The following is a 55693-nucleotide window of genomic DNA, read 5'->3' on the forward strand; positions in this document are numbered from 1 at the left end:
TACCCTCGCTGCGTGAAGCCAAGACCACAGAAGTACAGTGTGAAAAAAGCCAATAAAAACAATGCCAGTCAGCCTTAACTGACTGGCATTAGCCCCATGACGGGGCTTTGTGGACAATCTTATGGCTGCCTGGGCTCAACCCGGCGCGCCCAGCTGGGCCACCTGGCGCTCTATGCTGGCTTTGAGGTTGTCATCGAGCTTGAGGGCACGGGCCAGCTCGTCGAGATAGCCGCGCTCCATGAAGTGATCCACCTCGACGGCGAGCAGGGAGGCGAGGTAGACCTCGGTGGCCTGCTCCATGTCGGTCACCTCCCGGGCCAGGGCTTGCGGGTCCAGGGGGCGGGCCAGCTCGGCGTCAATCCAGCGGGCGGCGTCGGATTGGCCCTGCTCGGTCAGGTACTGCTGGATCTTCTGGCGCTCGTTGCCGTCGATGTGGCCGTCGGCCCGGGCCGCCGCCACCATGGCGCGCACCAGCAGGTTGGCGCGGGCATCCAGTTCGGCCCCCGCCAGCTCGTTGAGGGGATGGGGCGTGCCGGCCGCCGGCGCACTCTGGTTCTGCTGCCAGTCCTGATAGAGCTTGTAGGCCAGCCCGCCGAGGGCCGCCGCCCCGCCCACCGCCGCCACCTTGGTGCCGTATTTGCGTATCTTCTTGTTGCCAAGCAGCAGCGCCATGGCCCCGGCGGCCAGCCCCCCCTGGGCCATGCCCTTCATCTGGGCCTTGCGCGTGTCACCGCCATCGTTGAGCCAGCCCTTGCCAGCTCCCATCAATTGCTCCAGCATCTGCTTCATGGGGCCTCCTCATTGGCATGAGATTCCATGCTGTGCCGCCTCCTCTGAACTCAAGGTGAATGGATGTCTCTGCCCCGCCTCCTGATACTGACCCTGCTGACCCTGATGGCGTTCGCCGCCAATTCCGTGCTCTGCCGCCTTGCCCTGTTCGAGGAGCGGATGGATCCGGCCCTGTTTACCCTGCTGCGCCTGACCAGCGGCGCCCTGGTGCTGGTGCTGCTCTGCTCGGCCCGGCGCCAATCCCCCCGGCAAGGGGACTGGGGCGGCGCCCTCGCCCTCATTGTCTATGGCGCCGCCTTCTCGTTCGCCTACCTGACCCTGACCACGGGCACCGGGGCCCTGCTGCTGTTTGCCGCCGTCCAGCTCAGCATGCTGGCGCCACCCCTGCTGCGGGGCGAGCGGCTGCCCACACGCCAGTGGCTGGGCCTGCTGCTCGCCATGGGGGGCGTCATCTTCCTGTTGCTGCCCGGCATCCGGGCGCCGAGCCCCCTTGGGGCGGCCCTGATGGTGGCGGCCGGCATCGCCTGGGCCTGTTATACCCTGCGGGCGTCACGCTTTGACGACCCCATCGCCGCCAACGCCGGCCACTTCCTGCGGGCCTGCCTGCCCGCCGCCCTGCTCTATCTGCTGCTGGGCCGCCTTGAGGCCAGCCCGCTGGCCATCGGCTACGCCCTGGCCTCGGGGGCCCTGGCCTCCGCCCTCGGCTATGCGCTCTGGTATGGCGTCTTGCCCCAGCTAGGCCGCACCCTGGCCGCCAGCGTCCAGCTGCTGGTGCCCCCGCTGGCCGCCCTGGCCGGGATGCTCTGGTTGGATGAGTCCTGGTCGCTGCGGCTGTTATTGTCATCCTTGGGAATTTTGGGAGGGATAGCCCTCATCATCTGGGGTCGTCCCCCTGCCGGAGACAAACCATGAAGATTGCCATCTTGTTGCTGGGTTGCATCCTCTCGATGGGCCTGTCGGCCGCCCTGGAAGATAGGGAGGCGCGTCAGAGGGAACTGGACAAGGCATGTCTCGATGCCCAGCAAACCTTGATTGCCCAGGGTCGCTCCCAACGCATCGAGGCTTGTGAAGAGCAGGGCGGCGAGGCGGCCAGGTGCCAGCAGGAGTACGCCCGTTTCGGCCAGCGCGAGGGCAACAAGCGCCCGGATTTCAGCCAGGTCCCCGCCTGCCAGCAGGCCGAACGTTACCGGCAGAGCTATCGACGGTGATGGGCCCTGTGTCGCCCCTCTCAATGCCCGCGCCTTTCCACCCCATACACCATAAGGAAGTATCATGAGTGCCCGTGAACTGACCCTGCAATTTCTCGCCGAGCCCGCCGACGTCAACTTCGGTGGCAAGGTCCATGGCGGCATGGTGATGAAGTGGATCGATCAGGCCGGCTACGCCTGCGCCGCCGGCTGGTGTGGCGGCTATGCCGTCACCGTCTATGTGGGGGGCATTCGCTTCTTGCGCCCCATCCAGATTGGCCAGCTGGTGGAGGTGCACGCCAAGGTGATCCACACCGGCACCACCAGCATGCACCTGGCGGTGGATGTCTACAGCCGCCACCCCACGGATCCTGCGCGCCACAAGACCACCCACTGCATCATCATCTTCGTGGCCATGGACGAGCACGGCAAGCCGAGCCCTGTGCCCCAGTGGCAGCCGGTGAGCGAGAGCGATCTGCAGTTGCAGCAGTACGCCAAGAAGCTGATGGCCCTGCGCGAGGAGCTGGACAAGGAGATGCGCCAGCACATGTGACCCCGCCCCGGGCCGTCGAGGCGTGTCTTCGCCGCCCGGGGCGCTATAATGACGCCCACTCTGCCCCGTGAGAAACCAAGATGTCACTGGAAACTGCTCCCCCCGAGGTCAAACTCGCGGTGGATCTGATTGAACTGCTGGAAACCAACCAGATTGCCCCTGAGCTCGCCCTGGCGGCGCTCGCCATCGTCCGCCAGGACTATGAGCGCAAGCTTGAGGAAGGCCGGGCGCACTGACGCTGTCCCTTCAACCTGTCCCTTCCAACCTTTCCGTTCCAACCCAGGAGGCACCATGTCAGACCCCATCCGCGTCGAACAAGGCCGCGCCATGCAGCTTGCCGGCCTGCGTCGTCAACACGACTTCCAGCACGGCGACGTCGGTGGCCAGTGGCGTGACTTCAGCGCCCTTGGCCCCCTGCCGGGCCAGCTGGGGGAGCACGCCTACGGCGTCATCTGCGCCGCCACTGCCACCGAGTGCGACTATCTGTGCGCGGTGGAGGTCGCCACCCTGGCGGCGCTGCCCCCCGGCCTGGATAGGATGCAGCTCGCCCCCCAGACCTATGCCGTCTTTCGCCATCTTGGCCATGTCTCGGCCATGCCCCAGACCTGGCAGAGTGCGCTGGATTGGCTGGCGCACTCGGACTACGAGTCCGCCCACATGCCGAATTTCGAGCGCTACGGCGCAGGCTTTGACGCCACCACAGGCAGCGGCGAGGTGGAACTCTGGTTCGCCGTGGTGCCAAGGCAAGCCCTGGCCTGAGGCAGCGCAGGCCTCCACCCTGTACCGCTCTGCTGGTTGGCTGGGGGCGTGCACTTAGCGAGGCACCGTCGCCTCCTCCCCCATCACCTCGTCACAGAGTGCGATCAGGGCCTCGCACAGCCGGCTGAGGGGCTCACTCTCCCCCGCTCCCAGGTGCAGAGCCAGCTCCACCGAGCGCACCGCCGGCCAGTCCACCAGCGCCACCTGATCGGGCTGCTGCAATCGGGCGGGCAGCAGGCTGACCCCTATGCCCGCGCTCACCGCCCCCTGCAGGCTGGCGAGGCTGGCACTCACGTAGGCGATGCGCCAGGCGCGCCCCTCGGCATCCAGGGCGTCGGTGATCTGACGCCGATAGAGGCCTTCGCTCGGAAACACCACCAGGGGTAGAGGTTCCCGCTCGCTGGCGGGCCAGTCCCGGCTGTCGACCCAGGCCAGCGGCTCGCGCCAGCGGGCGATGGGCTCCCCCTGCCACCGTCCCTGCTTGATCAGCGCCAGATCCAGCTCTCCCCCCTCGAACGCCTGCCAGAGGGCGTGGCTGAGATCGCTTCTCACCTCCAGCCTCACCTCTGGGTATTGCCGGGCGAAGGCCGCCAGCACCGCCGTCATGGCGCCAGCGGCGAAATCCTCGGGCACCCCGAGGCGCAGGGGGTGACTGGCCTCGCTCACCCGCTCCCCCGCCCGGGCCAGCAGCCCCAGGATGCGGCGCGCCAGCCCCAGCAGTGTCTCCCCCTGGGCCGTGGTCACCACCTGGCGGCCGGATCGGTCGAGCAGGGTGCAGCCGAGCTGCTGCTCGAGGCGGCGCATCTGCTGGCTGATGGTGGACTGGGTCAGGTGCATCCGCTCGCCGGCACGGGTGAAACTGCCGGTCTCGACGATGGCGACGAAGCTCTGCAGCAGCTGGGGATCCAGCAAGGGTCGCTCCATGGGGGATTCTCCATTTATAAAATCACTGAAAGTCATTTTATCGTTTAATTTCCAAATGACTTACGGGCCCGTTAGGCTGCCGTCACCCCCTCTTTTCCCAGGATGATCCCATGTCACAGCCTCCCCACTCCGGTGCCCGCCTCGTCAACGCCCTCAGTGCCGTCTCGGCCCCCCGCCATCAGGGGTGGCTGGAGCAGACCCTGCAGCTGGCCCTGACCCACCGCCAGCAGGGGGGCCGCCCCTTCGCGGCCCTCTTGGTGCGAGACAACCAGCTGGTGGCGAGCGCCGTCAACCGCATGCTGGAGGCGGGGGATCCCACTCGCCACGCCGAGCTGGAGGTGCTGCGGGAGGGGAGCCGCAAGGGCCCGCTCGCGGGCGCCATCGTCTATGCCAGCGGCCACCCCTGCCCCATGTGCCTGTGCGCCCTGGTGATGAACGGCATCAGCGCCGTCTACTACGCCTTCGACAATGAAGATGCGGCCCCCTTCGGCTTTGACAGCACATCGAGCTATGACAAGCTGCGCCTGCCGCTGAGCCCGCCGCCCCTGCCCCTCATCAAGTTGCCAAGCCCCATCCCGGCCGCCGCCCTCTACGGCCCCCAGTCCCATGGTTAAGCGCCCGATCCCGCCTGGCAGCGGCGCCCTGCTGGTGCTGGTGGTGCTGATTGGCATCAACCTGCGTCCCTTCCTCACCGCCATCGGCCCCCTGGCGGGACAGATAGACGCCCAGCTGGGCCTCGGTATGGACAGGCTGGCCTGGGTCACCCTGCTGCCGCTGCTGCTGATCGGGGTCGGCGTCCTGCTCACCCCGGCCCTGCTCGACAAGGCAGGCCCCCGCCCCTTGCTCGGGGCGGCCCTGTTGCTGCTGATGCTGGGCAGCGCCCTGCGCTTTGACGTGAGCAGCGGCGCCCTGCTCATCGCCAGCGCCGCCCTGTGCGGGCTGGGGTCGGCCCTCGTGCAGGGGACATTGCCCGGCCTCATCAAGGGGGCCTTTGCGGGCAAGGTGCCCCTGGTGATGGGGATCTTCTCCGCCTGCATGATGGGGGGCGGGGCGCTCGGCGCCGTGCTCACCCCGCGCCTTGCCGCGCATCTGGACTGGTCCAGGGCGCTGGCGCTCTGGGGCCTGCCGGTGCTGCTGGCGCTGATCTGGCTCGCCTGGCGGGTCCCCCTGCCCGCCGCCGCGCCGCACTCCGCCCCATCAGGGGAGCCGCGGCTGATCGCGCTGCCCCGCGCCTGGCTGCTGATCGCCTGCTTTGGCATCATCAACAGCGGCTACGGCATCGTCGTGGCCTGGTTGGCCCCCGCCTACCTGGCGCTGGGCTGGAGCCCCCAGCAGGGAGGCGAGCTGGTGGCCTGGCTGGCCCTGGCCCAGACCGCCAGCGGCCTGGGTCTGCCGCTGCTGGCGGCACGCAAGGAGGACAGGCGCCCCTGGATGGGGCTGGCCATAGTGATGCAGGTGGCGGGCTTTGGCGGTCTCTGGCTCGCCCCCCAGGCCGCCCCCATCCTCTGGTGCCTGCTGTGCGGCGCCGGCCTTGGCGGCAGCTTCTCCCTCATCATGGTGATTGCACTGGATCACCTGCCAGACCCCAGACGCGCCGGTAGCCTGAGCGCCCTGATGCAGGGATTTGGCTTCATGCTGGCGGCCACAGGCCCCTGGGTGGCGGCCCGCCTGCACCACTTGAGCGGAGATTTTGCCAGCGCCTGGCAGTGGCAGCTCGGCGGTTTGATGCTGATGAGCCTGCTGGTGCTGCGCCTCGACCCGCGCCACTACCCCAGGGCCATGGGCCTTGCTCCGAGCCAGGCAGGGCACGAAGGGACGCCCCTCCCCGGCAACACACCCGCCTGATCCGGCCCCAGCCCCGAAACCTTTGGGCCAAAAAGAAAGACACCGGCCAGGGGCCGGTGTCTTTCATCAGGATGCGAGGAAGGTCGGGGCCTCAGCGCCCCTTCTTCTGCCGCCCGACCTGGCTGGAGCGCGGCTTGCCCGGGGCCGGTTTGCCCCCCTTGCCTGGCGCACCTTTAGCTGAAGCGGCTTTTCCGGCGCCGCCTTTGTTGGCAGCCCCTTTGCCCGCGCCGCCCTTGCCTGCGGGGCTTTTCTTCTCGAAGGCCTCCGGGCCCGGCACATTGGGACGGCCGCCAATCTCGTGATCGTCGTCGCGGCGCGGCTTCTTGCCCTGGGCCGGTTTGGCGGTTTGCGCCGCCGGGGTCTTGGGTTTCTCCCCCTTGGCCGGTTTCACCTCGGAGGAGGAGTCTTCAATGAGCTTGAACAGCTCGATCAACTCGTCGTCGGTGAGATCGCGCCACTCCCCCACCGGCAGCCCCTTGAGGCTGACGTTCATGATGCGGATGCGCTCGAGCTTGGTCACCTCGAAGCCGAAGTGCTCGCACATGCGGCGGATCTGGCGGTTGAGCCCCTGCACTAGCGTGATGCGAAACACGAAGGGAGCCTCTTTTTTCACCTTGCACTTCTTGGTGACGGCGCCGAGGATGGGCACCCCGGCCGCCATGCCCCGGATAAACTCGTCGGTCACCGGCTTGTCGACGGTCACCAGGTACTCTTTCTCGTGATCGTTGCCCGCCCGCAGTATCTTGTTCACCAGATCCCCGTGGTTGGTGAGGAAGATGAGCCCCTGGGAGTCCTTGTCGAGGCGCCCTATGGGGAAGATGCGGGTGCTGTGGTTGACGAAGTCGACGATGTTGTCCTTCTCCGCCGCCTCCGTGGTGGAGACGATGCCCACCGGCTTGTTCAGCACGATGAAGACCAGGCTGTCCGCTTCGCGCGGCTCGATCACCTGGCCGTTGACCTTGACCAGATCCCCGGCAAACACCTGATCCCCCACCTCGGCCCGCTTGCCGTTGATGTAGACATGGCCCTGCTCGATGAAGCGGTCGGCCTCGCGGCGCGAGCAGATGCCGCTCTCGCTGATGTATTTGTTCAGGCGCATGGATTCATCGGCCAGCATGGGTCACCTGCCAGATCGTGGAGTTCAGAAGAAGTGTCGGCTGAGTCAGCCAGGTCATGGTCGGGTTAGTCTGCATACGGTTCCATCTACAAAAAGCATCTACAAAAAGTATCTACATAAAGCATCTGCAAAAGAGTCGCGTCAAAGGGGCAAGGCTTTCGCGTTCATCAAAAAAACGCCGCTACAGTAGCATATTGCCCCGCCTCATTCCCCGGATACTTGTCACCCGCCCCGATCCAGCGCACCAGAGTGCCCCCCTTCCGCCACCCTGTTGGCGCGAGGCCCCCATCCCCGCCGGCAAATGGGCACGACCAGAGGTGGACCAGGAGGGGGAAACATGGCAAAAACAGCGCCATGCGCCATCCAGACGCGAGGTACAGACCGGTTTTAAATGTATTCAGTCAATATGCAACAAGGTTGTTAAATTCAACTATAAAGGCGAGAGCTTTTTGCTAATTATTGACATAAAACGCATAAAAAGATTTTCGTTCGCGCGAATCATCTTGCTATGATTGTGCCGGTTTTCTATGACTTTCGGCTGCTAGCACCCCCATCGCTGGCAAACCCGACAAAAGATCGGATCTTTGTCCGCATTCATCCCCAACATACACGGACACCTTGGATGCAGGGCATGTGCTCTTCTCTGGCAAGAGGCCAATTTCATCATTCATTACAGGAGTTACAGATGAGTCATTCCCTATCGCAGGCGGATTTTCTGGCCCAGGTGGCCAAGCGCAACCCCCATCAGCCCGAGTTTCTTCAGGCGGTGAGCGAGGTCCTCGCCTCTATCTGGCCCCATGTTGAACGCCACCCCCGCTACCTGCAACACGGCCTGCTGGAGCGGCTAGTGGAGCCCGAGCGTCTCATCCAGTTCCGGGTGAGCTGGGTGGATGACCAGGGTCAGGTGCAGGTCAACCGTGGCTATCGGGTGCAGCACAACAGCGCCATCGGCCCCTTCAAGGGAGGCATGCGTTTTCACCCCTCGGTGGATCTCTCCGTGCTCAAATTCCTCGCCTTCGAGCAGACCTTCAAGAATGCCCTCACCACCTTGCCCATGGGTGGCGGCAAGGGGGGCAGCGATTTTGATCCCAAGGGCAAGAGCGAGGGGGAGGTGATGCGCTTCTGCCAGGCGCTGATGCTGGAGCTCTATCGCCACCTCGGCGCCAACACCGACGTGCCGGCCGGTGATATCGGCGTGGGCGGGCGCGAGGTGAGCTACATGGCGGGCATGATGAAGAAGCTGACCAACAGCGCCGAGTGCGTCTTCACCGGCAAGGGGCTCTCCTTTGGCGGCAGCCTGATCCGCCCGGAAGCCACCGGCTATGGTCTGCTCTATTTTGTCGAGGCCATGCTGGCCCATCGCGGCCAGTCCCTGGCCGGCCTGCGGGTCTCGGTGTCGGGCTCGGGCAACGTGGCCCAATACGCCATCGAGAAGGCGATGGCGCTGGGCGCCCGGGTCATCAGTGCCTCTGACTCCGGCGGCACCGTCTACGATCCGGACGGTTTCACCCCCGAGAAGCTGGCCCGCTTGATGGCACTCAAGAACGAGCAGCGCAAGCGTATCGCCGATTATGCCTACGACCAGGGGCTGGAGTTCTTCACCGGCCGCACCCCCTGGCACCTGGCGACCGACGTCGCCCTGCCCTGCGCCACCCAGAACGAGCTGGGGGAAGAGGATGCCGCAGCCCTGATCGCCAATGGGGTGCAACTGGTGGCCGAGGGGGCCAACATGCCGAGCAGCGCCGCCGCCATCCGCCTCTTCCACGAGGCCAGAGTGCTGTTTGCCCCGGGCAAGGCGGCCAACGCCGGTGGGGTGGCCACCTCGGGCCTGGAGATGAGCCAGAACGCCCAGCGCCTCTGCTGGACTCGAGAGGAGGTGGACGCCCGCCTCAAGGGGATCATGACCAGCATCCACGCCACCTGCGTACGCTACGGTGAAGATGAGCATGGCCATGTGAACTACGAGAGCGGCGCCAACATCGCCGGCTTCGTCAAGGTGGCCGACGCCATGCTGGCGCAAGGGGTCTGCTAGTTCCCGCCCGCCTCGATGTCAGCACAAAACGGCAGCCCCTGGCTGCCGTTGTTGTCTGGAGGCCAAGGCGCTCTGACAGGGCCATCACCCGATCCAGGGGCCAGCGGGTGATGAGCCGAGCCCACCTGTCCCCGGTTGCGCGGCCCCTCCCCCAACAGTGGCAGATTGATCTTCTGGTTGCCAAAGCGCAGGGCCCGGCGCCCGGCCCCGAAGGTGATGGGCTCCATCTTGAAGGCGCGGCTGTAAAATCCCACCGCCCGATCATAGCCAGTCCCCTCGGCTGGAACTGTGCCTTGGTCCGCAAAGCCCCTGCCTCGTTGGCTCCTATCTCCTTTGCCGCTTTTTTACCCCCATTAGGAGTAAGTGAACGACAACGTAATGATTTATTTACATAAATCCATTGATGAGGCACAGGATCCTCGACTTTTCGGCTGAAGAGTGGTGTCAATTGGATTAAGATGCCTAGCATCAAATGCAACTCGGATGAAACCATCATTATGCCGGCGGCGGCATGGGATGGTGTATCGGACACTAGGGGTCAGTTTTGCACAAGACATGGACGGACGAAGAGTTAAGGGCAACGGTGGCCGCCTATCTGGATATGCACAACAAGGCGTTGAATGGCATCCCCTTTGTCAAGAAACACTATTACGCAGAGCTGGCGACACGCTTCGCACGCTCCGAGAAATCATTTGAATATCGGATGCAAAACATCTCTTACGTCTGCGTCTTGATGGGCAGGCCTTGGGTCTCTGGATTAAAACCTGCCAAGCATGTTGGCTCGCAGCATGTGCCCATCATAGCGCGCCTGATCTGCGAGCTGGATGGCCAACCCTACACCGGGCAAGCGGAGTTCGAGCATCAGGTCATCCTATATAAGGAGAAGCCAGCAGTTCCTCTTCCTCTTGGCACCCAGGAGCCCGTTCAGCACTATGTCACCGCGACGAGTCATGTGAGGGATCCCCAGGTCAAAGCCTGGGTGCTGGTGGCCGCAGCCGCTGAGTGTGAGGGTTGTGATGCACAAGCCCCCTTTCTCACGGCGACCGGGGAGCCCTTTCTCGAGGTGCATCATCTGCGCACCTTGGCGGAAGGGGGCTCGGATACCGTCGGCAACACGGTCGCTCTCTGCCCCAATTGCCACCGCGAGCTGCATTATGGTGCCCACAAAGAGGCGCGCCGAGACGCGCTCTATCAAAAACTCCCAAGACTTATCAGAGAATAAGTCTGATCACTGCCCCTACATCCAATGACAAAGAGCCCATGATGGGCTCTTTGTCTTAAAGACTGTCCCACTTGCCTGCCTGTTGGGAAGCAAAGCAACCGCGACAACGCCGCGCCAAACCAGGACATATGAGGCATGGAACCCCACCCGGTCATACCCCTGCTTTTCAAGCGGGAAAATTTGGAACCCACCTTGGGACAAGGGGCGGGGGAGCATTGCCAGCAAGGGAGCATTTCAGGGTTTTTACTCTGATCCAGGGCTCATTTTGGCACGTATTGCTGGCCGGTTTGAGGCGCCTCTGGTGTACAATCGCCAGCCCAATTTTCCCCGCAAGCCCGGCCATGGCTCAGGCCGTTATCCATCCCAGAGTGAGTGAACGTGACCGCGACCCACCCCATGCTCGACAGTTATTACAGCCAGGATCTGGTGTTCTTCTCCATCCTGGTGGCGGTGCTCGCCTCTTACACGGCGCTGAATATGACGAGCCGGGTGAGCCAGAGCCGGGGACGGGCCGCCGCCCTCTGGCTCGCGGGGGGCGCCTTCGCCATGGGGCTGGGCATCTGGTCCATGCATTTTATCGGCATGCTCGCCTTCAACCTGCCCATCGCGCTCGGCTACGACCTGACCCTGACCGGTATCTCCCTGGTGGCGGCCATCGGCTCGTCGGCCTTCGCGCTCTGGCTGGTGAGCCGCCCCCAGCTGCCCTGGCGTCACATCGCGGGCGGCGCCCTGCTGATGGGGGCCGGCATCGCCACCATGCACTACATCGGCATGGCGGCCATGAAGATCACCCCGGGCATTCATTACGACCGCGGCCTCTTCGTGCTCTCCATCCTCATCGCCGTGCTCGCCTCCGGCGCCGCGCTCTGGATTGCGTTTCGCCTGCGCAACAGTACGCCGTGCGCCTTCTTTCAAAAGGCCCTCGCCTCCCTGGTGATGGGAGCGGCCATCATCGGCATGCACTACACCGGCATGGCGGCGGCCCAGTTTCCCCAAGGGAGCCTGTGCGGCGCCCTCTATACCGGCCTCAATGCCCAGTGGCTGGCGACCGTCATCATCATAGTGACCCTGGCGGTGTTCGCCATCGCCCTGGTGCTCTCCATGCTCGATGCCCACGCCGCCCGCCTCTCCACCTCCTTGCACCTGGCCCACGACGAGCTGCTCAAGCTGGCGCTCCATGACAGCCTGACCCGGCTGCCGAACCGGCTGCTGTTTGCCGACCGGCTGGAGCAGCGCATCCAGGAGTGCCAGCGCAGCCAGCGCAGTTTCGCCCTGCTGTTTCTCGACCTCGACGGCTTCAAGATCATCAACGATGCCCACGGTCACCACACAGGGGATCTGCTGCTGGCCGAGGTGGCGACACGGATCACCGGGCTGCTTGGCGGGAGCGACACCGCCTCGCGTTTTGGCGGCGACGAGTTCGTGCTGGCCCTGGCGCCGGGGGATATCACCCAGACCACGGCCTTCGCCGAGCGGCTGCTGGCGGCCCTGGCCCAGCCCTACCCCTGGGAGCATCACAGCCTACACATCACCGCCAGCATCGGCATCGCCGTCTATCCCCAGGATGGCACCAGCCTGCACGAGCTGACCCTCAACGCCGATGCCGCCATGTACCACGCCAAGGAGCGGGGGCGCAACGACTACTGCTACTTCGACAGTGCCATGAACGCCAACGCCCACCAGCAGTTCCTGCTGCAACAGGCGCTGCGCCATGCCCTGGAGCGAGGGGAGCTGGCCCTGCACTACCAGCCCAAGTACGACGCCCGCAGCGGCCGGGCGGTCGGCGCCGAGGCGCTGCTGCGCTGGCAGCACCCCGAACAGGGCGCCATCTCGCCGGCGAGCTTCCTGCCCCTGGCGGAGAAGAGCCGCCTCATCATCCCCATCGGCAACTGGGTCATCGACGAGGCCTGCCGCCAGATGAGCCGCTGGCGGGCGTCGGGTCATGACGACTGGAGCGTGGCGGTGAACCTCTCCACCATACAGCTGGCGAGCCCCGGCCTGCTCGAAGAGGTGCAGGGCGCCCTCGCCCGCCATCGGCTGGAGGCCCACCACCTCACCCTGGAGATCACCGAGTCCACCGCCATGGAGAACGCCGAGGAGAGCCTGGCCATCCTCAATCGCCTGGCCGAGCTCGGCCTTGGCATCTCCATCGACGACTTCGGCACCGGCTACTCCAGCCTGCTCTACCTCAAGCGCTTCCCCGCCAACGAGCTCAAGATAGACAGGGGCTTCGTCGCCACCCTGACGCACGAGGGGGACGATGCCACCATCATCGGCGCCATCATCGCCCTGGGTCAGGCCCTGGGGATGCGCATCGTGGCAGAAGGGGTGGAGACCCCGGCGCAGCGCGCCCTGCTCACCGAGCTTGGCTGCGACACCCTGCAGGGCTATCTGCTGGGGCGCCCCATGGCGGGGGAGCTGCTGCTGGCTCACTGCCACCAGCCCCGCTGCGCCTGATGATGCCAGGGGCGTGCGTGCCTTGCGGCCACTCCTCCGTGAACCACGACCATGAAAAACGGCGCCCGAAGGCGCCGTTTTTTGCACTATCGTCCTGGCGTGGCCACGGACGGGGAACAAGGGGTGAGCTTATTCCTCTTCCAGGTAGGCATAGCCTTGCAGACCCAGCTCCAGCTCGTCGAGCAGGGCCTTGCGGGTCTCATCGTCCAGGGCCGGATGGGAGACGATGCGCTGATAGCTCTCGCGGATCACCGAGGGGTCGATGTTGACGTAACGCAGCAGTTGGTCGACGGTGTCGCCGCGCACCACGTTGCGGATGTCCATCTTGCCTTCCTCGTCCAGCCAGACTTCCGCGCAGTGGGTGTCACCGAACAGGTTGTGCAGATCCCCCAGGATCTCCTGGTAGGCCCCCACCAGGAAGAAGCCGACGTGGCACTCTTCGTGCTCGCCGTACTCCGGCATCGGCAGCGTGCTCTCGACACCCAGACCGTCGACGTAGTGCTCCACCTGACCGTCGGAGTCGCAGGTGATGTCCATCAGGATGCCGCGGCGGCTGAGCGGCCTGTCCAGACCGGTCAGCGGCATCACCGGGAACACCTGGCCTATGCCCCAGGCATCGGGCAGAGACTGGAACAGGGAGAAGTTGGCGAAACACTTGTCGGCCAGCTTCTCGTTCAGGTCATCGGCCAGGGCGCGGTGGCTGCGGTTGATGGGGTTGAGCTTCTCTTTCAGGGTGAGGCAGGTGTTCTGGTGCAGGCTCTCGGCCCAGGCACGCTGCTCCAGGTTCAAGAGGCCCATGGTGTACTGGGCGTTGACGTCGGTCAGGTCGGCCAGGGAGTCATGGAACAGCTCCAGCAGGGAGGGATCTTCCTCGTTGTTGAGCTCGAGCCAGCCCTTCCACATGTTCTGCAACAGGGTCGGCGCGTCCTCATCCGGTGCATGGACCTCGCTCATCTGCGCCCCTTCGGCACCTATGATGTTGGTGACCAGCACGGCGTGGTGCGCGGTCAGGGCGCGGCCAGACTCGCTGATGATGGTCGGGTGCGGCAGGTCGAACTCGCGGCAGACATCGCCGATGCCCCACACCACGTTGTTGGCGTACTCGGACAGGCTGTAGTTGGCGGAGCAGTGGCTCTGGGAGCGAGTCCCTTCATAGTCCACCCCCAGGCCGCCGCCCACATCGACCACGTCGACGTTGGCGCCCAGGCGACGCAGCTCGGCGTAGAAGCGGCCGCACTCGCGGATGCCACCCTGGATGTCGCGGATGTTGGCTATCTGGGAACCCAGGTGGAAGTGCAGCAGTTGCAGGCAGTCCAGCTGACCCAGGCTGCGCAGACGCTCCACCAGGGCCAGGATCTGGGCGGCGGAGAGGCCGAACTTGGACATGGCGCCGCCGCTCGATTCCCACATGCCGGAGCCGGTGGAGGCCAGACGGGCGCGCACCCCGATATTGGGCTTGATGTTGAGGCGCTTGGCCTCGTCGAGCACCAGCTCCAGCTCGGAGGGCTTCTCGACCACTATGTAGACCTTGTGGCCCATCAGGTTGCCGAGCAGGGCGTGACGCACGTATTCACGGTCTTTGTAGCCGTTGCAGACGATGACGGAGCCGCGATCGTGATGGTGGGAGAGGACCGCCAGCAGTTCTGGCTTGGAGCCCGCTTCCAGGCCCAGACGGGGCTTGTCGCTGTAGGACTGGCTGATGGTTTCGATGACGCGGCGCTGCTGGTTCACCTTGATGGGGTAAACGCACAGGTAGTCCCCCTCATAGCCTGACTTTTCGATGGCCTGACCGAAGGCGTTGAACAGGGCATCCACCCGACTCTTGAGGATGTCGGGGAAACGGAGCAGCACGGGGGTGGTCAGCCCGGACTGGCGCAGTTGTTCGATGGCGTCAGACAAGACGATCTGCGCCTCGGGGCGAGATTTATCGGGCGATACCGTCACGTGACCGGCGTCGTTGATATTGAAGAAACCCGCACCCCAGTAGGGAACGTTGTACACCTTCAAGGAGTCCTTGCTGGACCAGTTAGTCATGGGCTATGCCTCGCAAATGAGCGGCCGGGGGCCGCCTTCGTTACCCTCAATCACATCCAGACCATCGATCGCAGAGTCTGACCAACCGTGGCGGTCAGCGGTGGCGGCAAGGTCTTGGGTCACATCACGCTTGACCATGAACCTTTCCTCGCCCCCGGATCCTCTATTGCACATCGCGGCAAGCCAAGGCTGCCTGGTGGATCTTGGGAAGTAACGAGTCTTGATGTGGGGCTTGTGGCTTTACATCAAGCTCAACGGTATGCGGTGCTGGATCTCAGCGCCGCGGTACTTTGATGGCACGCGGCATCAGCCACGCCACGGCTCATCATGGCCTCGCAGTCACTACACCCAGGGAGCGGAATTTCAAGGAAGAGAGGGACGAGGCGCCATCGCAAACGCGAACAGATGACGACAAGATGCCGCAGCCGATAACGCCATCCACGACCGCCCATGACAAGGGGATGATGATGAGCCCGGGGACCCACTCGGTCGTCTGGAGATGGCAATGCCTGCTGTTCTCCCTGATACCGGAACCTAACCGGTATAAAAGAAATCCAATCCCTGCAGTGTCTGTCGTGTCTGCATGCCTCGCCCTATAGGCGGTCGAACTCAAGGGGAACTGGCGGCCTCGCCTGCTCAGGGTGACCCCTTGGATCGGCGCGGAGTTTACACACTTTGGCGCCGGGCTGACAATAAAAAATCCTGTTAAATTTTCGCTTTTTTGCCATGGGGTGGATCTCGCTGCCAGCCAAGCCAGCTCTGGGGTTGGCCCCTGTCCCCCTCCCCTGGCGGCCTGTGGCTTTTTGCGCTCTTTTCCCAACGCCAGATCCCCCCTTTTTTCCCGGCGCCGGCCAGCGGACAGGGGCTGTCGGCAATCAAGCTCAACAGAGTCCTCCCCCCGCCTGCGATCGCCATCAAACTGTCATCGACCTGCCACGGGGCGGGAACAGAAGGAGGCCATGCTGGGGGGAGAACCACAGCCGGAGCCAGCCATGTTCAGCGTCGACAGCCTACTTCGTCAGCACTTTCCCCGTCTCACGCTCCCGGGCCCGGCCCGCAGCGCCCTCAAATGGCTGCTGCGCGAGCGCGACTTCCAGGCCTTTGCCGCCCAGTTTCCCCACCTCAAGGGGCTCGATTTCGTCGAGCAGGCCCTCAGCCAGCTCGATTTCGACTATCGGGTCAGCGATGCCCAGCTCGAGAACATACCGGCCGAGGGGCGGGTCATCCTGGTGGCCAACCACCCCATCGGCTCCCTGGATGGCCTGGCGCTGCTGCGCCTGCTCGGCCGCATCCGCCCGGACGTCAAGATAGTCGCCAACCAGCTGCTGGCGGGCCTGCCCCCCCTGCGCCCCCTGCTGCTGCCGGTGGACAATCTGGGGGGCAAGACCGACAGGCGCGCCATCCTCGCCATGGGGGAACACCTGGCCAGGGAGGGGGCCCTCATCATCTTCCCGGCCGGGGAAGTGTCGCGCCTGGGGCCCAGGGGGATCAAGGATGGCCCCTGGCAGGGAGGCTTTCTCAAGCTGGCCAGGCGCACCCAGACCCCGCTGGTGCCGATCCACCTGGGGGCGCGCAACGGCCTGGGTTTCTACCTCGGCTCCTGGCTCAACAAGTCCTGGGCCGGTCTCCTGCTGGTCGGCCAGCTGTTTCGCCAGCAAGGGGGGCGCATGACCATCACCATAGGTCAGCGCATCCCGCCCCACGCCTTCTGCGCCCTGCCTGCCAAGGAGGGGGCCAGGCTGGTACGCGCCCACCTCTATCGCATCGGACGCGGCAAGCCGGGCCGCCTCACCACGGAGGCCCCCATCGCCCTGCCGGGGGACAGGGTGCGGCTCAAGCAGGCGGTGGAGGGCTGCGAGGCCCTCGGCCACACCCCGGATGGCCAGGGGATCTACCTCTATCGTCGCCACGAGCAGAGCCACTCCGAGATACTGCGCGAGCTGGGGCGCCTGCGGGAGATTGCGTTTCGGGCGGTGGGGGAAGGGTCGGGCAAGCGCCGGGATCTGGACGGCTATGACGATGACTACTATCACCTGCTGCTCTGGGATCCGGCCCGCCTCGAGATAGTGGGGGCCTACCGCTTCATCCCGGTGCAGGAGATGCTAGCGAGCAAGGGGCTCGCCGGCCTCTACAGCCACACCCTGTTTGGCTTCGACCCGGCGCTAAGGCCCCAGCTGGAGCAGGCCATCGAGCTGGGCCGCAGCTTCATCCAGCCCGCCTACTGGGGCAAGCGCGGCCTGGACTACCTCTGGTTCGGCATCGGCGCCTACCTGGCCCGCTATCCCCACTACCGCTACCTGTTCGGCCCGGTATCGTTGTCTGCCAGCCTGCCGCCCCAGGCGCGAGATTTGCTGGTGAGCTTCTACCGTCAGCACTTCGCCCCCCGGGAGGGGACGGATGGCGCCCCCCTCGCCCCCTCCCGTCGCCCCTATCCGGCCACGGATCCCCACTTCGCGGATCTCGACTATGGTCGCGCCCTCACCGAGCTCAAGTCCCGGCTCGGCAACCTGGGCTGCGCCATCCCCACCCTCTACAAGCAGTATTCCGAGCTGTGCGAGCCGGGGGGCGTCCAGTTCATGGACTTTGGCATAGACCCCGACTTCAACCACTGCATCGACGGCCTGGTGTGGGTGGACGTGAGCCGGATAAAGGCCCACAAGCGGGCCCGCTACATCAGCAGCCATCTGGCCGATCCGCACCCATAGCCCTGGGGGCGCAACACAAACAGCAGAGGGAGGCCATGGCCTCCCTCTGCTTTCTCGGTATTGCTGAACACCTTTAGGACGCCCAGCCAATCAGGCATTATTGCTGAACACCTTTTGGCACGCCCGGCCAATCAGGCGTTACTCGCCCGGCTTGCGATCCGAGTGGCCTAGGTCGCGCTCCGGGGTGATGATATCGCGCACCCGCTGCTTGATCTCCTTGGCCTCGGGGAAGCCCTCGTCCGCCACCCTGTCCCACACCAGCACACCGTCCACCAGGATGCGAAACTCCCCCTTGCTGGCGGGCACCAGGGCCACCTCGCCGAGATCGCTGTCAAAGGTCGACAGCAGCTCCTGGGCCAGCCAGGCGGCGCGCAGCATCCAGCGGCACAGGGTGCAGTAACGGATCTCTATCCTGGGTTTGGCCATGGTCTGTGTGTTCATCGGGTTGCTCCGTTCTTGCCCGCCCCCTGGCGGTCTCTGTTCGCTATGTATCCTTCACTGCCGGCATTCATTACCAGCATTCACTACCAACATGGAACAGGCCTTTGATAACGCTGTCCCTTTTGCCCTGCAAACCCGCGTCACTGGGTCACGCCGTGGAAGTCGGCCAGCCAGTGGCGGGCGATGGTGCGCATCAGATCCGGCGGCAACTCCCTCAGCCCGGGCACCATGGGGAATTCGGCCAGCAGCCGCATCCCCTCGATGATCTCCGCCAGCACCAGGTAGACATACTCTCCTATCACGGCGCCATGGACGAAATTGACCGCCTCGCCGCGATTGAGCAGGAAGATGATGCTGCCATCGGGGCGGGTCAGGGCCAGCACATGGGGGCACACCTCCTCGCTCGGCCAGGGCAGCTCGGCCAGGCTGAAGGCGAACTCGTCATCCGCCGAGGTGACGGAGGCGAGCATGGCGCCGGGGCGCAGCGCCGCCAGATCCTCGAGGTTGAGGGAGCCGTTGCCGGTGGAGCAGACCACCAGCTCGGCCCGGGCCAGGGCCTGGGCCTTGTCCACCAGCTTGAAGCCGTGGGAGAGGGCCTCCACCTGGCGCAGTTCGTCCGTCTCCACCAGCTCCAGATGCAGGTTACGGCACCTGAGCTCGCGGGCGATGCTGCGCCCCACCTTGCCATAGCCAAACAGGGCCGCCTGGCAGACGTTGAAGGTGCGGTTGAGGGTGCGGGCCAGGGACTCGGCAGAGTAGACCACGCTCAGCCCTATCTGGATATCTTCCGCCTGCTTGAGGGGGCTGCGGGCGACCGACAGCACGGGGGCCATCAGGGGCTCGAGGGCGTAACGCTGATGGCCGTTCTCCGTCATCTCCACCACCCCGAGAAAACGGGGGCCGAAGCACTCGGCGAGCTGGGCCTGGGTGCGGGCAAAATAGCCGCCTATGTCCAGGATGACCAGGCGCTCATGGGCCGCCACCAGGGGAGCAATCCTGGCGACCACCTGCTGGGGACAGTTGCTCCACTGGCGATTGAGCTCCAGCACGGGGAAGTGCTGGCAGGCCCAGGCCAGGGTCTCGCCATGGGCCGACTTGGGCTTGGGCAGGATGGCGCCAATGCGCCCCACCTGGGCCAGGGCCTGGATGAAATGGGGGCGATCGGGCAGCAAGTGAGTCACAAGCAGAATGCAGAGCCCCTCGATGGGCCCCTGCCGGGTAAAATGGCGAAAAAACAGATGCTCAGATCCTTGACTGCGCAACTGTGGCCTCCTTAGCACGCCGCAAACCGCGGGCAAACAGAAACCCGGCCTGGCCGGGTTCTGAAAGTGTCCAAAAACGAGATATGGAACCTTTGTAGCCCAAACGCGATTGAGGCTCAATCTTTATCGGGCAAAACTATGCACCAGGTGGCACTGCGCCCGTTAATTGATTGTTTTACATGCACTAACCCCGCTGATCAGCCTGTCATCAATAGAGGGAGGCCTCGGGCCAGACGAACCAGAGACTGAGGCCGGTGCCGAGGACGGCCAGCGCGATGAGCGCCCCCCAGCGCACCGGCAGCGGGCGGGATCTCAGGTGCCACTCCAGCGCAGGCAGCAGCCAGACCGGCAGCAGGGCCAGCAGCGGCACCTCCACGTATTGCCAGGCGAGCATCTGCAAGAAGGCGAGCGCCAGGGCCAGGGCGGCCGGGGTGACGCTCACGCCGGCGAAGGCCGCGAGCAGGGCACGGAAACCGGCCAGAGCGGCCAGGGCACCGGCCAGCTGGGCGATGAGCAGGCTGCCATCTATGCCGATCACCAGGGCCAGCCAGATGAAGCCCAGGGCAAATCCCACCCCTTCCCGGCTGTCCCCGCGCCCCTGGGTCCAGCCCAGCCAGCTCAGGGCCAGCGCGAGCGCCCCCCAGAGTGCGGGCGTGCCCCTGATCAGGGTGGCAAAGCCCAGCCACCAGATGAGGGCGCCGAGCCCGGCGAAGAGCGCCAGGGCCAGCCAGCGGTTGGCCAGGGGAGCGGCGATGGCCGCCACCAGCAGGGTCAGCGGCAGCCACTGCCACGCCTTGACCGGCAGCAGATAGGTGCCACCGACCAGGCAACCCACCAGCCAGAGCGCCAGCGCCCCCCACAGATACCCCAGCCGCGGCCAGCGCCACGACAGCAAAGCGGCCCCCAAAGGGGCCGCCAGGGTTTGTAGCAAGAGTGCTGCGCCCATTACTTGCGCACGCCTTCGACGAACAGGTTGATGCTCATCTCGTCCGGAATGCCCGGCAACATGTAGCTCACGCCAAAGTCGCTGCGCTTGATGGTGGTGCTGGCGTTGAAGCCGCTGCGATAGCCGCCCCAGGGATCCTTGCCTTCACCGATGTGGACCATATCGAAGGCCACGTCCTTGGTGACGCCGTGCAGGGTCAGGGCCCCTTTCAGCACCCCCTTCTCCTTGCTGCCTTCATAGCCGGTGCTGACGAAGGTCATCTTGGGGTACTGCTTGACGTCCAGGAAATCCGGGCTGCGCAGGTGCTTGTCCCGGGCCTCGTGGTTGGAGTCCACGCTGGCGGCGTCGATCTCGAAGCTCGCCTTGGCGGCGGCGGGGTTGGCGTCGTCCATGGAGAAGGTGCCGCTGAAGGTGTTGAACCGGCCCACCAGCTCGGAGAAGCCCAGGTGGCCCGCCTTGAACTGGACTGTGGTGTGCGCCGCATCGACATCGTAGTCGGCCGCCATCAGGGGAGCCGCCATAAACAGGCAGGAAGCCAGCAGGACCTTGGTCATTTTCATTTATCGTTCCTTCGTGGGTAACGTGATGGGGGATTGTCAGATGCTAACCCACCATGAGAGAGTGATAATCAGCGATTTATTAAAATAATTATCAACTGAGAGTGGAATATGGATCAGATCGCCGCCATGCGCGTCTTCATCAAGGTGGTGGAGCATCAGAGCTTTACCAGGGCCGCCGCCCAGCTCGGCATCTCGGTCGCCATGACCTCCAAGCTGATGCAGCAACTGGAGGAGTCCCTCTCCACCCGGCTGCTGTCGCGCACCACCCGCCAGGTCAACCCCACCGAGGCGGGCCAGTTCTACTACCAGCGCTCCCTGGCGCTGCTGGCGGAGCTGGAGGAGACCCACAGCCAGCTCACCCACAACAACCAGCAGCCCCAGGGCACCCTCAAGCTGTCGGTGCCCATGGATTTTGGCTACCTGCACCTCTCCCCCGCCCTGCCGCTGTTCCGTGCCCGCTTCCCCGAGCTCAAGCTGGAGATAGAGTACAGCGATCGGCGGGTCGCCCTGGTGGAAGAGGGCTTCGATCTGGCGCTGCGCATCGGCAATCTGCCGGACTCCTCCCTGGTGGCCAGGCCCCTGGCCAGCATGCGGCTCGAGGTGTGCGCCAGCCCGGACTACCTGGCGCGCAGGGGTAACCCAAAGACCCCGGAAGATCTCAAGGAGCACGACTGCCTCGTCTACACCCTGACCCAGCCGGACTGGGTCTTCACGCGCGCTGGCGAGCAGGTGAGCGTGCGCCCCCAGGGGCCCCTTCGCGCCAACAACGGGGTGGCCCTGACCCGGGCCGCCTGTGACCATCAGGGCATCATATTGCAGCCCACCTTCATCGTCGGGGATGCACTGCGGGAGGGGAAACTGGTGTCACTGCTGCCCCAATGGGACAAGGGGGAGGTGGGGCTCTACGCCCTCTATCCGCACCGCCGCTTCGTCTCGGCCAAGGTGCGCTGCTTTATCGAGTTCGTGCAGGAGCGCTATCTCGCCCCCCACTATTGGGACAGAGCGCAGCCATGATGGGAAGGGCTCCCATCATCTCGCCAGCTCATCAGAACCGGGACAGGCCACAGCCATGATGGGAAGGGCCCGCAGCATCTCGCCAGCTAATCAGAACGGGGACTGGCCACAGCCATGATGGGCAGGGCTCGCATAGTTTCGCCAGATCATCATAACGGGGACTCAGAACTGGGACATGGGGAGGGGCTAGGACGCCGTCCCTGAGCGGGCCTGCAACAGGGTGCCATCGCACCGGATCTGCCAGTGCGGCAGCCTGGCCTGGATCTCCGCCAGTTGGGACGCCTTGAGGGCATAGGGCAGCGTCACCGTCAGGGCGGCGCAGTCGTGCAGGGCGGCCAGTTGCAGCATCAGGACAAGGTTGGCCTCGTCGCGGCGGTTGCGATTGACGCGCCGCTCCACCTCGAAGCGAAAGTGCCCCTCGGGATCCGCCGTCATCGCCTGCCAGCCAAAGCCGAACAGCGGCATGACGGCGCTGACGATGCCAAGGGCGGTCAGGGGCCGCTTGGGAGGGTGATAGAGGGCATTGAGGTCGAAGGCGACCGGCTCCTGCATGGGGGCCCGATCCCGGGATAAGATGTTATTGCTCATTGGCCTGACCTCTTGGTTCCTCTAGACTCCGTCGCATAGTCAAACGTCCATGCCAACGAGGTGCTGATGCTAAGCGATATCGAGATCTCCCGCCAGTCCCCCCGCCTGCCCGTGACCACCCTGGCAGAACGCCTCGCCATCGATCCGGCCTGCCTCTCCCTCCAGGGCCCGCACATGGCCAAGCTGGATCCCGCTCTGCTGCGCCAGGAGGCGCGCAAGGAGGGCCGGCTTGTCCTGGTCAGCGCCATCACTCCGACCCCCTTGGGCGAGGGCAAGACGGTGACGACCATCGGCCTCGCCATGGGCCTCAACCACATAGGCCAGTCCAGCATCGCCACCATACGCCAGCCGAGCCTGGGCCCGGTGTTTGGCGTCAAGGGGGGCGCCGCCGGGGGTGGCATGGCCCAGGTGGTCCCCATGGAGGCGATGAACCTGCATCTGACCGGGGATTTTCACGCCGTCACCGCCGCCCACAACCTGGCCGCCGCGGCCCTGGATGCCCGCCTGTTCCACGAGACCCGGCTCGGCGCCGAGTTCAGTGCCAGGACCGGTTTGCCGCGCCTCGACATAGACCCGGCCAACATCCTCTGGCCCCGGGCCCTGGACATCAACGACAGGGCCCTGCGCCACCTCACCCTCGGCCAGGGCGACCCCGCCGACGGGGTGAGCCGCGCCGATCGCTTCGTCATCACCGCCGCCTCCGAGCTGATGGCCATTCTGGCGTTGGCCAGCGATCTGAGAGACTTGCGCGCGCGCATCGGCCGCATCCAGCTCGCTCTCGATACCCGGGGCCAACCCATCACAGCCGAACAGCTGGAGGTGGCCGGCGCCATGACGGTGCTGCTCAAGGAGGCCCTCAAGCCCACCCTGATGCAGACCACGGAGCAAACCCCGGTGCTGGTGCACACAGGGCCCTTTGCCAACATCGCCCATGGCAACTCTTCGGTCATCGCCGATCGCCTCGCCCTGCACCTGGCCGATTACGTGGTGACGGAGGCGGGTTTTGGCTCCGACATGGGGCTGGAGAAGTTCTTCAACATCAAGTGCCGCCAATCCGGGCTCGCCGCCGACGCCGTGGTGCTGGTGGCCACGGTGCGGGGACTCAAGGCCAACAGCGGCCTGCTGGACATTCGCCCGGGCCAGCCACTGCCGGCCTGCCTTGCGCAGGAAGACCTGCCGACCCTCAAGCAAGGCTGCGCCAACCTGGTCTGGCATATCGACAACGCCCGCCGTTATGGTGTGCCCGTGGTGGTGGCCCTCAACCGCTTCCCCAGCGACAGCGAGGCCGAACTGGCCATGGTGCTTGCCGCCGCCCGGGATGAGGGGGCCGAGGCGGCCATCTCGGATGCCTTCAGCCAGGGGGGGCCGGGGGCCGGCACCCTGGCCAAGACCCTGGTGGCCGCCTGCGAGCGGGCCGGGCGTGGGCAGGCAAATGCCCAGCGACTCTACCCCGATGCCCTGCCCCTGGCCGCCAAGCTCGCCACCCTGGTGGAGTGTGGCTATGGCGGGCGCGGCGTCGCCCTCTCGGATCGGGCGCGCCAGCAGCTGGCGGCCCTGTCCGCGGCGGGCTGGGATCATCTGCCAGTCTGCATCGCCAAGACGCCGCTCTCCCTGAGCCATGATCCGGCCAGGAAGGGGGTCCCCACCGACTTCGAGCTGCCCATCCACTCCCTGACCCTGTGCGCCGGGGCGGGCTTCGTCTATGCCCTGGCGGGCCCCGTCATGACCATGCCGGGTCTGGGGGCCCTGCCTGCTTATCGCCATATGGATATCGATGACGACGGCGAGATAGTGGGTTTGAGCTGATAACCGCACCGGCTCCCTGCCCTCCCCAACCGCCATATCGATATCGATGACGACGGCGAGATCATTGGCTTGAGCTAATAACCGCGCCGGCTGGCAGCCTGCCCTCCCCAACCGCCATATCGACATCGATGTCGACGGCGAGATCATTGGCTTGAGCTGACGCGCCGGCTGGCAGCCTGCCCTCCCCAACCGCCATATCGACATCGATGACGACAGGGAGATAGTGGGCCTGAGCTGAAGAGACTGTTGGAGGCTGCCCTCCCTGAGCGCCATATCCATATCGACGAGAACGGCGAGATCATTGGCTTGAGCTGATAACCGCACCGGTAGCCTGCCCCGCCATATCGATAGCGGCTAGATAACGGGCCTGAACTGACGGCTCCCATTCACAACATCGCCAGAAACGACCAGGCCCCGCCGATGGGCGGGGCCTGGTTGTCATCCATGCTGCGGGATTTAGAGGGTGAAGCGCTGGGTCATATGGTGCAGGGTGTTGGCCAGCTTGCTCAGCTCGACGCAGGCCTGGGCGGTCTGCTGGGCACCCTGGGCGTTCTCGTCGGCGGCATTGTGGATGTTCACTATGCTGCGATTGAGCTCCTCGGTCACCGCGTTCTGCTCTTCGGTGGCGGTGGCGATCAGGGTGTTCATGTCGCTGATCTGGGTGACGGCGCCATTGATGCTGTCGATGCTGCTCCCCGCCTCCCGTGCCAGTCCGACGCTCTCTTGCATCTGCTGGCGGCTCAGCTGCATGGCGTTGCCCGCTTCGGCGGTGCGCTCCTGCAACACCTCGATCATCTTGCTGATCTCGGCGGTGGAGGCCTGGGTGCGCTGGGCCAGACTGCGCACCTCGTCCGCCACCACGGCAAAACCGCGTCCCTGCTCCCCGGCCCGGGCCGCCTCGATGGCGGCATTGAGGGCCAGCAGATTGGTCTGCTCGGCGATGCCGCGAATGACGTCCAGCACCATGCTGATGTTGGCGCTGTCCGCCTCCAGCTGGGCCACCACTGTGCCCGCCTGCTCTATCTGCCGGGAGACCTGCTCTATGCTGCCGATGGCGCCGCGCACTACCTGGTTGCCCTGGGTGGAGGTGCGGGAGGCATCCTTGGCCGCGCTCATGGCGTCCGTGGTGTTGCGGGCCACCTCATTGACGGTGGACTGCATCTCGTTCATGGCGGTGGCCACCTGGGACACTTCGCTCTGCTGGCGGGCCATGCCGCTGGCGGACTGCTCGGAGATGGCGCTCACCTCCTCCACCGCACTGCTGAGCTGGCTCACCGAGCCCGCTATCTCGCTCACCAGATTGGCCAGGGCCTCCTGCATGCGATGGATGGCCGAGCCAAGCTGGCCCAGCTCGTCCCGATTGAAGCGCTTGCCCTGGATCCACTCCTGCAGCTCGCCACGTCCCAGGTCGCCATTGGCGATGCGCTGGGCCTGACGGGCCAGCATGATGAGGGGGTCGCGGATCTGGCGTGTCAACACCACGGAGAGGCCAACCACCAGCGCCAGGCCGATCAGCAGGGCCAGGGTGACGATGAGCTTGGCGGAGTCATAGGCCTCGACCACCTCCTTGCGCGATCCCTTGGCATAGCCGTGGTTGATCTGGATGAGCTCATTGACCGACTTGGCCAGGTTGCCGTAGAGCGGGATCCCTTCGCTCATGAAGAGCTGCTGGGCGGCGGCCAGCTGGTCGCTCTCCTGCAGCTGTTTCACCCGTTGGTGCAGGGCCGCGTAGCGGGCCCAATCGGCCTTGACGGTGTCGAAGGTGCGGCGCTCGTCCACGTCCTCCGCCCAGATGGTGGTGTCATGCTGGGCCAGCTGCTGAGTGACCTGCTCAAAGTTGCGGGCAGTTTCACTGCGATACTCCGCTTTCTTCTGCGGATCCGAGGCCACCAGGAAGAAGCCCAACTCATAGCGACGCAACTCATTGATGCGATCACCGATGGCGCTGGTGCGAACGACCGCGGGCAATATGCTGTCGGTGAAGCCGATGGCGGCCCGGTTCATCTTGCTGAACTCCAACAGGGAGGCGCCGCCGATGAAGGCGATCATCAGGCCGAGCACGGCAAAACCCGCACTGAGTTTCTTGCCAATGGTCATGGTACTGGTGTTCATGATGTGTCCTGGAAGTGGGAAAACAGATGTCGCTCGTCCTGTCTGTGCCTTCCTGGCTCGTGTGGTGGTGACCCCCATCCCTGGTTGCGCGTCCAGTCTTGCTGACTCCCTATCCCGAGGGAGCGAGACGAGCATGACGGCAAGTGGCAGACCCTGTCCATGGACTCGGTCTTGCCGCTCAACCCGTGTCCGGACTCGGGGAGCCGGGCACAGGGCTGTTATATCGACCGCCGGTCCGGATCCCTTAACCGTTTTTTTCAAACGGCGAGCATGAGCCCGCCCCGAGGGCCAGGATCCTTGGGACAGGCGGCAAGCCGTGCCGGGGAAGGCGGCGGAAAAAAGGAGGGAGAGATAGAAAAAACCGAGGAGGGCATGCCCTCCTCCTCGTGTCAGTGGCCTAGCCTTTCAGGCCGGCCAGGAACTCGGCGCGAGTATCTGGCTGAGTCTTGAACACCCCACCCAGGGAGGTGGTGGTGGTGTAGGAGGTGGAGTCCATCACCCCGCGTGCCTTCACGCAATAGTGGGTCGCGGCTATGCTGATGGCCACATCCTTGGTGCCGAGCAGGGTCTGCAACGCCAGCAGGATCTGCTGGGTCAGCCGCTCCTGCACCTGGGGACGGCGGGCGAAGAACTGGACGATGCGGTTGATCTTCGACAGGCCGATCACCTTGCCACGGGGGATGTAGGCCACATGGGCCAGCCCGTCTATGGTGACGAAGTGGTGCTCGCAGGTGCTGGTCAGGCTGATGTCCTTGACCATGATCATCTCGTCCACCTTCATCTTGTTCTCGATCACCGTCACCTTGGGGAAGCTGGCGTAATCGAGGCCGGAGAAGATCTCGTTCACGTACATCTTGGCGATGCGGTGCGGCGTCTCGGCCAGACTGTCATCGGCCAGATCAAGCCCCAGCGTCTCCATGATGGACCGCATGTGGCCCTCGATCTTCTCCTTTTTTTGCTGACTGTTCAGCGCATTGGCGACCAGAGGGGTCTCCAGCCCTTCGGCCACCAGGGCTTCCCTGACCAGCAAGGCTTCCTGACTTAAGCTCATCATCTTGTCTCTCTCCCACGCAGAGGGAATGGTATGACCCACAGGGCTTGTGGCGGCATAGTAAACGGCGATTGGCCTCATATTTCAAGTCAACTGCGCCCCATGCCCTGACTTTATGTTAATACGAGGTGTTTTACTGCCCCGATCGCCTGCCCATTCGGGGGGGATTTTGGGATAATCCCCCCACACCACAGTTTTCCTTACCCAAGAGGTCATGACGATGGGATTTGATAACGGCGCACTGCGCACCCTGGAGGATGCACTGCAAGGCATGCTGGCCCGGCTCGACTGCCGCTGCGAGGCCGAGCCCGTGCCCCTGACCGAGGCCCTTGACCGGGTGCTGGCCAGGGACATTCTCTCCCCCCTCTCGGTGCCCCCCTTCGACAACGCCGCCATGGACGGCTATGCCGTGCGCCTGGCGGATCTCGCCGCGGGCGCCCCGCTCAAGGTGGCGGGCAAGGCCTTCGCCGGCCAGCCCTATGAGGGCGAGTGGCCGGCGGGTCACTGCATCCGCATCATGACCGGCGCCCCCGTGCCCCCGGGCACGGATGCCGTGGTGATGCAGGAAGAAACGCAGGCGAGCGACAACGGGATCACTTTCCTGACCTCCCCCTTCCCCGGCCAGAACATCCGCCGGCGCGGGGAAGATATCCACGAGGGTGCCAGCGTGCTCGGCGCCGGCACCCGGCTCACCCCCCGGGAGCTGCCGCTGCTGGCCTCCTTGGGCATCGCCACCGTCAGCGTGCGCCGCCCCTTGAGGGTCGCCATCTTCAGCACGGGGGACGAGCTCAAGCCGGTGGGTACCCCCCTGGGCCACGGCGACATCTATGACTCCAACCGCTACGGGGTCAGGGCCATGCTGGCCCGCATGGGCATAGCATGTCTGGATCTGGGCATCATCCCCGACGACCCTGCCGCCCTGCGCGCCGCCTTCCTCCAGGCCGACCGCGAGGCCGACGTCCTCATCACCACGGGGGGCGTCTCGGTCGGGGAGGCGGACTTCACCAAGCAGCTGCTCGAAGAGCTCGGCGAAATCGGCTTCTGGAAACTCGCCATCAAGCCGGGCAAGCCGTTCGCCTTCGGCCGCCTGAGCCAGGCCTGGTTCTTTGGCCTGCCGGGCAACCCGGTCTCCGCCATGGTCACCTTCGGTCAACTGGTGCAACCGGCCCTGGCACGGCTCGCCGGGATCCATTTCCAGCGTCCCCTCTCCCTCACCGCCACCGTCACCACCCCGCTGAAAAAATCTCCCGGGCGGCTCGATTTCCAGCGCGGCATATTGAGCCAGGGCCCGAACGGCCTCGAGGTGCGCAGCACCGGCTCCCAGGACTCCGCCGTGTTCAGCTCCCTGTCCCGGGCCAACTGCTACATCGTGCTCGAGCAGGCGCGCGGCAAGGTGGCGGCGGGTGAAACCGTCACCGTCGAACTGTTCGGGAGCCTGCTGCTGTGAGCGAGATCCTGAGCGACGCCGAGCTTCTGCGCTACAACCGCCAGATAGTGCTCAAGTCCTTCGACTTCGAGGGGCAGGAGGCGCTCAAGCAGGCCCGGGTGCTGGTGATAGGGGCCGGAGGCCTGGGCTGCGCCGCCAGCCAGTATTTGGCGGTGGCCGGGGTGGGCCAGCTCACCCTGGTGGATTTTGACAAGGTGGAGCTCTCCAATTTGCAGCGCCAGGTGCTGCACAGCGACGGGCGCATCGGCATGTACAAGGTGGACTCGGCGGCCGAGACTCTGCGGGGCCTCAACCCCTGGCTCGAGGTGAAGACCCATGCCCGACTCGCCGATGAGGCCCTGCTCGATGCCCTGCTGCCGAGCCACCAGCTGGTGCTCGACTGTACCGACAACGTCGCCATCCGCAACCTGCTCAACCAGCGTGCCCGCCAGCACCGGGTGCCCCTGGTCAGCGGCGCCGCCATCCGGCTGGAGGGACAGCTGTGCAGCTTCACCTGGCAGGAGGACGAGCCCTGCTACGCCTGCCTGAGCTCGCTGTTTGGCGAGCAGGCCCTCAGCTGCGTCGAGGCGGGGATCCTGGCCCCCATGGTGGGGCTGGTAGGCAGCCTGCAGGCCCTGGAGGCCATCAAGCTGCTGGCGGGCATGGGCAAGAGCCATAGCGGCCGCCTGCTGATGATCGACGGCCTCAGCGGTCGCTTTCGCGAGCTGACCCTGCCCAAGCGCCCGGACTGCCCGATCTGCTCCCGGCCCTGAGCGGCACACCCCATCCATGAAAAAGCCGAACCCCAGGGTTCGGCTTAATGTGATGGTCAGCCTGACCCACAGCCCAGCAGGCTACGCTTGCTGGGCTGTTTCTTTTCTACTTCAGGAGAGCATCATGGCGACCATCACACGCTATGGACTCGACATCGGCAAACACGCCTTCCACCTCGTCGGACAGGATGCCCACGGCAAACCCGTCTTCAAGAGCCAGTTCACTCGGGCCAGTCTCATTGCCTACCTCGCTCGGCATCCCGTCTGCCGCATTGTGATGGAGGCCTGTTGTGGCGCGCACTGGTTAGCCCACAAGCTCATCGGGTTCGGCCATCCGGTGCAATTGATCGCGCCGCAGTATGTGCGCCCCTTTGTCACCGGCAACAAGAACGATTTCCTCGATGCTCAGGCTATCTGTGAGGCGGCCTCCCGTCCCGCCATGCGCTATGTCGGCATCAAAACCCCGGAGCAGCAAGCCTGCTCGGCGCTCCATCGACTGCGTGAGGCCCGCATTGCGGATCGGGTGCAAACCAGCAATCAGATCCACGCCCTGCTGCTCGAGTTTGGCATCGTGCTACCGCTGGGGGCGCGGGGCATCAAGCAAGTCCCTGATATCGTGACGAATACCAGCGCCGACCTGCCACAGGCCGCCCGCCAGATCCTCTCGGCTCAGTATGAGCATTACTGCTACCTGGCCGGGTTGATTGCCGGGCTGGACAGTCAGATAGGTGCCCAAGCCAAGGCCGATGCATTGACCAGTCGATTGATGACCATTCCCGGCATCGGCCCCATCATCGCCAGCCAGCTGGCGGCCGATGCCGGCAACGCGCAGGGCTATGGTTCGGCCCGCCACTTCGCCGCCTCCCTTGGCCTGGTGCCGCGCCAACACTCCACGGGGGGCAAGCACAAGCTGCTGGGGATCAGCAAGCGGGGGGACAAGTCGCTGCGGCGGTTACTGGTGCAGTGCGCCCGGGTGGTGATGCAGAATGCCGCCAAATGGCAGAGCGCGATGGCGCAGTGGGCGCAGTGGGCGCAGCAGCTGATGACACGACGCCACTCGAATGTGGTGGCCTGTGCGCTGGCCAACAAGCTGGCACGGATAGTGTGGGCGGTGCTGGTGAAGGGAGAGGAATACCAGCCTCACCCCAAGGCTGCCTGAAGGTAAACACTCGCCGGGTTGCCCCGGCGAAGGGTTAACACGCCTGCTTTTGCGATGTCCAGAACGTGATGACGACAACTGGCCCAACGGCCCGAGGGTAAACCTGACACAAAAAACAGTCTTGGAGACTGACGGTTTTTTGAGGCCCCTCAGGCGCGGCTCACATCATGGATCGGGCATGATTGCCCATCAAGAATCCGGATAGATTAGAGCAAGCCTGCCCTGTCGGTATTGATCATCAATCTGGCCTTGCAAAACTCAGGCTGACCATAGATTTTTGTGCCCATGCAGGCTCAATGAGTCGCCAGGATCCGTTGCAACAGACGATTGAACCCTGCTGGATCCTCCGCCGGCCAGGCGTGATGGCCCTGGGGCGTGTGCACCGTGGCGTTGGGCAGGGCGGCAAACTGCTCCACCCGCTTGGCCAGCGGCAGGTAGTCGTGACTGGTGGAGATGATGGCCACCGGCTGCCAGATGGCGCCAAGGCGGGCGCGCACCGACCAGCCGGGCAGGGCGCCGAGCAGCGCCTTGTAGGTCTTTTTCCTGTTGCTCTGCACGAAGCGCAGCCGAAAGGTGCGGCGCACCCGGGCGAGCTCGGGGCCGGGGAAGAGCTCGCGCCCCAGCCACCAGGCCAGTGGCCGCATGCCAAACCAGCGCAGCCACTTGAGGCGCATGGCATAGCGCTCCTGCTCTTTCGGCGTCTCCAGCAGAAATTCGCTGAAACCGTTGACCAGCACCAGGCCGCTCACCTTGCTTGGCAGTTGTAGCGCCAGCTCCAGGGCCACCATGGCCCCGAGCGAGAGCCCCACCACCCAGGCAGGGCCGGGCTGCTCCTCGAGCCAGCGGGCCACGTCTGCCGCCAGGGTGGACACGTCGAAGGGCCCCTCCTGCCTGCTCTGGCCGTGGCCGCGCAGGTCCAGGGCCACCACCCGGTAGCCGTGGGAGAAGTGCTCGATCTGGGCCTGCCAGTCGAGACTGGAGGAGCCAAGGCCGTGCAGCAAGAGCAGCAAGGGGCCCTCCCCCGCACTGCGCAAGGCCAAGCCATGGGATTTCATTACCTGATTGCGACGCACCCGCGCTCTCCCTCTCCATTCGATAGCGGCCTCTGGCCTTGTTGCCCGGGCTGTGGCGACCCCCTCAGCCCTCTCCCACCAGGCTCACCGCCTTGATGTAGGCGTATATCTGCTGCCCTGGCGCCAACGCCAGCCGTTTGGCGGAGCGGCTGGTGATCCGGGCCAGCAGTATCTGCTGCCCCAGCCCCAACTGCAACAGGGTTTGCCCAGGCCTCACCTCCCTCAGCTCGCGCAGTCGGGTCACCAGGCAGTTGGAGAGGCTGGAGTGCGCGATAGGGGCGGTGGCGATCACCAGATCCCGCGCCGCCACCTTGAGCTGCAGGGGCCCCGCCTCGTCGGGGGCATGCTCCATGGTGACCATCAGGGTCTGCTCCCCCAGTTGCAGGGTCGCCATCTGCTCCTCGTCGTCGTAGTGGGCCAGGGTCGCCGACAGCATGACCCCCACATCGTCGCGACTGGCCAGGGAGAGGTCGGTGCGGGCGAAGATCTCGCTCGGCCTGCCCTGGGCCTCCAGCCTGCCATCGGCCAGCAGCACCAGCTGATCGCACAGCAGGCTCACCTCCTCCATGGCGTGGCTCACGAAGATCATGGGGATGCCGCTCTCGCGCTGCAGCCCCTTGAGCACGTGGGCCTGATGGATGCGGCTGCGGCTGTCGAGCGCCGAGAAGGGTTCATCGAGCAGCAGCAGGTCGGGCTCCGCCAGCAGGGCCCGCCCCAGGGCCACCCGCTGACGCTGGCCGCCCGAGAGGACGTGGGCGGGCTGTCCCAGCAGATCGGCAAAGCCGAGCCGCATCGCCAGCGCCTCGGGCTGCCAGCGCCCTCGCCCCTTGCCCGCCGCCAGATGCAGGTTGCCGAGCACCGTCAGATGGGGGAAGAGGCGGGCGTCCTGAAACACCAGTCCAATGCGGCGCGCCTCCGGCAGCAGGGCCGCCAGATCCCGCCCCTGCCAGCGCAGGGCATCCGAGGGGGCGCGGTCCAGCCCGGCGATGATGCGCAGCAGGGTGCTCTTGCCGCAGCCCGAGGGACCAAAGAGGCCGAGCATGCCACCGAGGGGCAGCGTGAGATCGCAGTCGAGCGTGAAGCCACCAAACCGGCGTTGGGTGTTAAGGTGAAGGTTCATCCGAACAACCTCCGCTGCCGACGCTGCAAGACGCCGTAAACCAGCACCAGCATCACCAGGGAGAAGCCCATCAGACCCCCCGCCAGCAGGTGGGCCTGTTGATAATCCATGGCTTCCACGTGATCAAACAGGGCGATGGAGAGCACTTGCGTCTCCCCCGGGATGTTGCCCCCTATCATCAGCACCACGCCAAACTCCCCCAGGGTGTGGGCAAAGCCCAGCGCCGCCGCCATCACGAAGCTCGGCAGCGTCATGGGCAGGATGATCTGAAAGAAGCGCTCAAGGGGCCCCAGCCCCAGGGTGGCGGCGGCCTCGAGCTCCTTGTTGCCCATGTTGACGAAGGCGGAGGTCAGCGGCTGCACCACGAAGGGGAGCGAATAGAGGATGGATGCAAACAGCAGGCCGAGGAAGCTGAAGGCGAGCGGTGTCCCGAAGCTCTGCCGCCACCAGGCGCCGAGGCCGTACTCCGGCGAGAAGGCGAGCAGCAGATAGAAGCCGAGCACGGTGGGCGGCAACACCAGGGGCAGCGCCACCAGGGCCTCCACCAGCGGCCGCAGTCGGTGCTGGCTGCGCGACAGCCACCAGGCGAGCGGCGGCGACAGCAGCAGCAGGATGGCGGTGGTACTGGCCGCCAGCTTGAGGGTAAGCCAGACCGCCAGCAGATCCCCTTCACTCATGGGGCATATCCTTCCCTGGTGCGAGCAGCAACATGTTATGCATCCTCATTGCAAAGCGTGGCCGGCCCTGAGGCCGGCCAGTGGTCATGGGAGATAGGCATCCATGCCATCATTGCGGCAAGGCATAGCCCGCGGCCTCGATCTGCTCCTGGCCCGGGCCCTTGAGCCAGGCTACCAGGGCATCCACCGCCTCCCCTTTCTTCAGCACCAGGGCCTGCTGCTCGATGGGGGGATGGAAACTGGCCGGCACCGCCCAGGCTTCGCCGGTTTTACCGGCGTCCACCAGATTGGCCCAGGCGACGAAGCCCAGCTTCGCATTGCCGGTGTCGACGAACTGCCAGGTCTGGCCGATGTTGGTGCCGGTCAGCAGACGGTACTGTTTGGGATCTATCTTGAGGCTCTCCAGGGTGGCCATGGCGGCGGCGCCATAGGGGGCTGTCTTGGGGTTGGCGATGGCCAGCTCCCCCTGCCAGCTGCGCAAAGTGGCCTCGTCAGGGGCAGGCCCCCCCTTTTGCCACAGGCCGAGCTGGCCGATGGCGTAGGTGAAGCGACCGCTCCCCTTGCCCTGCGCTTCGAGTTTTTGCGGGGTGGTCACATCGGCGGAGAGGAAGAGATCAAACGGGGCGCCGTGGCTTATCTGGGTGTAGAGCACCCCGGTGGCGGCCGAGCTGATGACGACCCTGTGGCCGGTCTTGGCGGTGAATGCCTTGCCAATGCGCGCCAGAGTCCCCTTGAAGTTGGCGGCCACGGCCACCTTGACTTCATTGGCCTGCGCGGCCCCGCTGTGCAAGGCGCCGGCGACCAGACCGAGCAAGACCACGGACAACTGTTTCTTCATTCCCTGTCTCCTTGAGGCTTCGGCGTACCCGAAGCAGGTGATGGCACTCGCCTGTCATCGAGCGGATCGGCTAGGGCGCTTGCCGCCAGCGGGCGGCGGCGTCGTTGTCGCTATCCTTGGCCTCGACCCAACGTTGCCCCCCCTCGGCGGTCAGCTCTTTCTTCCAGAAGGGGGCCCGGGTCTTCAAAAAATCCATGATGAAGTGGCAGGCCTCGAACGCGGCGTCCCTGTGGGCGCTGCTCACCGCCACCAGCACGATCTGATCCCCGAGCAGCAGATCGCCGATGCGGTGAATGAGGGTGCACTCCTGCAGCGGCCAGCGGCCACGGGCCTCGGCGACTATGTCCGCCAGCGCCTTCTCGGTCATGCCGGGGTAGTGCTCGAGGGAGAGCCCCAAAACCTCCTCCCCCTGATTGAAGTCCCGCACCTTGCCGACGAAGGTGACGATGGCACCGCTGTCGTGACGGGCGGCGAGCCGCTGGTATTCATCACCGAGGGAGAAATCGGCCCGCTGCACCAGGATGCGATCGGTCGAGTCAGTGGGCATCTCGTGGGACATGGGTTCAGCCTCCGGTCACCGGCGGGAAGAAGGCGACTTCATCGCCATCATTGAGCGGCGTCTCGAGCGGCACCAGGGTCTGGTTGACCGCCACCAGCAGCTTGCCCGATTCCAGCGCCAGGGCCCACTTGTCGCCCCGCTCGCACAAGGCGGCGCGAAGGGCGTCGGCACTGGCGTAATCGCTGGGCAGGCTGAGTTCGTCGCAGCCCACCAGCTCACGTACTTGTGCAAAAAACAGTACCTTGATCATGCTTTCTCTCCTGCGCCCGACCCCAGCTGGAAGTGACCGGACTTGCCGCCCTTCTTCTCCACCAGCCTGACTTGCTCTATCACCATGTCCTTTTGCACCGCCTTGCACATGTCGTAGATGGTCAGCGCCGCCACGGACGCCGCGGTGAGCGCCTCCATCTCCACCCCTGTCTTGCCGGACAGCTTGCAGAGGGTGCGGATATGGACCCTGTCGTGCTGGGGCTGGGGCTCAATCTCCACCTCCACTCGAGTCAGGGCCAGGGGGTGGCAGAGGGGTATGAGATCGGCGGTCTTCTTGGCCGCCATGATGCCGGCGATGCGGGCGGTGGCGAACACGTCCCCCTTATGGTGCTGACCGCCGAGGATAAGCGCCAGGGTCGCGGGGGCCATGGTCACGAAGGCTTCGGCGCGGGCTTCGCGCTCGGTCACCTGCTTGTCGGTGACATCCACCATGTGGGCCTCACCGCTCTGGTTGAGATGGGTCAGGTTCATCGGCTTTCCCCAGGGATGACGTTCAAAGGTGGGAGACAAAGTTGCACGGCTGGGTGCGGGCGTCCAGCTGATCCCGAATGAGCTGCTCCCAGCCGAGCCGGCAGGCGCCGGTGGAGCCCGGCAGGCAGCAGATCAGAGTCTTGTTGGCCAGCCCTGCCAGGGCACGGCTCTGCATGGCCGAGCCCTTTATCTCGGCAAAGGAGAGCTGGCGAAACAGCTCGCCAAAGCCCTGCACCGTGCGCTCGAACAGCACGCCGACCGCCTCGGGCACCCGGTTCTGCTCGTTGAAGCCGGTGCCGCCGTTGATAAGCACCACCTGCACCCCTTCATCGGCAATCCACTGGCTCACCTGGGCCCGGATCCGGAACAGGTTGTCGGCCAGCAGGGCGCGATCGGCCAGGCGGTGGCCGGCCTCGGTCAGGGCGCCGACCAGATAGTCGCCCGAGCTGTCATCGGCGGCGGTGCGGCTGTCCGACACCGTCAGAACGGCAATGTTGAGGGGAAGAAAAGTCCGGTTCTGTTGTGCCATGGTCTGACTCCGTTACTGCACAGAAGGCGGCCCGCTTGCGCCGGGCGAGTCGCCGATTCTAACAAAGGTTGGTGGGAAAGGGGGAGTTTCGTCTAGGGGCCAACCCCCGTCCGAGGCGGGCTCGATTCAGGGGGACCATGAGAAGAGGCCGGAAGAACCGGCCTCTTGCTCCGGGGACTCGGGATCAGAATCCCTTGACCCCTGTCATGTCGGGCAGCTGGTGCGCTATCCCCTTGTGGCAGTCGATGCAGGTGCTCTCGCCGCTGGCCAGGCTGGTGGAGTGCATCTGGGCCCCCCGCTTGCCTTGCAGGGAGAAGTCCATGTACTCGAAGTTGTGGCAGTTGCGGCACTCACGCGAATCCGTGTCTTTCATCCGCTTCCACTCCCGCTCCGCCATCTCCCGGCGATGGCTCTCGAACTTCTCGCGGGTGTCCACCTTGCCGGTGATCATGCCCCACAGCTCCTTGGAGGCCTGCACCTTGCGAATGATCTTGTAGGTCCATTCGTGAGGTACGTGGCAATCGGGGCAGCTGGCGCGCACCCCGGAGCGGTTGGCATAGTGGATGGTGTCACGGTACTCCACGAAGACGTTGTCCTTCATCTCGTGACAGCCGGTGCAGAACTTCTCGGTGTTGGAGGCTTCCATGGCGGTGTTGAAACCGCCCCAGAAGATGACGCCGCCGAAGAAGCCCATCAGCAACAGCACCCAGAGTGCCGCCTTGGACGGGGACTTGAAGGTGGTCCACAGACGCTGGATAAAGCCAGGTAATTTCATCTAGTTGGCTCCTCAGTTCAGCGCTTCAACTGGTTTAAACGTATTTTCCACCAGCGGCTTGGCATCCGCCTGCGGCACGTGACACTGCAGGCAGAAGTAGCGGCGAGGCGACACTTCACCCAGGGTCATGCCGTCGCGGGTCTCGAAGTGCGTCGGGCTTATCTTGGGCGCCTTCATCTTGCTGGCATTCTTGAAGCTGTGACAGGCCAGGCACTTGTTGACCTTGGTATCCACCTCATAGTTGCGGGTATCGTGGGGGATCAGCGGCGGCTGATGCATGTACTGGCGATCGTAGAGATCCCCATCCTTGCGAAAGTTCTTCAAGGGGGCGGCATCAGCTTCCGTAACCAGATCCGTGCTCCCCCGCTCAGATTTGATCCCCCCCGTGCTGTTGGTGATCTCGGGGACTGCGGCCATCAAGGAGCCCGCCATCAGGCAGGCCAGCATTGCTCCAATCAGCTTTTTCATTATGTGTTCTCCGACGTTTTCTCTGCCTTGACGGCAAAACCTACAGTGATTTCAAAAACTTGTTCCGCGCAGACATCGATGCAGCGGCCACAGTTGGTACACTCTTGAGCCGCAATCAAGGGCCCGTGACCGCGCCTGGCCCCGTGAACGGGGCCGCGCAGGATGGGGCGCTCCGGGCAGACCGCATAACAATCCATGCAGCTGCTGCACCGCTCGCGTCCCGAGGCGGCAATCTTGATGAACCCGACCCGGTTGACCAGGGCATAGAAGGCCCCCACCGGACAGAGATGACCACACCAGCCCCGCTCCACCACGAAAAGATCAAACAGGAACAGCACCGCCAGCAGACCCCAGCCCGCCCCCATGCCAAACAGCAGACCGCGCAGGGTGAGCGACACCGGATTGACCAGCTCCCACACCAGCACGCCCGTGACGGCGGGCACCACCAACACCATGGCCAGCAGCCAGTAGCGGGTATTGCGCTTGAACTGGCCGTTGCCCTTGAGTCCGAGCCGGGCCCTGGCCCAGGCGGCAGCATCCGTGATGAGGTTGACCGGACAGACCCAGGAGCAGAACACTCGCCCCCCGACCAGCCAGTACCCGGCGAGCACCAGGCCAGCCCCGAGCCAGAGAGTGGTGATGGGCCAATGGCCCGCCGCCACCGATTGCAGCAGAGTCAGCGGATCCGTGAGCGGCACCGTTTCCAGCAACAGCGAGCTGGAGAGGTTGCCCTTGAGGATCCAGACCCCCGCCAGGGGCCCCAGCAGGAAGAGCCCCAGCACGCCAAACTGGCTGAGGCGACGCAGCAGCAGGAAGCGGTGCGACCGCCACCAACCGAGGCGTGCCCTGGCCTCTTGTCCCGGATAACGACTCATAACCCCTCCGGTCTGCGAGTGGGCAGGGTGAGCCGCTCACCGATGAGGGACTTGCCCGCCTTCTCTTTCTCTTCCCAACCGAGCCGGTAGTGATGGCCCAGCTCCCCCTTGGCAAGCTGGCGGGGCACCACCTTGATGGCCGCCGTTTCCAGTACGCAGGCGTGCTCGCACTTGCCACAGCCGGTGCACAGATCGCTGTGCACCGTCGGCAGGAACATGGCGTGCTTGCCGGTGCGCGGGTTGTGTTGCAGCTCGAGGGTGATGGCCTCGTCTATCAGGGGGCAGACCCGGTAGCAGACATCGCAGCGCAGCCCCAGATAGTTGAGGCAGGTCTCGTGATCGATGAGCACCGCCACCCCCATGCGCGCCTGATCGATATCGGTCATGGCCGGATCCAGTGCCCCGCTCGGACAGGCCGCCACGCAAGGAATGTCATCACACATTTCGCACGGGACGTTGCGCGCCTTGAAAAAGGGCGTGCCCGTGGTCACGGGATCAAACAGCCGGGCGAGCTTGAGGGTGTCGTAGGGGCAGGCCTCGGCGCAGAGCCCGCAGCGCACGCAGGCGGCGAGGAACTCGGCCTCGTCCAAGGCCGCCGGCGGGCGCAGTGCCTGGGCAGGCACCGCCTGCACCTGCTGGCGCGCCACGCCGCCCAGACCGACACCCAGCAAGCCTACCGAACAGGCCCCCTTGGCCATGTCGGCCAGAAACTGGCGGCGACTACGACTCATCTCGCGCTCCCCCGCCTCAGGCCTTGACGACCTTGACCGCGCACTTCTTGTAATCCGTCTCTTTCGACAGCGGATCCGTGGCATCCAGGGTCAGCTTGTTGACCAGCTGGCTCGCATCGAAGAAGGGCATGAACACCAGGCCCTTGGGCGGGCGGTTGCGACCGCGGGTCTCGACCCGGGTCTTCACCTCGCCACGGCGGGAGGCAACGATCACCTCTTCGCCACGGCGCACGCCACGGGCCTTGGCATCTTCCGGGTGCATGAAGAGCACCGCATCCGGGAAGGCGCGATAGAGCTCGGGCACCCGGCGGGTCATGGTGCCGGTGTGCCAGTGCTCCAGCACGCGGCCGGTGGAGAGCCACATGTCGAACTCCTGGTCCGGCGCCTCGGCGGCAGGCTCATAGGGCAGCGCGAAGATGACCGCACGGCCGTCGGGTTTGCCGTAGAATTTCACCCCCTCCCCGGCCTTCACATAGGGGTCGAACCCTTCGCGATAGCGCCACAGGGTCTCCTTGCCGTCCACCACGGGCCAGCGCAGGCCGCGCGCCTCGTGGTACTGATCGAACGGCGCCAGATCGTGGCCGTGGCCGCGACCGAAGGAGGCGTACTCCTCGAACAATCCCTTCTGCACGTAGAAGCCGAAGTGGTCGGCCTCGTCGTTGAGCGCCCCCTTGCTCTGCTCTTTCGGGAACTGATTGACCTGGCCGTTGGCGTAGAGCACCTCGAACAGGGTCTTGCCCTTGAGCTCGGGCTGCTTGGCGATGAGTTCGGCCGGCCACACCTCTTCCACGGTGAAGCGCTTGGCGAACTCCATCAGCTGCCACAGATCGGACTTGGCCCCTTCCGGCGCCTTCACCTGCTGGTGCCAGAACTGGGTGCGGCGCTCGGCGTTGCCATAGGCCCCCTCTTTCTCCACCCACATGGCGGTGGGCAGGATGAGGTCGGCCGCCTGGGCAGTGACGGTCGGGTACGGGTCGGACACCACGATGAAGTTGGCCGGGTTGCGATAACCGGGCAGCCCCTCCTCGTTCATGTTGGGACCGGCCTGCATGTTGTTGTTGCACATCACCCAGTAGGCGTTGAGCTTGCCGTCTTTGAGCATGCGGTTTTGCAGCACGGCGTGATAACCCACCTGCTCGGGGATGGTGCCTTCCGGCAGTTTCCAGATCTTCTCGGCGATGGCGCGGTGTTTCGGGTCTGTGACCACCATGTCGGCCGGCAGGCGGTGGGCGAAGGTGCCCACTTCCCGGGCGGTGCCGCAGGCAGAGGGTTGGCCGGTCAGGGAGAAGGGACCCGAGCCCGGGGTGGAGATCTTGCCGGTCAGCAGGTGGATGTTGTAGCAGAGGTTGTTGGCCCAGACGCCACGGGTGTGCTGGTTGAAGCCCATGGTCCAGTAGGAGACCACCTTCTTGTCCGGATCGGCATAGATCTGGGCCAGTTTTTCGAGCTTGTCCTTGGGGACGCCGGAGAGCTTGGAGACAGAGTCGACGTCGTAATCCGCCACGAATTTCGCGAAGTCGTCGAAGCTCATGGGGGTGGAGTCGCCGCTGTCCGGGTTCTTGGCTTTTTGCTGGGTCGGGTGAGTCGGACGCAGGCCGTAGCCGATGTCGGTGACCCCCTTGCGGAACTGGGTGTGCTTGTTGACGAACTCCCAGTTCACCTTGTCGTTCTGGATGATGTAGTTGGCGATGTAGTTGAGGATCGCGAGATCGGTCTGGGGTGTGAACACCAGGCCGTTGTCCGCGAGCTCGAAGCTGCGATGCTCGAAGGTGGAGAGCACGTGCACCTGCACATCCGGGTGTGAGAGGCGGCGATCCGAGATGCGCGACCAGAGGATGGGGTGCATCTCCGCCATGTTGGAGCCCCACAGCACGAAGGCGTCGGCCTGCTCGATGTCGTCGTAGCAGCCCATGGGCTCGTCCATGCCGAAGGTGCGCATGAAGCCGACCACGGCGGAGGCCATGCAGTGACGGGCGTTGGGATCCAGGTTGTTGGTGCGAAAACCTGCCTTCATCAGCTTGGCGGCGGCATAGCCTTCCCACACGGTCCACTGGCCCGAGCCAAACATGCCGACCGCGCTCGGTCCCTTCTCCTTGAGGGTGGCCTTGAACTTCTCGGCCATGATGTCGAACGCCTGATCCCAGCTGATGGGAGCAAAGTCACCGTTCTTGTCGAACTTGCCATCCGTCATGCGCAGCATGGGCTGGGTCAGCCTGTCCTCGCCATACATGATCTTGGACAGGAAGTAGCCCTTGATGCAGTTGAGGCCACGGTTGACCGGGGCATCGGGATCCCCCTGGGTCGCCACCACGCGACCATCCTGGGAGCCCACCAGCACGGAGCAGCCGGTACCGCAGAAGCGGCAGGGCGCCTTGTCCCAGGTGATGGCGGTCTTGTCGGTACTGGTGATCAGGTTCGCCGCCAGGGTGGGGGCGCTGACACCGGCCACAGCCGCCGCGGCTGCGACCGCGTTGGCCTTCATAAAGTCGCGTCGACTCAGCTTCATGACATTTCCTCACATTGCTTATCGTTGTTATCAAACTGGTGGTAGATGAGACCGGCAGAGAGCACCCCGGGCATGGCCTGGATGGCATCGATGGCCGCCATGATGGGGCGCTGGCTGGGCCCTTCCAGGGTGACCACCAGCTTGCCCTCCTCACTGATCACATGCACTTCGGCCCCGTCGAGGGCGCCAATCTGCTCGGCGAGCCGATGGCGCAACACGGGCTGGGTCAGCACCACCAGGCTGGAGACGTGATACTCCTGCTCCGGGTGCTCATCGGCGGAATGGGATTTCATTCGTGCTCCTTGTGGGCCGGGCTGGCCACCTTGATGCTGCCCACCGGGCAGTCGCCGACACAGGCACCGCACCCGGTGCACAGGGCCGCATCCACGCTCGGTGTGGGGACACGCCCCAAGACGGGGACAAAGCGGATCGCCCTCGCCTCGCAACTGTCCTGGCAACGCTGACAATAGACCTGGCCATTGGCCAGGCAGCCTTCGGTTATCTGTGCAATATAGTCCCAGGGACGCTGGTCCCTCGGGCGAAACAGGGGCTCCTGGCAGGCGCTGGCACAGTCACCGCAGAAGCTGCACTCGCCCCGGCCAAGGTCGAGGGCGGGAAAGCCGCCATCGCCCTTGATGATGATCTGCTCCGGGCAGGCACTCAGGCAGTCGCCACAACGGCTGCAATCGGCGACAAATTCGGACCAGGGCAGTGACCAGGGCAGTTGGACGGCGGGGGCCGCAGCCTTGAGATGGCCGCGTAGCAGGTGTCGGCGTGACAGGTTGACCCCATCGGACATATCCACTCCTTGTGAGCCCCGAAAGCCCGGCATCACCAGGCGAAAGAAGAAGGGTATCTCGAATACCTATTCTGATAGTGGGTCTATATTGCGGACTCAACAAGCGGAGAGATATACCACCAGGGGGATAAACAGGGGGGATTATTGCGCTGGATCAAACCCTTGGCGCAAATAACAAGAAGGGGATATCCCGCAGGATACCCCCAATGAGGTGATTGGCTCACGATCTGACCCGCCGCTGGCTCAGCCGCCGATGGAGGCGAGGTGGGGCGTCATGCCGGCATTGCCCTCGTGGAGATGATGGGTGGCCGCCTTGCCGAGCAGGGCGGTGCGGATGCGCTCGATCAGCGCATCCTGCTGATCGTCGCCCGCCAGCAGATCCCGCAGCGCCACCCCGTGCTCGCCAAAGAGGCACAGGTGCAGCTTGCCCACCGAGGAGACCCTCAGCCGGTTGCAGCCGGCGCAAAAGTCCTTGCTGTAGGGCATGATGAGGCCGATGCGGCCCCGGGAGGCCGGGTGCTGGAACACCTGGGCCGGACCATCGTCCACCCCCCGCAGCTGGGTGAGCCACCCCTGACTCAGCAGCCTCGTTTTGATCTGTTCGCCGCTGACGTGGTGATCGCGAAACAGGCTGTCCATCTCGCCGGTCTGCATCAACTCGATGAAGCGCAGGTCGATGGGCTTGTCACGGATCCAGGTCAGGAAGGCATCCAGCTCATGGTCATTGAGCCCCCTGAGCAAGACGGCATTGACCTTGACCGAGGGGAAACCCGCCTCGAGGGCCGCCTCTATCCCCGCCATCACCTCCACCAGCTTGTTCTCGCCGGTGATCTGGTGAAACTGGCGCGGATCCAGGCTGTCGACGCTGACATTGAGGGCCGTCAATCCGGCGGCGCGCCATTCGCCCGCCCGCTCCTTCAGGCGATAGCCGTTGGTGGTCATGGCCACCTTGTCGATGCCCGGGGTATTGGCCACCGTCTCTATGATGCGGGTGAAATCACGGCGCAGGGAGGGCTCGCCCCCGGTCAGGCGCACCTTGCGGGTGCCCATGGCGGCGAAGCCGGACACGATGCGGCGGATTTCGTCCAGGGAGAGAAACGACTTGCGCCCCTCCCCAGGGCGGTAGCCGTCCGGCAGGCAGTAGGTACAGCGAAAATTGCACACGTCGGTGACCGACAGGCGCAAATAGTAAAAGCGACGGGAAAAACCATCTTCGAGTGGCAACATAAACACCTTTCCAAATACGGGAGGCCAGGGCATTTCTTTCCTGACCCTTACAGCGCGATACCTCGGCTGTCGGCGATTCCCCCCCTATCCGAAGACTTAGGTGAAAATGCTCGGAGTTCATCTAGTTTTTCGATGCTAGCACAACTTCTAGTACACTCCCACGCAACTTATGGGGTATTTCGAGGGGGTAGTGGCGCCATGGGACAATGGTTCAGAGTGCATTCGGTCAGCAGCGCCATCGGTCGCTCCATGATGCTGATCCTGTTCATGGCGAGCCTGATCGCCCTGGTGGCCATGGTCACCCTCTTCTATTCGGTGCCGGACGCCAAGGCGATCAACCTGTCGGGTTCCCTGCGGATGCAGGCCTATCGCATGGCCTACGAGATTGGCCAGGGCCAGGCCGCCATCAAGCGTCTGGAGCAGTTCGAGCAGACCCTCAACGCCGAGGAGCTGCAAGAGACCCAGCGCTGGATCACCCCGGCGGCCCTGCGCCTGACCTATGGCGAGGTGTTGCGCCAGTGGCAGCTGATGCGCGGCCACATAGAGCAGGCCACTCCCCAGGGCTACATAGACAACACGGAGCCGTTCGTCGCCGCCATCGATGATTTCGTCAACCAGATGCAGTATCACGTGGAGTTCAAGGTGCGCATGCTGGCCCTGGCCGAGGGGTTGGGACTCATCGCCATCATCACCATCGCCTGGTTCACGGTACGTTTCACCCGCCAGCAGGTGGTGGCGCCCCTCAATCAGCTGGTCCATTGCGCCCGCCAGATCCAGCGCCGGGAGTTCGATCTCACCCTGCCCCCCCACTGTGACAACGAACTGGGGGAGCTGTCAGGAGCCTTCGCCATCATGGCCACCGAGCTTGGCAAGCTCTATCGGGACCTGGAGAGCAAGGTGGAGGAGAAGACCGCCAAGCTGCAGCAGGCCAACGACACCCTCTCCTTCCTCTACACCACGGCCCAGAAGCTGCACGCCGCACCCCTGAGCAGCCATACCCTGCAAAAATTGCTGGACAGGGCCGCCGACCACCAGCAGATAGCCCACATCCGCCTGACCCGCTTCGAGCGCGACGCCATGCCCGTCTATCTGACCGGGCGCAGCGGCTGGCCCGGGGATCTCGAGGCCATGGAGCACTTCGACCTGCAGATGGGGGACAGGGAGTTTGGCCGCCTCGACCTCATCGGCCACCACCCCATCGACGAGCGACTGATGAAGAACTTCTCCATGCTGCTGGCCCAGGTGCTGCACAAGGATCAGACCCTGTTGCAACAGCAGCGACTGCTGCTGATGGAGGAGCGAGCCGTCATCGCCCGCGAGCTGCACGACTCCCTGGCCCAGGCCCTCTCCTACCTCAAGATCCAGTCCACTCTGCTCAAGCGGGCCTTCGCCAAGGGGGACAACGACAAGACCCAGGCCGCCATGGAGCAGATAGACGAGGGGCTCGGCAGCGCCTACCGCCAGTTGCGCGAGCTGCTCGGCACCTTTCGCCTCAGCATCGGCGATGTCAACCTCGGCGAGGCGATCGGCGTCATGCTCGACCAGCTCAAGCCCCAGACCCAGGCCGAGATCAGGCTTCATTACGGTCTGGCTCATGCCACCCTGGAGGCGGGTCAGCACATCCACATTCTGCAGCTGATCCGTGAGGCAGTGCTCAATGCCATCAAGCACGCCAACGCGCAACTGATTGATGTTAGCTGTGAGACCCTCGCCGATGGTAACATCCAGATACAGATCACCGATGATGGAGTCGGGATCGGCGACGCCCGCTCGGCCATCAACCACTATGGCCTCAGCATCATGAACGAGCGGGCCAGCAAGCTCCACGGGGAGCTGACGATCGGCAACAGTCACCCCAAGGGCACCCGGGTGCACCTGACCTTTCCCACCAGCCTAACAAGAGATGCCTGATGGACGAGATGAAATACACGGTTCTGGTGGTCGATGACCACCCCCTGATGCGCAAGGGGATAGTTCAACTCCTGGCGCTGGAAGAGAACATGGAACTATGCGGCGAGGCATCCAACGGCACCGATGCCATCGCCATGGCCAAAGCGTCCGAACCGGACCTTATTCTGCTCGATCTCAACATGAAGGGCCTCTCCGGCCTGGATACCCTCAAGGCCCTGCGCGCCGAGGAGATCACCTCCAGGGTGGTGATCCTGACCGTGTCGGACGCCCGCCAGGATGTGGTCGCCCTGCTCAAGGCCGGCGCCGATGGCTACCTGCTCAAGGACACCGAGCCAGAGGCGCTGCTGGCCCAGCTCGGCGAGGTGATGACCGGGCAGCAGATCCTGAGCGAGCCGCTGCGTCCCTACTTGGAGAACATCTACGAGCTGGATCACCTGCAGCAGAAGCTGGAGAGCTTAACGCGTCGCGAAATGCAAATACTGCGCGAAATTGCGAAGGGCCTCTCCAACAAGCAGGTCGCCTCCGTGCTCCATATCTCCGAGGGCACCGTCAAGGTACACGTCAAGAGCCTGCTCAAGAAACTCGAGGCCCAGAGCCGGGTCGAGGCCGCCGTCATGTACCTGGAACAGCGCCACTAACGGGTCATTTTTTCCCCAACGAGCCACCGCAAGGTGGCTTTTTTCATGCTCTGGCACAGTCACTGCATTGTCTTGTTAAGCAATGACTCAATGGAGGACGGAACATGAAAAATACCCAACTGGCACTGTTCCCTTTGCCGTCCCACATACTGCCGGGCGGCAAACTGCCACTGCGACTGTTCGAGCCGCGCCACCTGCAGATGCTCAAGGAGTCCTTCGAACAAGAGCGAGGCTTTGGCATAGTGATGGAAGAGGCGACCTCGACAGGCACCGCCGGGCGCATACTCCCGGTCGGCACCCGGGTCAAGGTGACCGACTTCTACACCCTCAATGACGGCCTGCTGGGGGTCACTGTGCTCGGGCTGGATCGCTTCTGCATCCACAGCATGACCACAGACGCCCTTGGCCTGTGCCGCGCCGAGGTGGAACCCCTGCCCAACTGGCCCAGCATCCACAGCGACTTCAGCGACGATCTGCTGGCCGACCGGCTGCGAGAGGTGTTCGAGCAATATCCGGAGCTCGATGAGCTCTACCCGGACAAGCAGTTCGAGGACGCCACCTGGCTGTGCCAGCGCTGGCTGGAGATACTGCCCATGCCCATCTACGAGAAGCAGATGCTGATCGCCAAGCAGAACAGCGAGGCCGCCAGGCAGTTCCTCCGCCGCTTGATCGCCCGCTGACGGACGATAGCAGCGAGGCCACCGGGAGAGCATTTCCCTCCGCCGCTTGATTGCCCGCTGACGGACGATAGCAGCGAGGCCGCCGGGAGCATTTCCCTCCGCCGCTTGATTGCCCGCTGACGGACGATAGAAGCGAGGCCGCCGGGAGCATTTCCCTCCGCCGCTTGGTCGCTCGCTGAGGGACGGTATCAGCCAGGCCGCCGGGAACACTCCCTCCGTCGTTTGGCCGCTCACTGAAGGGCGATAGAAGCCAGGCCGCCGGGAACACTTCCTCCGTCGTTTGGCCGCTCACTGAAGGGCGATAGAAGCCAGACCGCAGGGAACACTGCCGGCTGGATTAAGCGCCGACAAGAAGAGCTGGCAGAGGGAGAGAAGGCGTCCGACGAGACTATTTGCAAAATGCGAAAAATCTCATAATGAAAAGGACATATTCGCAATTTGCAAATTTTTCATTCAGGTGCCGACAGTGAATGTTCAGCTGGAGCCTGCTATCGCTGCCCATGGCTCGACATAGAAAAGTTGGCACGTATTTTTCATATAGCTTTATACAACCCGATTTATCCCGTGCTCTCTTCAGTATTTGCTGAAGAATTGGTCAACTACCCAGTTGACCATTTTTTTTGCCTGCCATTCACCCACGCGTCCCATCCCCGTCCACTCTGCCCCCTGACCATGACGACGCCATGACATTCAACAGTGCCGTTGCAGGCAGTCGCGCAGCCGGGCGAGGCTGATGGGCTTGGCCAGAAAATCCGTCATGCCTGTGGCCAGACAGCAGGCCCTGTCCTCGGCCATGGCATTGGCGGTCAGCGCCACTATGGGCATGCGGTAACCGAGCTCGCGCAGCAAGCGGGTCGCCTCCAGCCCATCCATCTGCGGCATCCGCATGTCCATCAGGATGAGATCCGGCGCCTGCTCCGCCACCTGGGCGAGCGCCTCCAGGCCATTGCCGGCGATCCGCACCCGGCTCACCAGCTTTTGCAGCATGAGGGAGACCACCAGCTGATTGATGGGGCTGTCTTCCACCACCAGCACGTCCAGGGGCCGCAAGGCGTTGCTGGGCGGGGCCGCCCTCGCCTCGCTCTCGCAGGGCAGGGCGAGTCCGGGCAGGGAGAACCAGAAGCGGCTGCCGGCACCGAGCCGGCTGGTGAGACAAAGCTCGCCCCCCATCAGGGCGACCAGCCGCTTGCTGATGCTCAGGCCAAGGCCGGTGCCGGCGCGGTGGCGAGTGGCCGAGCTGTCGACCTGGGTGAAGGGCTCAAACAGCCGGGCCTGATCCGCCTCGGCGATGCCGATGCCCGTGTCCTGCACCTCGATCTTCAGGCACTCATCCCGCCAGCCCATCTTGAGCACCACGCCCCCCTGCTCGGTGAACTTGAGGGCATTGCCGAGCAGGTTGTTGATGATCTGGGACAGGCGCACTGGATCGGCGAACAGGGCCTCGGGCAGCGCCTCATCCAGCTCGCAGGTCAGGGTGAGCCCCTTCTCCCTGGCCTGATCCTGCCAGGGTTCCATGATGGCCTGGCTGAGGGGGCGGGGCGCGAATCGCTCGCAGTGCAGCGCCAGGCTGTGGGCCTCTATCTTCGAGAAGTCGAGCACGTCATCTATGATGGTCTGCAGCAGCCGGGCCGAGTGGGCGGCATGATCCAGCAGGGTCTGCTGGGCCGGGGCCATCCCCTCGTGCTGCAGCAGATCCAGCATGCCCATCACGGCGTTCATGGGGGAGCGGATCTCGTGGGTCATCATGGCCAGGAACTGGGACTTGGCCCGGTTGGCGGCCTCGGCCTGATCCCGCGCCTTGGCCAGCTCCTGCTCGCGCCTTATCTGGCGCCCTATGTCGCGCGCCGTGCCGCTGTAACCGCAAAAATGGCCCTGCCTGTCGAACAGGGGCTCGGCGTTCACCTCCATCCAGCGCACCAGGCCCCCGGCATTGATGCGCACCCGCTCGGCGCGGATGGCTTGGCGCCCCTCCACCAAGCGGCGGTACTTCTCCCACTGCTCCCCTTCCCGCTCATGGGTCACCTCGTAGAGGCTGCGACCCGTCTCCATGGTCATGACGCCTCCCTCATAGCCGGGGGCAGAGACATAACTGAGCCTGTGCTCGCCATCGGTTTCCCAGAACCAGTCCGAGGCCATGGCGGCAAAGCGGCGAAACCGGCGCTCGCTCGCCTGCAGCTCCCGGGTCTTGAGCGCCACCTGCTGCTGGAGCCGGGCCCGATAGGCGATGTTGACCAGGGCCTGGGAGATGAGGGGCTGGCAGCGGGCCAGCGCCGCCTTGCTCTGCAGATCCAGCCCGCCCCTGACCGAGTGGCGGCAGAGCAGTATGCCGGTAAAGCCCGGGGCATGCAGGCCGGTCAGCATCAGGCTGGCCCAGCCCGGCTTGCCCGCCAGCCCGGCGAATTCGGGCAGCTGGGCCGGGTCATAGACGACCAGGGTCTCCCCCGCCAGGGCGCGGGCGAAGAGGGGGGAGTGCCGCCAGCCCTGGCCGCACTCGGCTGGCTCTGTGCTCAAATGGGTGACACCCGTCCCCGCCTCCCAGCTCAGGACATCCGCCTGCTCGAAGCCGATGAAGGGCTGCAGGCTACGGATCAGGCTCAGCAGCACCTGCTCCAGGGTGCGGGCATCGGCCAGGGCGCCGAGGCCGGCCAGCAGGGTCTGGGACTCCTGACGGTACTGGGCCTCCCGGGCACGGCAATGAACCAGCTCCACCAGGGTGGCTTGCAGCTTGTCGTTCAGTGCCTCCAGCGCCTTGCTGTCACGGCCCGTCTCAGGATGCATCGACGCCTCCCAGCAGCACCACGGCGGAGACCATGAGGTTGCCATGGGCCAGCTCCCCATGGGGCAGTCTCCCCTGCTCGCCGAAGGTGAAGGGGGTGATGAAGGGGATGGCCCCCAGCTGCGCCTCGAGCAGGTTGCCAACCCCCTGGATCCGCTCCCCCAGGGCGAGCCGGGAGCCGGCGCAGAAGATGAGCAGGGCCCCCAGGGGACGCACGGCGCCGCAGCCACCATAGCCCGGCTCTATGTGCGCCGCCAGGCTGCGGGCCAGCAGCCCCTCGGCGCTGCCATGCATCAATATCAGCCGCTCCCCCGGCTCGATGGCGGTGAAGAGCCGCAGGCCGCCCCGGGCCGTGACGGCCTCGGGATGGGAGAGCTTGTAATAGGGTACCCCGTCCAGGGTGCCCCGCTGGCGCGCCAGGGGGGCCAGGGTGCTCTGGGCCAGGATGGGCCCCACCGGAAAGGGGGCCAGGCCGCGCCAGCTGGCATAGACCCAGGCGGCCGGCTCGCCATCTATGGTCAGCACCTCGCGCCCATCGCACGCGGTCACCAGGCCATGGTGGGCGGTGGCCAGATAGCCGGAGTGGAACTGAAACGCCAGCTCGCAGTCGGGATAGAGCAGGGCCAGCACCACCCCCTCTCGCCCCTCCCCCCCCTGCCAGCAGAGTTGCCAGTCGCCACGGATGGCGTCATCTGCGGCAGAGCCCCCCACCACGGGCACCCGGCAACCGAACTCGTCCTCGATGGCCGCGAGCAGCCCCTCCTCCCGGCCTGGGCTCGCGTGCAGCAGCACCATGGCCGGCAGCTCGCCGGGGCGCCCCGCCTCGGCCATGGCGCCGTGCAGCAGGGCCCGCATGTCGACCGCCTCCCCCAGCTCCCCTGCCACCCCGTAGCACCCCGTCTCATCGAACAGGGCCGCCACCGCCAGCCCCCAGCCCTGGGCGCTGTGATAACCGGTCTGGGTCTGCACCCCGTGGCAGGAGCTGCAACCGATGAGACGGACATGGGGATAGCGCCCGGTCAAGGCCTGACGCAGGACGCCGGCATCGTGGGCCTGGGTAAAGTAGACGATCAGCAGGGATGGCAGGGCCGCGGGGGCCAGCTCCTCGAGGCGCTCGCACACCTCGCGGCAGGCGAGGGCCGAGCTGGCTGCGAGGGAGTGAGCCGTCAGAAAGTTCACTGCTATCTCCTGTGGAATCTCATTGGTCGATGAGGCGGTCATGACATCGGGAACCTCGCCAGACTGTGACGAGTCCACGCCTTCCCCGCCCTGGGCAAGAAAATCAGGTGCAGCAACCAAGCAAAAGTCATACCCTTTGCAAAAAAATCCCGCGCATCCTCAGGTGCTGTGCCAGGGAGAACAACAAGATGAGGCCCATGGCGACCCCGGGCCCATCATGAGCCTGCACGGGGACACTTATGTGGCAGAAAAATATCAATGACTTCCAACGGGTGGTGGCCATCGGCGGTGGCCATGGCCTGGGGCGGGTGCTCTCCTCCCTCTCCTTCCTGGGTGCCCGCCTGACCGGCATAGTGACCACCACGGACGATGGCGGCTCCACCGGCCGGCTGCGCCAGAGCCAGGCCTGCATCGCCTGGGGAGATATGCGCAACTGCCTCAACCAGCTGGTGACCGAACCCAGCATCGGCAGCATGCTGTTCGAACACCGCTTCGCCGGCCGGGGCGAGCTGGCCGGGCACAACCTCGGCAACCTGATCCTGCTGGCGCTGGACAACCTGTCGGTGCGTCCCCTCGACGCCATTCGCCTCATCAGCAACATGCTGAAGATAGAGGCCCAGTTGCTCCCCATGTCCGAGTTCCCCACCGATCTTTGTGCCAGCACCGCCTGCGGCAACCGGATCCTGGGGGAGGTCTCCATCGACCAGCTGGAGAGCCCGCCCCTCTCCCTCTCCCTCAGTCCCAGGGTCACGGCGACCCGGGAGGCGGTGCAGGCCATCGCCGAGGCCGAGATGATCATCCTGGGCCCGGGCAGCTTCCTCACCTCCATCATGCCCCCCCTGCTGTTGGAGGAGATCGCCCAGGCCATCGGTCAGAGCCGGGCCCGCCTGGTGTTCATCACCAATCTGGTGGCCGAGCCGGGTCCCGCCGGCCAGATGGATCTCATGACCCAGTGGCGCTGGCTGGAACAGCAGATTGGCCACGGCCGCATCGACGCCATCATAGGCCCCAAGGATCACTACCCGGCGGCGCTCGATGGCCTGCTGATGACGGCCGATCTGGGGGAAACCGCCCTGCCCCATCGCCACGACAGGGCCAGGCTGAAGGCGGCCCTGGACAAGGCCATCCATTGGCGCAGACATAATTGACGACTATGTGCCATCGCCACAGGCGGCCCCGAACCAGGAGATCCCCTGGCGCAGCCATCATTGACGACTATGCGCCATCGCCACAGGCGGCCCCGAACAAGGTGATCCCCTGGCGCCGCCATCATTGACGACTATGTGCCGTCGCCGCAAGCAAGCCCGAACAAGGTGATGGGTGGCGATGCCGGCTTAGGCCGGGGGACGGCAGTAGTCGTGCAACTGGGTGAAGACCTGGGGCAGGGATTGCTGCAACTGGCCGATGAGCAGGCCGCTCTCGGCGCTATCCTGGCGCTTGCAGGCCTGCTCCAGGGCGATCACCTGTTGCAGACTCTGGCGGGCGCCATAGCTGGCGCAGGAGGATTTGAGGCTGTGGGCGAGCCGCCCCAGGGAGTGCCACTGGGCCTGTTCGAACAGGGGTGGCAGCTGGGCCAATTGCTCCCCCACCTCCTCGATGAATACCTCGATCACCACGGGCATCATCTCTTCGCCAATGTCTTCGGCCAACTGGGCCAGAACCGCCTCGTCCAACAGTGTCATCTTGCCTCCTGCAGTGTGGTACCCAAATAGAACATACATCGCTATCGGCGAACAAGGGAGTCAAATCGTCCCCAAGAGGGCGACGCGCACGAGATGGCAAAAGTGTGATCGGGCTCGACAATCGCGCACTTATCACCCCCAGGCCTCGCCGGAGCCGCGACAAAGGGGTTGCAACAAAATTAACAATCAAGCAACAATGCAGGCCATGAGACAGAGCGCGGCTCGACAACACCTCATCCCTTTTTGCCTGTATGGCTGCTGCGAAGAACCAGGGTAGATATCTACCCTGGTATTTTTTAGACCGGATTGTCGATGTCGACGAAGATGACCTCGAGTCCGTGCTCGGCGGCCAGCCACTCCCCCAACGCCTTGACCCCGTAGCGTTCGGTCGCATGATGACCGGCGGCGAAGAAGTGCATCCCCATCTCGCGGGCCGTGTGTATGGTCTGCTCCGAGGCCTCCCCCGAGATGAAGGCATCTATGCCCTGCTCGGCAGCCAGGGTGATATAGCTCTGGCCACCCCCGGTACACCAGGCCACTGTCTCGATGAGGGCGGGGCCGTTCTCGCCGCAGTGCAGCGGCGTGCGTCCCAGCCGCTCCCCTATCCTCGCCGCCAGGGCCTCCCCGCTCATGGGCTCGGCCAGCTTGCCGACCATGGCGACGCTCTTCTTGTCCCAGGGCTCCAGGCCGCGGCGCACCTGGATGTCCAGCAGGCGGGCGAGCTGGGCGTTGTTGCCCAGTTCGGGGTGAACATCCAGGGGGAGGTGATAGGCAAACAGGTTGATGTCGTGGCTGAGCAGGGTCTTCAGGCGGCGCTGCTTCATGCCGGTGATCACCTCGGATTCCCCCTTCCAGAAGTAACCATGATGCACCAGGATGGCGTCGGCCCCCTGGGCCACGGCGGCGTCGAGCAGCGCCTGGCTGGCGGTGACCCCTGTGACTATCTTGCGGATCTCGTCGCGGCCCTCGACCTGCAGCCCGTTGGGACAGTAGTCCTTGATGGCGTGGGGTTCGAGCAGCGTATTGAGCAGATTGGTGAGTTTTTGGCGGCGGATCATAGGCCCCTCTGTGCCCTCATGGGCGCGATGACAAAGGGCCATGATAATCGAGCCCGCCGACCAAGGCCATGGCGGCGGGCGCGAGGAGGGGCGACGACTCAGACGGGCAGCGGGATCCCGGCCTCGCGCATCTGTGCCAGCTTGTAGCGCAGGGTGCGCGGGCTGATGCCAAGACGCTCGGCCACCGCCTTGCGACTGCCGTTGCAGTCATGGAGGGTGTCGAGGATGATCTGGTGCTCCTGCTGCTTGAGCTCGCTGCCGAGTCGATCGCCGCACAAGGGGCGCTCGGGTTCGGCTGCGACGCCCTGCGGCCCCTCCCCAGGCTCCCCCGCCAGGGCCGAGAAGGCCTCCTCGGCGCCAGGCTCCAGGATCAGCTGGGCGGCGCCTATCTCCCCCTCGGTGGAGAGGATCAGAGCCCGCTGCACCACGTTGTCCAGTTCGCGCACGTTGCCGGGCCAGGGGTGCGCCAGCAAGTGGGCCGCCGCCTGGGCTGACAGCCTGGGGGTCGGCATGCCCTGCTGCTGGGCATGGAGCGCCAGCAGGTGCTCGGCCAGGGGCAGGATGTCGCCGGGGCGCTCGCGCAGGGCACGCCAGCGCAGGGGGAAGACGTTGAGCCGGTAGTAGAGATCCTCGCGAAAACGCCCCTCCTGCACCGCCTTGTGCAGATCCCGGTTGCTGGTGGCGATGACCCGCACGTCCAGGGGGATCATCTTGCGGCTGCCAAGCCGCTCCACCTCTTTCTCCTGCAGCACTCGCAGCAGCTTGGCCTGCAAGGAGAGATCCATCTCGGTGACCTCATCGAGCAGCAGCGTGCCCCCCTGGGCCTGCTCGAACTTGCCGGGACAGCCCTGAACGGCGCCGGTGAAGGCCCCCTTCTCGTAGCCGAACAGGGTCGCCTCCAGCATGTTTTCCGGGATGGCGGCGCAGTTGATGGCCACGAAGGCCTGCTCGCTGCGGGGGGAGTTGTCATGGATATAGCGGGCCAGCACCTCCTTGCCGGTACCGCTCGGTCCGGTCACCATCACGGTGGCCTCGCTGCGGGCGACCCGGGTCGCCAGCTGGAACAGTTCGGCGCTGCGGGGATCCCCATAGACCACGGCCCGCTTCTCCACCCGCTGGGCCGGCACATAGCGGCTCACCTGATTGAGCAGCACCTCGGGGGAGAAGGGCTTGGCCAGATAGTCGATGGCCCCTTCCCGCATGGCGCGCACGGCGCCATCTATGTTGGCATGGGCCGTCATCAGCAACACGGGGATCTGGGGGTAGGCCTGGCGGATGTTGCCCAGCAGGGTCAGGCCATCCATGCCCCCCATCTGGATGTCGGAGATCACCATGTCAAAAGGCTGGCGCGACAGGGCGAGCAGGGCCCGCTCGCCACTCTCGGCCTCGCGGCACTGGTAGCCCCCGAGCATCAGGGTATCGATCAGCGCCTCGCGCAGACCGGCATCGTCTTCCACCACCAGGATACGGGCCTGGGTCATGCGACACCTCCAAGTTGCAGCGGCTGTTGATGCAAGGGAAACGAGAGGGTGAAGCAACTGCCGTCACCGGGGACGGAGGCGACCTTGACCTCCCCCTGGTGGGCGCGCACCACGGACTGCACCACCGCCAGCCCAAGGCCGGTGCCCTGGCTGCGGGTGGTGAAGAAGGGCTCGAAGATCTGGGCCAGCTGCTGATGGCTCATGCCCTTGCCGTTGTCTATCACCCTCAGCTCGACCCGGTTGTCGCAGCGCACCGCGCTGACCATGAGGGAGTCGGCCCCCGCCTGGGCACCGTTGGCGATCAGGTTATTGATGGCACCCGCCAGGGCGCTGCTGTTGGCCAGCAGGCAGAGATCCGGCTCGGGCGCCTCCATGTGCAGGCGGCAACCCTGTTGTTCGCAGAAGGCCTCGGCGCCGGCCTGCACCTCGGCCAGCAGCCCCTGGACCGAGAGGGGGGCCACCACCTGGCTCTCGCCGCTGCGGGCAAACAGCAAGATATCACCTATCTGCTGCTCCAGATCCTGCAGCCTGGCCATCAGCTTCTGCTGGAACAGGATGCGGGACTCGGGTTTCAGGGTGCGGTTGGCCAGGTTGGCGCCATAGAGCAT

At 64.8% G+C, this 55693-nt stretch carries 53 protein-coding genes, 1 pseudogene and 1 riboswitch (1 of these 55 cut by a window edge); of the genes and pseudogenes, 20 read left to right on the top strand and 34 right to left on the bottom strand.

The genetic code is table 11. The features are described 5' to 3' along the window. Nucleotides 1-135 precede the first annotated feature (135 nt). Nucleotides 136-789: a tellurite resistance TerB family protein gene (locus ACW5W4_RS06280; protein WP_456688792.1), complete on the bottom strand. Its 654-nt coding sequence runs from the start codon at nt 787-789 to the stop codon at nt 136-138. 63 nt (nt 790-852) lie between these two features. Between ACW5W4_RS06280 and ACW5W4_RS06285 the strand changes: the two genes are divergently transcribed. The 5 genes from ACW5W4_RS06285 (at nt 853) to ACW5W4_RS06305 (ending at nt 3288) form a co-directional block, all read left to right on the top strand. Continuing rightward, the gene (locus tag ACW5W4_RS06285; RefSeq protein WP_456688793.1) at nt 853-1701 is read left to right on the top strand and encodes a DMT family transporter; all 849 of its coding nucleotides are present in this window, start codon (nt 853-855) and stop codon (nt 1699-1701) included. Further along, nucleotides 1698-1997, top strand: coding sequence for a hypothetical protein (locus tag ACW5W4_RS06290; protein WP_456688794.1), 300 nt, complete (start codon nt 1698-1700; stop codon nt 1995-1997). Before ACW5W4_RS06285 ends, ACW5W4_RS06290 begins: the two co-directional genes overlap by 4 nt. A gap of 61 nt (nt 1998-2058) precedes the next feature. Then, nucleotides 2059-2529, top strand: a complete 471-nt coding sequence (locus ACW5W4_RS06295) for an acyl-CoA thioesterase (RefSeq protein ID WP_456688916.1) — start codon at nt 2059-2061, stop codon at nt 2527-2529. 80 nt (nt 2530-2609) lie between these two features. Next, nucleotides 2610-2765: a pleiotropic regulatory protein RsmS gene (gene rsmS, locus ACW5W4_RS06300; RefSeq protein WP_139435937.1), complete on the top strand. Its 156-nt coding sequence runs from the start codon at nt 2610-2612 to the stop codon at nt 2763-2765. Nucleotides 2766-2820: 55 nt separating this feature from the next. Beyond that, nucleotides 2821-3288 carry a GyrI-like domain-containing protein gene (locus ACW5W4_RS06305; protein ID WP_456688795.1) on the top strand — a complete coding sequence of 156 codons (468 nt, stop codon included), beginning with the start codon at nt 2821-2823 and terminating at the stop codon, nt 3286-3288. Between the two features lie 54 nt (nt 3289-3342). On the opposite strand, the gene ACW5W4_RS06310 is transcribed toward ACW5W4_RS06305, so the two are convergent. Then, nucleotides 3343-4200 carry a LysR family transcriptional regulator gene (locus ACW5W4_RS06310; RefSeq protein ID WP_456688917.1) on the bottom strand — a complete coding sequence of 286 codons (858 nt, stop codon included), beginning with the start codon at nt 4198-4200 and terminating at the stop codon, nt 3343-3345. Between the two features lie 122 nt (nt 4201-4322). On the opposite strand from ACW5W4_RS06310, the gene ACW5W4_RS06315 reads away from it, so the two are divergent. Then, entirely contained in the window at nt 4323-4826 is a 504-nt protein-coding gene (locus ACW5W4_RS06315) for a nucleoside deaminase (protein WP_456688796.1), read from the top strand. Then, the gene (locus ACW5W4_RS06320) at nt 4819-6057 is read left to right on the top strand and encodes a cyanate transporter (protein ID WP_456688797.1); all 1239 of its coding nucleotides are present in this window, start codon (nt 4819-4821) and stop codon (nt 6055-6057) included. The genes ACW5W4_RS06315 and ACW5W4_RS06320 overlap by 8 nt, the downstream gene beginning before the upstream one ends. 91 nt (nt 6058-6148) lie before the next feature. Here ACW5W4_RS06320 and rluF read toward each other — a convergent pair whose 3' ends face one another. After that, nucleotides 6149-7174, bottom strand: a complete 1026-nt coding sequence (gene rluF, locus ACW5W4_RS06325) for a 23S rRNA pseudouridine(2604) synthase RluF (protein WP_456688798.1) — start codon at nt 7172-7174, stop codon at nt 6149-6151. A 685-nt stretch (nt 7175-7859) separates the two neighbouring features. On the opposite strand from rluF, the gene gdhA reads away from it, so the two are divergent. Beyond that, the gene (gdhA, locus tag ACW5W4_RS06330; RefSeq protein WP_427261895.1) at nt 7860-9206 is read left to right on the top strand and encodes an NADP-specific glutamate dehydrogenase; all 1347 of its coding nucleotides are present in this window, start codon (nt 7860-7862) and stop codon (nt 9204-9206) included. A 79-nt stretch (nt 9207-9285) separates the two neighbouring features. Here the strand turns inward: gdhA and ACW5W4_RS06335 are convergent. Then, a pseudogene (locus ACW5W4_RS06335) lies at nt 9286-9460 on the bottom strand (VOC family protein); the annotation flags it as partial. 290 nt (nt 9461-9750) lie between these two features. Here ACW5W4_RS06335 and ACW5W4_RS06340 point away from each other — a divergent pair. Next, on the top strand, nt 9751-10428 hold the full coding sequence (locus tag ACW5W4_RS06340) for an HNH endonuclease (RefSeq protein ID WP_456688799.1): 678 nt from the start codon (nt 9751-9753) through the stop codon (nt 10426-10428). 378 nt (nt 10429-10806) lie between these two features. Beyond that, nucleotides 10807-12885 (top strand): putative bifunctional diguanylate cyclase/phosphodiesterase, encoded by a 2079-nt coding sequence (locus ACW5W4_RS06345; protein ID WP_456688800.1) that lies wholly within the window; start codon nt 10807-10809, stop codon nt 12883-12885. Nucleotides 12886-13014: 129 nt separating this feature from the next. Here the strand turns inward: ACW5W4_RS06345 and speA are convergent, their stop codons facing one another. Further along, nucleotides 13015-14919 carry a biosynthetic arginine decarboxylase gene (gene speA, locus ACW5W4_RS06350; protein WP_408796871.1) on the bottom strand — a complete coding sequence of 635 codons (1905 nt, stop codon included), beginning with the start codon at nt 14917-14919 and terminating at the stop codon, nt 13015-13017. A gap of 992 nt (nt 14920-15911) precedes the next feature. On the opposite strand from speA, the gene ACW5W4_RS06355 reads away from it, so the two are divergent. After that, a complete protein-coding gene (locus ACW5W4_RS06355; protein WP_456688801.1) occupies nt 15912-17624 on the top strand; it encodes a GNAT family N-acyltransferase in 1713 nt (570 codons plus the stop codon). Nucleotides 17625-17762: 138 nt separating this feature from the next. Here ACW5W4_RS06355 and ACW5W4_RS06360 read toward each other — a convergent pair whose 3' ends face one another. The 4 genes from ACW5W4_RS06360 to ACW5W4_RS06375 all read right to left on the bottom strand — a co-directional run bounded on the left by ACW5W4_RS06360 (nt 17763) and on the right by ACW5W4_RS06375 (nt 20833). After that, complete coding sequence (locus ACW5W4_RS06360; RefSeq protein WP_456688802.1) at nt 17763-18065, bottom strand: SelT/SelW/SelH family protein; 303 nt, start codon at nt 18063-18065, stop codon at nt 17763-17765. 140 nt (nt 18066-18205) lie between these two features. Further along, nucleotides 18206-19327: an adenosylhomocysteinase gene (locus ACW5W4_RS06365; protein WP_111872943.1), complete on the bottom strand. Its 1122-nt coding sequence runs from the start codon at nt 19325-19327 to the stop codon at nt 18206-18208. A 208-nt stretch (nt 19328-19535) separates the two neighbouring features. Continuing rightward, complete coding sequence (locus ACW5W4_RS06370) at nt 19536-20273, bottom strand: hypothetical protein (protein WP_456688803.1); 738 nt, start codon at nt 20271-20273, stop codon at nt 19536-19538. After that, the gene (locus tag ACW5W4_RS06375) at nt 20273-20833 is read right to left on the bottom strand and encodes a YceI family protein (protein WP_456688804.1); all 561 of its coding nucleotides are present in this window, start codon (nt 20831-20833) and stop codon (nt 20273-20275) included. The genes ACW5W4_RS06370 and ACW5W4_RS06375 overlap by 1 nt, the downstream gene beginning before the upstream one ends. 108 nt (nt 20834-20941) lie before the next feature. On the opposite strand from ACW5W4_RS06375, the gene ACW5W4_RS06380 reads away from it, so the two are divergent. Continuing rightward, the gene (locus ACW5W4_RS06380; RefSeq protein ID WP_456688805.1) at nt 20942-21847 is read left to right on the top strand and encodes a LysR family transcriptional regulator; all 906 of its coding nucleotides are present in this window, start codon (nt 20942-20944) and stop codon (nt 21845-21847) included. A gap of 186 nt (nt 21848-22033) precedes the next feature. Here ACW5W4_RS06380 and ACW5W4_RS06385 read toward each other — a convergent pair whose 3' ends face one another. Continuing rightward, nucleotides 22034-22435 carry a hypothetical protein gene (locus tag ACW5W4_RS06385; RefSeq protein WP_456688806.1) on the bottom strand — a complete coding sequence of 134 codons (402 nt, stop codon included), beginning with the start codon at nt 22433-22435 and terminating at the stop codon, nt 22034-22036. A gap of 66 nt (nt 22436-22501) precedes the next feature. Between ACW5W4_RS06385 and ACW5W4_RS06390 the strand changes: the two genes are divergently transcribed. After that, the gene (locus ACW5W4_RS06390; protein ID WP_456688807.1) at nt 22502-24241 is read left to right on the top strand and encodes a formate--tetrahydrofolate ligase; all 1740 of its coding nucleotides are present in this window, start codon (nt 22502-22504) and stop codon (nt 24239-24241) included. A gap of 456 nt (nt 24242-24697) precedes the next feature. Here ACW5W4_RS06390 and ACW5W4_RS06395 read toward each other — a convergent pair whose 3' ends face one another. Then, nucleotides 24698-26353, bottom strand: a complete 1656-nt coding sequence (locus ACW5W4_RS06395) for a methyl-accepting chemotaxis protein (RefSeq protein ID WP_456688808.1) — start codon at nt 26351-26353, stop codon at nt 24698-24700. A 397-nt stretch (nt 26354-26750) separates the two neighbouring features. Further along, complete coding sequence (folE, locus tag ACW5W4_RS06400; protein WP_408796585.1) at nt 26751-27407, bottom strand: GTP cyclohydrolase I FolE; 657 nt, start codon at nt 27405-27407, stop codon at nt 26751-26753. Nucleotides 27408-27624: 217 nt separating this feature from the next. Here folE and moeA point away from each other — a divergent pair, with 217 nt between their 5' ends. From moeA to ACW5W4_RS06415, 3 genes are all read left to right on the top strand, one after another. Then, the gene (gene moeA / locus ACW5W4_RS06405; protein WP_456688918.1) at nt 27625-28851 is read left to right on the top strand and encodes a molybdopterin molybdotransferase MoeA; all 1227 of its coding nucleotides are present in this window, start codon (nt 27625-27627) and stop codon (nt 28849-28851) included. Next, a complete protein-coding gene (moeB, locus tag ACW5W4_RS06410) occupies nt 28848-29603 on the top strand; it encodes a molybdopterin-synthase adenylyltransferase MoeB (RefSeq protein WP_427263299.1) in 756 nt (251 codons plus the stop codon). Before moeA ends, moeB begins: the two co-directional genes overlap by 4 nt. 124 nt (nt 29604-29727) lie before the next feature. Then, nucleotides 29728-30762 (top strand): IS110 family RNA-guided transposase, encoded by a 1035-nt coding sequence (locus ACW5W4_RS06415; RefSeq protein WP_456688809.1) that lies wholly within the window; start codon nt 29728-29730, stop codon nt 30760-30762. Nucleotides 30763-31055: 293 nt separating this feature from the next. Here ACW5W4_RS06415 and ACW5W4_RS06420 read toward each other — a convergent pair whose 3' ends face one another. The 16 genes from ACW5W4_RS06420 to moaA form a co-directional block, all read right to left on the bottom strand. After that, nucleotides 31056-31835 (bottom strand): alpha/beta fold hydrolase, encoded by a 780-nt coding sequence (locus ACW5W4_RS06420; RefSeq protein WP_456688810.1) that lies wholly within the window; start codon nt 31833-31835, stop codon nt 31056-31058. A gap of 64 nt (nt 31836-31899) precedes the next feature. Beyond that, a complete protein-coding gene (gene modC / locus ACW5W4_RS06425) occupies nt 31900-32955 on the bottom strand; it encodes a molybdenum ABC transporter ATP-binding protein (protein ID WP_456688811.1) in 1056 nt (351 codons plus the stop codon). Then, entirely contained in the window at nt 32952-33632 is a 681-nt protein-coding gene (gene modB, locus ACW5W4_RS06430) for a molybdate ABC transporter permease subunit (RefSeq protein ID WP_427263294.1), read from the bottom strand. Before modB ends, modC begins: the two co-directional genes overlap by 4 nt. A 109-nt stretch (nt 33633-33741) precedes the next feature. Next, nucleotides 33742-34470, bottom strand: a complete 729-nt coding sequence (modA, locus tag ACW5W4_RS06435; protein WP_456688812.1) for a molybdate ABC transporter substrate-binding protein — start codon at nt 34468-34470, stop codon at nt 33742-33744. A 70-nt stretch (nt 34471-34540) separates the two neighbouring features. Further along, complete coding sequence (gene moaE / locus ACW5W4_RS06440) at nt 34541-35029, bottom strand: molybdopterin synthase catalytic subunit MoaE (RefSeq protein ID WP_456688813.1); 489 nt, start codon at nt 35027-35029, stop codon at nt 34541-34543. A gap of 4 nt (nt 35030-35033) precedes the next feature. Next, a complete protein-coding gene (gene moaD / locus ACW5W4_RS06445) occupies nt 35034-35279 on the bottom strand; it encodes a molybdopterin synthase sulfur carrier subunit (protein ID WP_456688814.1) in 246 nt (81 codons plus the stop codon). Then, nucleotides 35276-35770 (bottom strand): cyclic pyranopterin monophosphate synthase MoaC, encoded by a 495-nt coding sequence (gene moaC, locus ACW5W4_RS06450; RefSeq protein WP_456688815.1) that lies wholly within the window; start codon nt 35768-35770, stop codon nt 35276-35278. Before moaC ends, moaD begins: the two co-directional genes overlap by 4 nt. 22 nt (nt 35771-35792) lie before the next feature. Then, nucleotides 35793-36299: a molybdenum cofactor biosynthesis protein B gene (moaB, locus tag ACW5W4_RS06455; protein ID WP_456688816.1), complete on the bottom strand. Its 507-nt coding sequence runs from the start codon at nt 36297-36299 to the stop codon at nt 35793-35795. A gap of 184 nt (nt 36300-36483) precedes the next feature. Then, nucleotides 36484-37074, bottom strand: coding sequence for a cytochrome c3 family protein (locus ACW5W4_RS06460; protein WP_427263288.1), 591 nt, complete (start codon nt 37072-37074; stop codon nt 36484-36486). 12 nt (nt 37075-37086) lie between these two features. Beyond that, on the bottom strand, nt 37087-37542 hold the full coding sequence (locus tag ACW5W4_RS06465) for a nitrate reductase cytochrome c-type subunit (protein WP_427263287.1): 456 nt from the start codon (nt 37540-37542) through the stop codon (nt 37087-37089). Beyond that, entirely contained in the window at nt 37542-38417 is an 876-nt protein-coding gene (gene napH / locus ACW5W4_RS06470) for a quinol dehydrogenase ferredoxin subunit NapH (protein ID WP_456688817.1), read from the bottom strand. Before napH ends, ACW5W4_RS06465 begins: the two co-directional genes overlap by 1 nt. Then, a complete protein-coding gene (gene napG, locus ACW5W4_RS06475) occupies nt 38414-39148 on the bottom strand; it encodes a ferredoxin-type protein NapG (RefSeq protein WP_427263285.1) in 735 nt (244 codons plus the stop codon). Before napG ends, napH begins: the two co-directional genes overlap by 4 nt. A 16-nt stretch (nt 39149-39164) precedes the next feature. Continuing rightward, entirely contained in the window at nt 39165-41654 is a 2490-nt protein-coding gene (gene napA, locus ACW5W4_RS06480; protein WP_456688818.1) for a nitrate reductase catalytic subunit NapA, read from the bottom strand. Continuing rightward, nucleotides 41651-41947, bottom strand: coding sequence for a chaperone NapD (locus ACW5W4_RS06485; RefSeq protein ID WP_427263283.1), 297 nt, complete (start codon nt 41945-41947; stop codon nt 41651-41653). The genes napA and ACW5W4_RS06485 overlap by 4 nt, the downstream gene beginning before the upstream one ends. Further along, a complete protein-coding gene (gene napF, locus ACW5W4_RS06490; protein WP_427263282.1) occupies nt 41944-42453 on the bottom strand; it encodes a ferredoxin-type protein NapF in 510 nt (169 codons plus the stop codon). Before napF ends, ACW5W4_RS06485 begins: the two co-directional genes overlap by 4 nt. Nucleotides 42454-42696: 243 nt before the next feature. After that, complete coding sequence (gene moaA / locus ACW5W4_RS06495; protein ID WP_456688819.1) at nt 42697-43680, bottom strand: GTP 3',8-cyclase MoaA; 984 nt, start codon at nt 43678-43680, stop codon at nt 42697-42699. Next, nucleotides 43668-43808: riboswitch (molybdenum cofactor riboswitch) on the bottom strand. It overlaps the preceding gene by 13 nt. Nucleotides 43809-43878: 70 nt before the next feature. On the opposite strand from moaA, the gene narQ reads away from it, so the two are divergent. The 3 genes from narQ to ACW5W4_RS06510 all read left to right on the top strand — a co-directional run bounded on the left by narQ (nt 43879) and on the right by ACW5W4_RS06510 (nt 46909). Beyond that, nucleotides 43879-45591 carry a nitrate/nitrite two-component system sensor histidine kinase NarQ gene (narQ, locus tag ACW5W4_RS06500; RefSeq protein WP_456688820.1) on the top strand — a complete coding sequence of 571 codons (1713 nt, stop codon included), beginning with the start codon at nt 43879-43881 and terminating at the stop codon, nt 45589-45591. Then, on the top strand, nt 45591-46229 hold the full coding sequence (narL, locus tag ACW5W4_RS06505; protein ID WP_041996255.1) for a two-component system response regulator NarL: 639 nt from the start codon (nt 45591-45593) through the stop codon (nt 46227-46229). The genes narQ and narL overlap by 1 nt, the downstream gene beginning before the upstream one ends. A gap of 104 nt (nt 46230-46333) precedes the next feature. Continuing rightward, nucleotides 46334-46909 (top strand): LON peptidase substrate-binding domain-containing protein, encoded by a 576-nt coding sequence (locus ACW5W4_RS06510; RefSeq protein WP_427261369.1) that lies wholly within the window; start codon nt 46334-46336, stop codon nt 46907-46909. Between the two features lie 690 nt (nt 46910-47599). Here the strand turns inward: ACW5W4_RS06510 and ACW5W4_RS06515 are convergent. Continuing rightward, a complete protein-coding gene (locus tag ACW5W4_RS06515; RefSeq protein WP_456688821.1) occupies nt 47600-49687 on the bottom strand; it encodes an ATP-binding protein in 2088 nt (695 codons plus the stop codon). Beyond that, on the bottom strand, nt 49677-50870 hold the full coding sequence (locus tag ACW5W4_RS06520) for an FIST signal transduction protein (protein ID WP_456688919.1): 1194 nt from the start codon (nt 50868-50870) through the stop codon (nt 49677-49679). Before ACW5W4_RS06520 ends, ACW5W4_RS06515 begins: the two co-directional genes overlap by 11 nt. Nucleotides 50871-51103: 233 nt before the next feature. Here ACW5W4_RS06520 and ACW5W4_RS06525 point away from each other — a divergent pair, with 233 nt between their 5' ends. Next, nucleotides 51104-52012, top strand: a complete 909-nt coding sequence (locus ACW5W4_RS06525; protein ID WP_456688822.1) for a gluconeogenesis factor YvcK family protein — start codon at nt 51104-51106, stop codon at nt 52010-52012. A gap of 186 nt (nt 52013-52198) precedes the next feature. Here the strand turns inward: ACW5W4_RS06525 and ACW5W4_RS06530 are convergent, their stop codons facing one another. From ACW5W4_RS06530 to ACW5W4_RS06545, 4 genes are all read right to left on the bottom strand, one after another. After that, nucleotides 52199-52546 carry an Hpt domain-containing protein gene (locus ACW5W4_RS06530; protein WP_041996242.1) on the bottom strand — a complete coding sequence of 116 codons (348 nt, stop codon included), beginning with the start codon at nt 52544-52546 and terminating at the stop codon, nt 52199-52201. 296 nt (nt 52547-52842) lie between these two features. Next, nucleotides 52843-53604 carry a Nif3-like dinuclear metal center hexameric protein gene (locus ACW5W4_RS06535; protein WP_456688823.1) on the bottom strand — a complete coding sequence of 254 codons (762 nt, stop codon included), beginning with the start codon at nt 53602-53604 and terminating at the stop codon, nt 52843-52845. Nucleotides 53605-53702: 98 nt separating this feature from the next. Continuing rightward, complete coding sequence (locus tag ACW5W4_RS06540; RefSeq protein WP_456688824.1) at nt 53703-55085, bottom strand: sigma-54-dependent transcriptional regulator; 1383 nt, start codon at nt 55083-55085, stop codon at nt 53703-53705. Next, on the bottom strand, nt 55082-55693 hold the 3' portion of the coding sequence (locus ACW5W4_RS06545) for a sensor histidine kinase (protein WP_456688825.1). Its footprint extends 423 nt past the window's final position; only the last 612 of its 1035 coding nucleotides appear in the window; the start codon falls outside the window, past its right edge; the stop codon is at nt 55082-55084. Before ACW5W4_RS06545 ends, ACW5W4_RS06540 begins: the two co-directional genes overlap by 4 nt.

This window comes from Aeromonas crassostreae (assembly GCF_054052445.1).

Coding starts and splice junctions, on each gene's coding strand:
- ACW5W4_RS06370 (WP_456688803.1), bottom strand. CDS start 20,273: ATGGGCGCAGCACTCTTGCTACAAACCCTGGCGGCCCCTTTGGGGGCC.
- ACW5W4_RS06515 (WP_456688821.1), bottom strand. CDS start 49,687: ATGCATCCTGAGACGGGCCGTGACAGCAAGGCGCTGGAGGCACTGAAC.
- ACW5W4_RS06535 (WP_456688823.1), bottom strand. CDS start 53,604: ATGATCCGCCGCCAAAAACTCACCAATCTGCTCAATACGCTGCTCGAA.
- rluF (WP_456688798.1), bottom strand. CDS start 7,174: ATGCTGGCCGATGAATCCATGCGCCTGAACAAATACATCAGCGAGAGC.
- modA (WP_456688812.1), bottom strand. CDS start 34,470: ATGAAGAAACAGTTGTCCGTGGTCTTGCTCGGTCTGGTCGCCGGCGCC.
- ACW5W4_RS06385 (WP_456688806.1), bottom strand. CDS start 22,435: ATGAGCAATAACATCTTATCCCGGGATCGGGCCCCCATGCAGGAGCCG.
- napF (WP_427263282.1), bottom strand. CDS start 42,453: ATGTCCGATGGGGTCAACCTGTCACGCCGACACCTGCTACGCGGCCAT.
- ACW5W4_RS06320 (WP_456688797.1), top strand. CDS start 4,819: ATGGTTAAGCGCCCGATCCCGCCTGGCAGCGGCGCCCTGCTGGTGCTG.
- narQ (WP_456688820.1), top strand. CDS start 43,879: ATGGGACAATGGTTCAGAGTGCATTCGGTCAGCAGCGCCATCGGTCGC.
- ACW5W4_RS06465 (WP_427263287.1), bottom strand. CDS start 37,542: ATGAAAAAGCTGATTGGAGCAATGCTGGCCTGCCTGATGGCGGGCTCC.
- rsmS (WP_139435937.1), top strand. CDS start 2,610: ATGTCACTGGAAACTGCTCCCCCCGAGGTCAAACTCGCGGTGGATCTG.
- ACW5W4_RS06485 (WP_427263283.1), bottom strand. CDS start 41,947: ATGAAATCCCATTCCGCCGATGAGCACCCGGAGCAGGAGTATCACGTC.
- ACW5W4_RS06530 (WP_041996242.1), bottom strand. CDS start 52,546: ATGACACTGTTGGACGAGGCGGTTCTGGCCCAGTTGGCCGAAGACATT.
- moaB (WP_456688816.1), bottom strand. CDS start 36,299: ATGGCACAACAGAACCGGACTTTTCTTCCCCTCAACATTGCCGTTCTG.
- ACW5W4_RS06305 (WP_456688795.1), top strand. CDS start 2,821: ATGTCAGACCCCATCCGCGTCGAACAAGGCCGCGCCATGCAGCTTGCC.
- ACW5W4_RS06540 (WP_456688824.1), bottom strand. CDS start 55,085: ATGACCCAGGCCCGTATCCTGGTGGTGGAAGACGATGCCGGTCTGCGC.
- ACW5W4_RS06525 (WP_456688822.1), top strand. CDS start 51,104: ATGTGGCAGAAAAATATCAATGACTTCCAACGGGTGGTGGCCATCGGC.
- ACW5W4_RS06280 (WP_456688792.1), bottom strand. CDS start 789: ATGAAGCAGATGCTGGAGCAATTGATGGGAGCTGGCAAGGGCTGGCTC.
- folE (WP_408796585.1), bottom strand. CDS start 27,407: ATGATGAGCTTAAGTCAGGAAGCCTTGCTGGTCAGGGAAGCCCTGGTG.
- moaD (WP_456688814.1), bottom strand. CDS start 35,279: ATGATCAAGGTACTGTTTTTTGCACAAGTACGTGAGCTGGTGGGCTGC.
- ACW5W4_RS06390 (WP_456688807.1), top strand. CDS start 22,502: ATGCTAAGCGATATCGAGATCTCCCGCCAGTCCCCCCGCCTGCCCGTG.
- gdhA (WP_427261895.1), top strand. CDS start 7,860: ATGAGTCATTCCCTATCGCAGGCGGATTTTCTGGCCCAGGTGGCCAAG.
- ACW5W4_RS06315 (WP_456688796.1), top strand. CDS start 4,323: ATGTCACAGCCTCCCCACTCCGGTGCCCGCCTCGTCAACGCCCTCAGT.
- ACW5W4_RS06375 (WP_456688804.1), bottom strand. CDS start 20,833: ATGAAAATGACCAAGGTCCTGCTGGCTTCCTGCCTGTTTATGGCGGCT.
- moaC (WP_456688815.1), bottom strand. CDS start 35,770: ATGAACCTGACCCATCTCAACCAGAGCGGTGAGGCCCACATGGTGGAT.
- ACW5W4_RS06360 (WP_456688802.1), bottom strand. CDS start 18,065: ATGAACACACAGACCATGGCCAAACCCAGGATAGAGATCCGTTACTGC.
- ACW5W4_RS06290 (WP_456688794.1), top strand. CDS start 1,698: ATGAAGATTGCCATCTTGTTGCTGGGTTGCATCCTCTCGATGGGCCTG.
- ACW5W4_RS06460 (WP_427263288.1), bottom strand. CDS start 37,074: ATGAAATTACCTGGCTTTATCCAGCGTCTGTGGACCACCTTCAAGTCC.
- ACW5W4_RS06285 (WP_456688793.1), top strand. CDS start 853: ATGTCTCTGCCCCGCCTCCTGATACTGACCCTGCTGACCCTGATGGCG.
- ACW5W4_RS06355 (WP_456688801.1), top strand. CDS start 15,912: ATGTTCAGCGTCGACAGCCTACTTCGTCAGCACTTTCCCCGTCTCACG.
- ACW5W4_RS06380 (WP_456688805.1), top strand. CDS start 20,942: ATGGATCAGATCGCCGCCATGCGCGTCTTCATCAAGGTGGTGGAGCAT.
- moaE (WP_456688813.1), bottom strand. CDS start 35,029: ATGTCCCACGAGATGCCCACTGACTCGACCGATCGCATCCTGGTGCAG.
- ACW5W4_RS06510 (WP_427261369.1), top strand. CDS start 46,334: ATGAAAAATACCCAACTGGCACTGTTCCCTTTGCCGTCCCACATACTG.
- narL (WP_041996255.1), top strand. CDS start 45,591: ATGGACGAGATGAAATACACGGTTCTGGTGGTCGATGACCACCCCCTG.
- ACW5W4_RS06415 (WP_456688809.1), top strand. CDS start 29,728: ATGGCGACCATCACACGCTATGGACTCGACATCGGCAAACACGCCTTC.
- speA (WP_408796871.1), bottom strand. CDS start 14,919: ATGACTAACTGGTCCAGCAAGGACTCCTTGAAGGTGTACAACGTTCCC.
- napA (WP_456688818.1), bottom strand. CDS start 41,654: ATGAAGCTGAGTCGACGCGACTTTATGAAGGCCAACGCGGTCGCAGCC.
- moeA (WP_456688918.1), top strand. CDS start 27,625: ATGGGATTTGATAACGGCGCACTGCGCACCCTGGAGGATGCACTGCAA.
- napG (WP_427263285.1), bottom strand. CDS start 39,148: ATGAGTCGTAGTCGCCGCCAGTTTCTGGCCGACATGGCCAAGGGGGCC.
- napH (WP_456688817.1), bottom strand. CDS start 38,417: ATGAGTCGTTATCCGGGACAAGAGGCCAGGGCACGCCTCGGTTGGTGG.
- modB (WP_427263294.1), bottom strand. CDS start 33,632: ATGAGTGAAGGGGATCTGCTGGCGGTCTGGCTTACCCTCAAGCTGGCG.
- modC (WP_456688811.1), bottom strand. CDS start 32,955: ATGAACCTTCACCTTAACACCCAACGCCGGTTTGGTGGCTTCACGCTC.
- ACW5W4_RS06395 (WP_456688808.1), bottom strand. CDS start 26,353: ATGAACACCAGTACCATGACCATTGGCAAGAAACTCAGTGCGGGTTTT.
- moaA (WP_456688819.1), bottom strand. CDS start 43,680: ATGTTGCCACTCGAAGATGGTTTTTCCCGTCGCTTTTACTATTTGCGC.